Source organism: Pseudomonas sp. ICMP 460, assembly GCF_002723595.1.
In the GTDB taxonomy this organism is placed as follows: domain Bacteria; phylum Pseudomonadota; class Gammaproteobacteria; order Pseudomonadales; family Pseudomonadaceae; genus Aquipseudomonas; species Aquipseudomonas kitaguniensis.
In genome coordinates this window covers 114,676-157,924 of sequence record NZ_LKBR01000010.1, presented here as the reverse complement: position 1 = coordinate 157,924, position 43,249 = coordinate 114,676, and the positions used below count along the sequence as shown (strand labels likewise).

The following is a 43,249-nucleotide window of genomic DNA, read 5'->3' as shown; positions in this document are numbered from 1 at the left end:
AGTGGTGGGGCGAGGACCTTTTGGTTACTTTTGGGTCCTTTCAAAAGTGACCCGCTGTAAGAGCGGAACCGATATAAGCCATAACCTCAATAACGGATACGCACTCAAAACCCAAAGCACAACGCTAAGCAGGAGGCGTGTGATTTTGATCTAAAGTGCGGCGCCAGCTTGCAAGGTCAGCACTTCAAACCCGTCCGCCGTCACCGCCACGGTGTGCTCCCACTGCGCCGACAAGCTGTTGTCCTGGGTCACCACCGTCCAGCCATCCTTCAGGCTGCGCACTTTTGAGCTGCCCTGGTTGAGCATCGGCTCGATGGTGAACACCATGCCTTCGCGCAATACCAGCCCGGTGCCGGGGCGGCCGAAGTGCAGCACCTGCGGCTCTTCGTGCATCTCGCGGCCAATACCGTGGCCGCAGTACTCACGCACCACGCTGTAACCATTGGCGTGCGCATGGCTCTGGATCGCATGGCCAATGTCGCCCAGGCGCGCGCCGGGCTTGACCTGGCGAATGCCCGCCCACATCGCCTCGAAGGTTTTCTCCACCAGGCGCTGTGCGTTGGGCGCCACCTTGCCGATCATGTACATCTTGCTCGAATCGGCGATGAAGCCACCTTTTTCCAGGGTGATGTCGATATTGATGATGTCGCCGTCCTTGAGCACGTCCTTGGCGCTGGGCATGCCATGGCACACCACTTGGTTGATCGAGGTGTTGATGCAAAAGGGGTAATCGTATTGCCCAAGGCTGGCCGGGCGCGCTTTCAGGTCGTTACGGATGAACGTTTCAACGGCGCTGTCGAGTTCCAGGGTCGAGCGGCCAGCGGCGACAAAGCCGTCGAGCCTATTGAAGACTTGCGCGAGCAGGCGCCCGGATTCACGCATCACGGCCAGTTGTGCGGGGGTCTTGATCATCAGGCGCGCCCCCGGATCAGGTCGGGCTTGTCGAGCAACAACTTGTTGATCAGCTCGTTGTACGGCAGGTGCGGGTTGAGCTCGGCGAGCAGGCCGATCTTGATCCAGAACTCGGCCTGAGCGTTGATGGAACGGTCCATGGCGGCGCTGGCCAAGCGCAGTTGTTGATGCAGTTGATCGGTGATTTTGACGATGCCCATGCGCTTCACTGTGATAGGTGGATATACAAAGCGTAAACGTTTCGTATGCTCATCGTAAACCCTCTCCCACCCAATGGCTTCCTGTGGCGGGGGCTTGCTTCCGTTGGGCTGCGCAGCGGCCGCAAAAATGCCACAGCCGCGAGTATCCGGATAGTTTGCTACATGTTGCTGAAACAATCGCCGCATGCCATTGCGTTTAATAAAACCCGCAACGTTAAACGTTTAATCACAGCCGTTCGAAGATGATCTAAACGCCGCAGAAAAACCTGCGCTAACGTTATATAACGCCGCCTGTTGCTTATGAAGAAAAGTTACAACGAGAGTGGATTTTGCCGAGTACGCTGATCAAGGTAAGCGTCTTCCAGGGTCGGCAAGACGTGGCAGGCAGACGCCTGACGCACATAATCAATCTGTTGGCAGTCTCATAAAAGGAGAGGTTGGCCATGCTTTCGGAATTAGAACTTCGCAGCATTATTGAAGGAAGTTTCCTGCCCAAACGGTGCGAATGCACCAAGGCCGAAGATGCTTCGCTGACGATCAAGGTGTATGACGATCGTGACCGTGACCGAGTCGATTTGGAAGTCAAAGGTATAAACGCCGACAAACTCGACAGCAGCCGCGCTATTTGCAACTTGATCGCCGGGTTGCGCGAAGACCTCAAGCACAGCGCAGCACCCGCTGTGCAAAGAGTGGGTGCGCGCGGTTATCACTGATTACGCGCGGTTGTCGGTGTGCACTTGATTCATCGACAACCTGTGGGCCTGGACAAACGCCAGGCCCAGTATCAGTTCGGTTGCCACCGCCAGCAGAATTCCAGGGCCGGCGTTGCCATTGAGCCATTCACTGAACCCCAGCGCAGCCAGTACAAAGCAGCCGGCAGTAAACCCGCCGGTCAAGGCACTGCGCGTGTCGGAGCGGGGCGCGTGGCGAGCGCGATAAAACATGATGCCGATGGCCAGGAACAGCGCGGCATTACGGCGCGCCAACAGCTCGGCGGCGCTTGAGTACTCGACACTCCACAGCCACAACAGCAGGCCCGGGCGTAATCCCCAGAGCAGCGCGAGGGCGAAGCAAAGAAAGGCGGTGAAGGTGGCGAGGGTACGAAAACTCAGCGACATGGCGAATCCTTTCAGCCTTATGACAAGCCCGCAAGACTACGCGTTTGCACAGGGGCTTGTCGCTACCGTTGATTGCCTCAGTTCTGGAAATCGCAGGCGTCGGACATCTTCCGATAGCCCACATCTTCAACCTTGCCGGCTTTGTCGACGAACTTGATGTCGGCATTGATGACCTTGCACACAGGGGTGTCGGTCTCGTGCATGGCGATCACCTTGTCGATGTTTAAAGGCATGCCGTATTGATACGGCACCGGCTTCGTCACAAGCGCTTGAGTGTCCGCATGGGCCAGGCCCGATAGCGCCGCCAGGGCGAATGTGCTGCTAAAAAGTAAGGTACGCAGTTTCATGGCAGGTCTCCGCAAGTCTCGCCTGCGCATCAACACGATGCGCTGGCGGCCGCACGTGCCCTTGGGCGGTGAGTGCGGTCAACTTCACTGTCGACTGGCGGGATTAACCATGGATTAATCTTGACCTGGCTGACAAAACCTTCATAAACGCGCGTTCAGCCCACTTGCTGACGGTACGGCAGGTCTGGCCCGGTTTTGCCGCAGGTCAGGGCGGCGGCGCGAATGGCGAAGCCGAGCATGGCGTCGATCTGCGCACGCGTGAGCTGTTGCAGGCCGTCAACCGAATCCAGTTGGTGTTCGGTCAACCAGGCAATCAGCGCAGCCTGGAAGGTGTCGCCGGCGCCAACCGTGTCAGCCATCACCACCTCGACCGCCGGTTGCGACCAACTGCCGTGCCGGCGGCTGAATACTGTCGCGCCGTCGCCGCCACGGGTGAGGAACACCAGTTGGCAACGGTGCTGCAGCCAGCCTTGCAGCACGCTTTCGGGTGACTGATCGGGGTAGAGCAGGTGCAAGTCTTCATCGCTGACTTTGATCAGGTCGGCATGCTTGACCAGCTCGGCCACGCGGTCTCGCCACAGTTGAATATCCGGTTGCGGGTTGAGCCGCACGTTAGGGTCGAGGCTGATCAGGCGCTTGCCGCTTTCGCGGCGAACCAGGCTCAGCAACGTGTCGCCGATAGGCTGTACCACCAGCGAAAACGAGCCAATGTGCAGCCCGCGAATATCATCGCCCAAGGCCGGCAAGTGCGCGACTTGCAGTTGGCGGTCGGCGCAGCCTTCGCCGCGAAAGCTGTAGCGCGGTGAGCCATCGGCGCCCACGGCAACCATCGCCAACGTCGTCGGCGCCGTGAATTCCACCAGAAATTGCGGGCTGACGCCTTCGTCCTTGAGCACTTGCTGCAAGCGTTGACCGAGGAAGTCGTTGGACACCCCGCCGAACAGCCCGGCTTCAATGCCCAGGCGACGCAAACCCACCGCCACGTTAAACGGCGAGCCGCCGGCAATCGCCTTGTAATTGACCTTGGACGCCTGCCCGCTGGCGTCCTCCTCGCTGAAAAAATCGAACAGCGCTTCGCCACACACCAAATACATAGTCGTTCGCTCTTAAAGGGTTGCCACGAGTTGTTGATAGCGTGCGTAGGCCTGTTGATAGGCGCTTACGCTGGCGGCCACCGGCAGTGTACGGCTGGCCGGGTCGACGCTCACGCATTTGTCGCAGAGGCTGGCCAGCGACTCGCCGGACTGGCTCCACGCCGCCTGGATTGCCGCGCCCAGGGCGGCGGCTTCGCTTTGTTCGGTGCAGACCACTTCGGTGTTCATGATATCGGCAACCATCTGCCGCCACACCGGGCTTTTCGAGCCGCCGCCGATCAGGCGGATGCGCAGGCTTTGCAGGCCGGTCTGGCGCAGCAGGTCGAGGCCATAACGCAGGCCGAAGGTGGTGCCCTCGACCACCGCGCGGCACAGGTTGGCGCGGGTCAGGTTGGTCATGGTCAAGCCGTGCAGGCTGCCGGTGGCGTGGGGCAGGGCGGGCACACGTTCGCCGTTGAAGAACGGCAACAGGCTCACGCCGTCGGCACCTATCGGCGCCTGCGCGACGAGGGTGTTGAACGCCGCCAGGTCGAGGTCGAACAGCTCGCGAATCAGCGAGGTGGCGTTGGTCAGGTTCATCGTGCAAATCAACGGCAGCCAACCGCAGCTGGACGAACAGAAGGTTGCGACCGACGCTTGCGGGCTGACATTCGGCTGCTCGGCAAAGGCATACACGGTGCCGGATGAGCCGAGGCTCATGGTGATCACGCCGGGGGCGATATTGCCGGTGCCGATGGCGCCCATCATATTGTCGCCGCCACCGCTTGCGACCACGGCGTTGGAGTTGATGCCCAAGCGTTCGGCGATGGCCGGCAGCAGCGTGCCGACGCTTTGGTGGGCTTCGATCAGCGGCGGCAACGCCGCTTCCAGGCGGCCGCTGGGGTCAATGTGCTTGAGCAGCGCGACGTCCCATTCGCGGCTGCGCACGTTGAAATAACCCGTGCCTGAGGCATCGCCGTATTCGGCGACGGCGCGCCCGGTCAGCCAGTAATTCAGGTAGTCGTGGGGCAGCAGGATATGCGCGATGCGCGCGAAGACCTGCGGGTGCTGCTCGCGGGTCCAGAGCAGCTTGGACACGGTGTAACCCGGTGCAATTGCCACGCCGAGGCGCGCAAGCGAACCGCTCTCGCCGCCGAGGTAATCCAGCAGGCGCTGGTTTTCGTCGGCGGTTTCGGTGTCGCACCACAGCTTGGCCGGGCGCAGTACCTGGCCTTGGTCGTCCAACAGCACCAGGCCGTGTTGCTGGCCGGAGACGCCGATGCCGAGGATGTCCTGGCCATCGACGCCAGCGTCTTGCAAGGCGCGATGGGTGGCTTCGGTGAAGGCGTCCAGCCATTCCTGGGTGTGCTGTTCGCGCCGGCCATTGGCGCCGCTGATCAGCGTATGGCTGGCAGCGCCGAGGCCCAGCACCTTGCCGCTGGTGGCATCGAGGACGACGGCCTTGGTGCCTTGCGTGCCGCAGTCGATGCCGAGAAACAGGTTTTGCCGGGTCATGATGATTTGCTCAGCAGTATTATTATTGGGCGGTTAACCCGGTCGACTGTGGGAGGGGGCTTGCTCACGATTTCGGTGCATCAGTTATCAATCAGGTGGCTGACACAGCGCTATCGGGAGCAAGCCCCCTCCCACATTTTTACGCCGGTTGCTTCAACAGAGTGTTGAGGGTGTGGGTCACGCCGTGGTCACGCAAGCTGATAAAACACCGCTCGAACGCTGCCACAAACTCAGGCGAGTTGGGAATAGCTTTACCAAAAATCTCCTCCACGCCCAACAGGCGTTTACTGATCAGCGCATCATCACTCACCAAGCCCTGGCAGAACTCGGCGCGCGGGTCCGGGATGCTGTAGGCCACGCCGTTCTCGTCGACACCCTTGAGGTACAACGCCCACGCGGCCACCACCAACGCTGCACGCTCGGTCTCGCGCCCGTCGGCGATCAAGCGGTTGATGGTCGGTACGGTGAACTTGGGAAACTTCGACGAGCCGTCCGAGCACACGCGCTCCAACTGGTCGGCAATCGCCTGGTTGGAAAAACGCTCCACCAGGGTTTGCTTGTAGTCCGTGAGGTCGATGCCTGGCACCGGTGCCAGGTGCGGGGTCACGTCCAGGTCCATGTACGCGCGCATGTACGCCACAAACACCGGGTCGTGCATGGTCTCGTGCACAAACCGGTAGCCCTTGAGAAACCCCAGGTAGGTGAGGGCCAGGTGGCTGCCATTGAGCAAGCCGATCTTCATCTCTTCGTAGGGCGTTACGTCATCGGTGAACTGTACGCCGACCTTTTCCCAGGCCGGGCGACCGTTGACGAATTTGTCTTCCAGCACCCACTGCACAAAGGGTTCGCAGACCACCGGCCAGGCGTCGTCGATGCCGTGTTCGTCGTGCAGTTGCAGGCGGTGGGCGTTGCTGGTCATCGGCGTGATGCGGTCGACCATTGCGTTCGGGAAGCTCACGTTGGCCTTGATCCAGTCATGCAACTCGGCGTTGTGCAGGGCGGCGAAGGCCAGCAGCGCTTTGCGCGTGACGGCGCCGTTGTGCGGCAGGTTATCGCAGGACATCACCGTAAACGCCGGGGTGCCGGCCGCACGGCGTTGGGTCAATGCGGCGCAAATAAAACCGAACACGGTTTTCGGCGCCTGCGGGTTCGCCAGGTCATGCTGGATTTGCGGCAGGTGGGCCATGAACTCGCCGTTGCTGTCGTCGATGCAGTAACCGCCCTCGGTGATGGTCAGCGAGACAATCCGAATCTGCGGGTCGGCGAGTTTGTCGATCAGCGCCTGCGCGCCGTCCTCGGCCAGCAGCATGTCGCTGATGGCGCCGATCACGCGCACCTCGGTGTCGTCGGTGTCACCCAGCTCGTACAGGGTGAACAGGTAATTCTGGCTGGCGAGGTCATCGCGGGCCTTGCGGTCTTCGCTGCGCAGGCCGACGCCGCAGATGCTCCAGTCGAGGTCAATGCCCAAGTTCATCAGCGCATCGGTGTAATACGCCTGGTGCGCGCGGTGAAAACCGCCGACGCCGATATGCGCGATGCCTTGGGAGGTGCTGGCGATTGAATAGGTGGGCAGTTGAACTTCGGGCGCCAGTTGGGTGAGGGTCTGTGTGTTCAATTTCATCGGTAAATACTCAGGCGGCAGCGCGCAATGGGCGGGCCACGGCGACGCCTTCAGCGTCGAACAGGTGGCATTGGGTCGGGTCCAGGTACAGCTGCAGTGTTTCGCCATATTGGCTGGCCATGTCGCCACGAATGCGCAGCGTCAACGGCTCTTTGCTCGCGGTGATGACGTGGCAGAACGTGTCACTGCCCAAGCGCTCGCCGACATCGGCGGTGACGGTCAGCGTGGCTTGGCCGGGCGTGGCGATTTCCAGGTGTTCCGGGCGAATGCCGAGCGTGACCGGGCTGCCCACACTCAAGGTAGCGCTGCTCAGCGGCAGGCTGATGTGGCCGCCGGCGTCCAGTTCGAGTTCGCAGCCTTGGGCATCGACACGCGTGACCTTGCCTTTGAGAAAGCCCATTTTCGGCGTGCCCAAAAAGCCCGCCACAAACAGGTTGGCCGGCTGGTGGTACAGCTCCAGCGGCGAGCCGACCTGTTCCACGCGGCCGCTGTTGAGTACCACCACTTTGTCGGCCAGGGTCATGGCTTCAACCTGGTCGTGGGTCACGTAGATCATCGTGGCTTGCAGTTCTTTGTGCAGGCGCGACAGCTCCAGGCGCATCTGCACGCGCAGCGCGGCGTCGAGGTTGGACAGCGGCTCATCGAACAGGAATATCTTCGGGTTACGCACAATCGCCCGGCCAATGGCCACGCGCTGGCGCTGGCCGCCCGAGAGCTGCTTGGGTTTGCGCTCCAGCAACGGGCCAAGCTCAAGGATGCGCGCAGCTTCGTTGACTTTGCTCTCGACGACTTTTTTGTCGACGCCAGCCAGATCCAGGGCAAACGACATGTTCTTGCGCACGCTCATGTGCGGGTACAGGGCGTAGGTTTGGAACACCATGGCCAAATCGCGTTTGGCCGGGGTGACTTCGGTGATGTCGCGGCCATCGAGCTCGATGGTGCCTTCGCTGACTTCTTCCAGACCGGCGATCAGCCGCAGCAAGGTTGATTTACCGCAGCCCGACGGGCCGACGAAGACCACGAATTCCTTGTCGTTCACTTCCAGGTCGATGCCCTTGATGATCGAAAAGCCTTCGAAGCCTTTTTGCAGATTCTTGATTTTCAGGTTGGCCATGGGATGGGCCTCCACGTCTACATGCGTTTTTGTTAGAGAGAAGCCGTTACTTCACCGCGCCGAACGACAAACCGCGCACCAGTTGTTTCTGGCTGATCCAGCCAAAAATCAGGATCGGCGCACAGGCCAGGGTCGATACGGCAGACAATTTGGCCCAGAACAAGCCTTCGGGGCTGGAGTAGGACGCGATCAGCGCGGTCAACGGCGCCGCATTCGAGGAGGTCAGGTTGAGCGACCAGAACGCCTCGTTCCAGCACAGGATCAGCGACAGCAACACCGTGGACGCCAGGCCACCCTTGGCGATGGGCAGCAGCACGCGGACCATTTCCTGCCACAGCGTGGCGCCATCCAGGCGGGCGGCTTCAAGGATGTCTTTAGGGATGTCCTTGAAGTAGGTGTAAACCATCCACACCACAATCGGCAGGTTGATCAGCGTGTAGATGATGATCAGCGCGATGCGCGTATCCAGCAGCCCCATGCTTTTGGCGAGCAAGTAGATCGGCATCAGCACGCCCACCGGCGGCAGCATTTTGGTGGAGAGCATCCACAGCAGCGTGCCCTTGGTGCGTTTGGTTTCGTAGAACGCCATGGAGTAGGCGGCCGGCACCGAAATCAACAGGCACAGGGCGGTGGCGCTGAACGAAATCAGCACCGAGTTCCAGGCGTAGCTGAAGTAATTGCTGCGCTCGTTGATGTGCAGGTAGTTCTCCAGCGTCGGCGTGAAGATAAACTGCGGCGGTGTGGCGAACGCATCGATTTCAGTTTTGAAGCTGGTCAGCACCATCCAGAAAATCGGGAAAAAAATCAGGATCGCGATGGCCCAGGCCAGGGTGCCGAGCAATAGGCTTTGCAGGCGGCGAGATTGTTGAAGCGTCATGGCGCGGCCCTCAAGGCTTGTCAGTCAGGTTTTTGCCGATCATCCGCACCAGGATGATCGCCGCGATGTTGGCGATAACCACGGCAATCAAGCCGCCGGCCGAGGCCATGCCCACGTCGAACTGCACCAGCGCCTGGTTGTAGATCAGGTACGCGAGGTTGGTCGAGGCGTAGCCCGGGCCACCGTTGGTGGTGGTGAAGATTTCGGCGAACACCGAGAGCAAGAAGATCGTTTCGATCATCACCACCACGGCAATCGGGCGCGCCAGGTGGGGCAGGGTCAGGTGCCAGAAAATTGCGATGGCGCCCGCACCGTCGAGGCGCGCGGCTTCCTTCTGTTCCTGGTCGAGGGACTGCATGGCCGTCATCAGCAACAGGATCGCGAAGGGCAGCCACTGCCACGACACAATGATGATGATCGACAGCAACGGGTAGTGCGCCAGCCAGTCCACTGGCTGCGCGCCGAACAACTTCCACACGGCCGCGAGCACGCCCGACACCGGGTGAAAAATCAGGTTTTTCCAGATCAGCGCACCGACGGTGGGCATGATGAAGAACGGCGAAATCAACAGCACGCGCACTACGCCGCGGCCAAAGAACTCACTGGCTTCGAGCAGGGCGCTGATCAACACGCCGAACACCACGCTGATCAACAGCACACTGCCGACCAGCAACAGGGTGTTGGTGGCGCCCGGCAAAAAGCCCGAGTCGGTGATGAAGTAGGTGAAGTTTTCCAGCCCCACAAATTCGTTTTCGCCGGGGTAGAGCAGGTTGTAGCGGATCAGCGAAAAGTACAGCGTCATGCCCAGCGGCACGATCATCCACAGCAACAGCATGGCGACCGAAGGGGTGACGAGAAACCAGCCGGGGTTGGCCAGGCGGTTTTTGCGCGGCTTTTCCTGCGTGTCAGGTTGCCCTTGGGCAGTGTTGGTATTCATAGGATCAGAACCCGTCAGGTACATGCAAAACCAGAGTCGAAGCGCGGTCAGTGTGGGAGGGGGCTTGCCCCCGATAGCGCTGTATCAGTTACAAAATCATCAACTGGTAGATTGCTATCGGGGGCAAGCCCCCTCCCACATTTGACTGTGGCAGGCCCGGATTACTTGGGGTAGCCGGCTCGCTTCATTTCGCGCTCGGTGGTGGTCTGCGCGGCGGTCAAGGCTTGATCCACCGTTTGCTGACCGGTCAGCGCGCCCGAGAAGAACTTGCCGACCTGGGTACCAATCGCCTGGAATTCAGGAATGGTCACCAGCTGGATACCGATGTACGGCACTGGCTTGAGGGTAGGTTTGGTCGGGTCCGCAACTTTCAGCGATTCCAGGGTGACTTTGGCGAATGGCGCGGCCTTCATGTATTCATCGCTGTAGGTGGACTTGCGTGTACCCGGCGGCACATTCGCGATGCCATCGGTCTTGGCCACAAGCTGGCTGTATTCCTTGGACGTGGCCCAACTGCTGAACACCTTGGCGGCGTCCTTGGCTTTGGAACTGGTCGGTATCGCTAGGCTCCACGAGTACAGCCACGACGTACCCTTGTCGGTCGTTTCGTGCGGGGCAAAGGTGAAGCCGACATGCTCGGACACTTTGCTTTGGGTTTTGTCGGTGACGAACGAGCCGGCCACGCTGGCATCCACCCAGATCGCACACTTGCCGCTGTTGAACAGCGCCAGGTTTTCGTTGAAACCGTTGCTGGAGGCACCCGGCGGGCCGGATTTTTTCATGTTGTCGACGTAAAAATTCAACGCGTTTTTCCACTCGGGGCCGTTGAATTCCGGTTGCCACTTCTCATCGAACCAGCGCGCACCGTAGCCGTTGGCCAGGGTAGTGATCAGCGCCATGTTCTCACCCCAACCGGCTTTGCCGCGCAGGCACAGGCCGTACTGCTCTTTGCTTTTGTCGGTGAGTTTTGCCGCGTATTCACTGATCTGCGTCCAGGTCGGGTGCTCGGGCATGGTCAGCCCGGCGTCCTTGAACAGGTCGGTGCGGTAATAGGTGATCGAGCTTTCGGCGTAGAACGGCAGGGCGTACAGCGAGCCTTTAACCGACAGGCCGTCACGCACCGAAGGGAACACGTCGTCGAGGTCGTAGGACGCTGGCAGGTCCTTCATCGGCTCCAGCCAGCCCTTGGCACCCCACAGTGCAGCTTCGTACATGCCGATGGTCAACACGTCGAACTGCCCGCCCTGGGTGGCGATGTCGGTGGTCAGGCGTTGGCGCAGCACGTTTTCTTCAAGCACCACCCAGTTCAGCTTGATCTCCGGGTGCTCGGCCTCGAAGGTTTTCGAGAGCTTTTGCATGCGGATCATGTCGCTGTTGTTGACGGTGGCAATGGTCAGGGTTTGCGCGCCGAAGCTGACGGCGCTGAGGGTCATGCATGCAGTCATGCAAGTAGAGGCAAGCAGAGCTTTTGCTGTGAACTTCATTGCGCACTCCATTTCTGCGCCCAGGGGCTGCAGAAGGACAGTTATTGTTGTTGTGTCTCCCAAGGCAACTGGAAGAGTGTGCGTTGATTACAGCCTTGAAATGGGCATATGACAAATCCTTGGGCGCACTTTCACTGATACTTTTTTGCACTCGGGCGGCAGCGCATTGCAGGCGTGCCTTCTCGACAAACCTGAAAGTACAGGGCCCGCGTTTAACACCGCAGGAGCCGTTCCAACCGGCTTCTGCGGGTGACAGAGAGCCTGGATTAATCGGCGAAGTCGAATACATCCCGGATCTGCGCGGTGTTGAACACGCCTTTGCCCGTGCCTTCAATTAACGTGAATGTGCCATCCGGGTTAATATCAACCCCCAGTGAACTGGCGATCGTAGTCTCTACACCAGGTTTTCTGAGGAGGGCCAGCAGCGGTTTTTTCCCCTGGTACTCTTGCCCCAGTACAACGCCCATGCCTACCGCAGATTGTGAGTCGATACCGCCGACGAATATCACCTTGCCGCCATCGGCAAGCGACTCATTCAGTGTTTGCAGTAGCTGATAAGTGTCATTGTCAAATAAACCGAACTCCAGATTGCTGCCGGTCAGGTGCATTAATGTGCGTTTCTGATAAACCCCGTCCTTCAGGTCAGTCAGCACCGCCAGTGCGGAGCAATCTGTGAGGCTGCGAGTTGACAGCACCGAGTGCGCGTCTTCAGCGGTATGCGAGTAACCCATCAGTACTTCAACTGGCTTGATAGGCGCAGGCTTGATCTTCGGTGTTCCAAAGGTCCGCGGTTGATAATCGACCCTGGTTTTATAGATCACCGGCTTGTCATCACTGCCGATATTGAGCTCGACTTCCGTGCCGTTATCTTTGAAGACATTGAACTCGATATCCCGATCAGCAAGCTTGCGGTTCAGTTCTGCTTCAGCCATGCGGTGGATCTCACGGTCACTGAGGTTTGCATAGTTTTTGCGGTAACGTGCCGAGGCGTCTTCGTAGACCTTGAATGGATCTTCATCGCCAACGCCCATGTAGTCTGTAATGATTTCCTGCTCAAAACCCTTTACGCGCGCACCTGTGAGTGTACTGAGTTTCGCCGCGAGAGACTGTTCACCGCCGTTGCCGGAGTAGCAGGCTAATAACCGCAAATCGCTATAGTCTCGGATGTCTATGCCGCGCGCCAACAATTCCTGGTCAATGTCTTCTGCCTCGTAATGCTTGCCATCTTCTCCAAAGATGTGTGCAGCTTGCTCACCTATGGGTTTCTCACCGTGGCCCATGATATTGAGGCGTTGCTTGCCGTTGTAGGTGTCCACAAAGACTTGAACGTCGCCGGCAAGCGGTTTTATATCCGCAGGGCCTCCCAGGACAATGCGGTTATTGGACGCTGGAGTGGGCGCTGCCACCTCATCCACCAGTAGGCTGCCGCCGGTTGCTGGCCTTGGTGAGAGGGTTGTGGATGGTTCAGGCAGTGATCGCGCCTTGAAATGGATCAACAACGTCGCAACGTTGACCAACAGATCTGCCAGCGCCGCCTCTTTGCTTGTCGAACGCTCATCGCCCAGAACCTCCAAGTCGTTGATGATGCCCTCTGCCTGCAGCAGCAAGCCGAGCACGGCGCCAGGGCCGCGCAGCACTGGCAGCAGCGCATTGAGTAGCAGGAAACCCCCTGTCTTGAGGGACGCCCACCGGCTTTGTGCGTCGGATGTCGATTGGTGTCCGGCCAGGGAGATCAAGCTGTGGGCATTCGCCTCGTACAGGTATTCCATCAGTTTGCCTTCTTGCAGCGTTTGCTGCAGGCGGCTGTCCACGGCCAAGGGGACGGTCTCGTTGAGGGAAACGGACCCCAGGTTGAGCCCGAACAGCACAACGTTAGAGTGTTTAAAACCGTTACCGCTGTAGAGCTGTCGCGTATTTTCGTCAGGTAACCAGGCCAGGGTGTCGTTTTGTAGCTTGCCTGGCGTCTGGATGGCTTCCAGCAGAGCCTCGCGAGTAGCAAATTGCAGAAGCGGGGCATCGGCAATCAACGGACGATACAAAATATGCGGGCCGGTTGTGCTGTCTTTGGGTTCGATCAGGTAAGCGCCTTCAACCACATCGGTTTTGCCAGTGGGCTTATTATCGAAAGCCAATGGCCGGATGACGATTTCTTTGCTGTCTACGGTCTTTGGGCCTGGCCCCGGCTTGAGTATCTCCTGGAGGTACCGGAACCCCGTGTTGTTGAAACCGGCTTTTCCCTTGATGCTAAGCTCCAGCGCTTTGAGCTGCAGCTCGATGGGCACTTGCTGGACAAACAGTGATCGGCGTTCGGCCATTTTGGCCGGCTCGTCGAGTAGTTTTTCCTTGAGTAACGCGGGGTAGTTTTTGCCGATATCGAGGTCGGTAACCAGTTGCTTGAGCACGCCCTCTTGCTCAAGTGCGGGCACCCGGATTTTGACTTCTGCACCGTTTTCATCTTTGAACCCTGGCTTGAAAAAAACCTCGATCTGACCATTAGGCAGCCCCGACAGGTTATTGAGCAGCATGTCAGTCAGGCTCATGGTTTGGCGCTCGATAAAGCCAGAGCCCAGCGTCCCGTAAGCCACTTTAAAGACCACCTCCAGTTTTTCGGCTGCGTGCTGCGTCAGTTTCTTGTTTTCGGGCAGCAGGTCGAACTGCTGCTGCGCAAACGTATGGATGTCTTTGATGTCGCTGTTGTACGCACGGCCTTTGTTACGTTGTATGAAGCTTGCCAGCCCTTGGCTGAGCTCATGCATCACAAAACGTTCGGCTTCGCCGGCATTACTCATCCAGTCGGGCAGCCTGGTTTTTACGGGCGGCGGGTTCTGTGCACCCATCGGTAGTGGCGGGTTGAACAGGCTGTTGCCTTGATGCTGCTTGATGAGGGTTTGGGCTTGGGTGTCGAATATATTACCGGTGAGTTCCCGCCGGACAAGGCCTGCCTTTTCGACGTCATCCCAGGCCTCATAAGCGCTGATTTTTCCACTGGGCTCCACTAGCAAGAGGATGCCGCGGTTTGATTGTGCCAGGTATCGATGAATTACCATGTTCGGCGTAGAACCGCCCAAGGAATAGACGGTGGCACCCGATGAATTGGGGTCAAGTGGCGCGGGCCTCGTCGATCCTTCGGGATGCCTCACGACCATGTCCACGGTTTTACGTTGCTCGTCATCCAAACCGGGCTGTTTCAGGCTCGCCAGTTGCAGGTTGCTGCGCAGCATATGACTGATCAACGTACGACGGCTGCCGCTGAAAACGCTGTCGGCATTGGTCGGACTGCTGAACGCCTGTTTGCTCCAATAGTCGCGCGAATCGGCCTCGTAGGCTGTGTTCAGACGGGACGGCAGCGCACCGATGAGACCGCTTATGGCTGACAAATCGAGAACGAGTGGGGTGTCGGCAGCGTTGCCCGTGCGGGCCAGTAAATCAGGGCGAGTGTCAAACGCCCTGTCGGTGCTGGTGAAGTTCGGGGCCTCACCGCCGGCCAAGTAGTCCAAGGCAAGCGTCATCAATTGTGTTCGCTTAACGCTCCCAGGGTTGTCCGGGTCGGGTGTTTCAATGGCGATTTGGTTAACGTCGACGTCCAGTGACGGGGCCGCCTGCTTTATCCGCTCGCTGAGCAATCGCGCGACCACCGAGTACACGTTGGGCTCACCGGCAAACTGGCGGCGTGCAATAGCGGCCATCGGGTCGAGGACAGGGTTGGGATTTTCAGTCGGCGGTGCAGCCACCGCAGGTTCAGTTGTGCTTGGGTTTGCGAGCGTCTGGATAGCGGCGCGTTGCCGTTGCTGGACCGCGAGGGAACGTGCGTCGGTTGGCGGGGTGTCTTTACTCAATGCGCGAAAGCCGTTGCGAGTGAGCGTTGAGGCGTGTGTGAGCACGCCGACCAAGGTGTCGTTATGGCCCGGCTCGGCGTAAAACCGGGTTATCCAGGCGAGGCTGATCTGCGCGTCTTTGCCTGGCGGTAGCTGTGTGTTGCGCAGGGTTTGCCCCAGGGTTGAGTGTTCAGGTATCTCAGACAGTGCAAAGCTGGTGCGCGGGCCTTTGCCGTAACGCGCCATTTCGGGCCTGAGGCTTAACAAGGCACTGCTGCACATTCTGGCCAGTTCCCGATCAGCGTCCTCAACCAACGGCGTAGGCGTGTGTTGCGAAGGGGAGAGAAGCGCGGGGTTCAATGCGATTTCCCCGGCAAAACTTTCTATCGCTTCGCGTTGTTGTTCTCGAATGTGCGAATAAGCCGGACGGTTAAACTCGGGTGCCTTGGAGTCAGGCTCACGCAGCGCGTTGAAGGTGTGGTGGTCTTGCTGTTCGCTGATCAAGCGCAGAATCTGCGCTTGTATGCCGCCTGGGCGTACGCCGTAGAAGTTGCCTATTACCTCGGCAGAAGCACGGTTTGCGCCGGTATATTCGAGCGGGCCAAGCTGCGAGGAGAACGCTTGAGCGGCGGCGCTAACCGCTGCAGTGGCCTGTTCATAGCCCGTATCGTATGTGCTGAACGTGGCAAGCTTGCCGTTTGCAACACAAGTCATAATCCATCCTGACTGAGTGTTCAGTTTGAGGGTTGACGTATCAATCTTGTGCTCACTGGCGAAACTTGCAAAAGGTTCGCTTTGAATCGCATGGGTGAGCTGAGCCCAGGCTCTACCGAACGTTGAGATTGCAGGAATATCGGAAATAAAAGGGCTCCGCAGCGGGGACTTCCTTCCAGCGGGATCGGCAATGACTTGATCCATCAAGACAGCGCTATGCAGGGAGGAGAGGGCTGCACCGCCTGCTCTGATCAGTGCTGTTGCGGCTTTTGTGGTCCCCAGACCCACCACCGGGCTGCTACGTTTAGTCCGTGCATGATCAGTAGAGGCTATTTCGGATTGAGCTTGAAGGTGGGTAGCTGAAGAGGGGAGCGGGCTGTAGCGTAATGGCTCGATTCTCATGAGGACGTTTTCCCGGGCGGTGCGACAGCTGACGTGTACGCAGTCGTTATCGAATGCGTAGATCGCGGATAAGCTTCGTGGAAACTTATCTTTTAACCGTAGGGTTATTGGTCATGAGAGGGCGGGCGTTCACTTCGAGCTGTTACAGCGTGTGAGCCGCGCCAGAGTATGTTTGCGGCAGGGCGCCGTGCATGAATGGGCCGTTGGGGCGTGCAACTAGGCCAAATTCTGCTCGGTCAGCCGCTGCACGGCCAGTCGTCGGTAGTGGGAAGGCGTCATGCCCTTGAGCTGCTGAAAGCGCCGGTTGAAATTGGAGATGTTGTTGAAGCCTGACTCAAAGCACACGTCCGTGACTGCCTTGTCGCCGTCGGCGAGCAATTCGCAGGACTTGCTGATGCGCAACCGGTTAACAAACTCGATAAACGTGCGCCCGGTGGCTTGTTTAAACACCCGAGAGAAATAGGTGGGCTTCATCCCCAGGTAGTCCGCGACTTCCTCCAGCGGCAATTCGCGCGCGTAATGCGCAAAAATATAGTCCACCGCGCGGTTAGTGCGGTCGATGCTGTGTTCGTCGGCCAATTGCGGCGTGGTCACGCCCGACAGCAACTGGTAGTCCTCACAGGCACTCAACACTTCCAGCAAGATGAAAAAGTGCCCCAAGCGCGCCATGCCTTTGGCGTTCTCGATACGTTGCATCAAGCTGATCGCCTGCGCGATGGTCTTTTTGCAGCGGAATTCGATGCCGTAGTGCGCGCGCTCCAACAGCGGCGCCAAGGTTTTTAGTTCGGTAAAAATCTGGCTGCCGCCCTCGAACACCTCATCAGTGAAATTCACCAGCATGTCGCGTTTGGGCACCACTTCGTCTTCGCCCACCTGGCTGATCCAGTTGTGGGGCAGGTTGGGGCCGGTCAGGAACAGGCTTTCCGGGTAGAAGTTGCCGATATAGTCGCCAATAAACACCTTGCCCGAGCTGGCGACGATCAGGTGCAGCTCGTATTCCTTGTGAAAATGCCAGCGCACCAGCGGGCACGGGAAGCCGTGTTGGCGATAGATGATCGACAGACCGTTGTGGTCGTCCATCAGCTCGTAGGAAGGGTCGGTGATTCGCGCTGCTCGGGTCATGCTGCCGTCGCTTTATTGTGGTTTCTGCACAGGATAATGCCCCCTTGCGCGCGGCCTCGCCAGCGTCGGGGGTTAGACGGTGCGGTTTTTCGCCTCGATCCACTGCGACATGTACTGCGTACTCTTGTGCGCGTGATGGCGCAGCATGCCGCCGGTAAAATTGTGCAGGCGATGGCGGGCGAGGTCGCTGCGGCAGCGCTCCAGGCATTCCACCAACGCCTCGCCATGCACCGCGTAGGCGTAGCGCCGCGCCAGCAACTGGCGCCCGTGTTGCTGCGCCTCGGCCCAACGCTCGCGGTCTTGATACAGCGCCACGGCGGCGGCGGCGAGGGCCGGCGCAGTGTGTTCGATTGCGCCCGGCCACGGTTGCTCATCACCCATGGCTTCGGCGCCGATCGGTGTGGTGATGTTAGGCGTGCCGCAGAGCATTGCATCCACCAGCTTGCCCTTGATGCCGGCGCCAAAGCGCAGCGGGGCCAGGCAAATACGCGCGGCGCTCATCACCTGCAGCGCGTCTTCGGCCCAATTCATCACGTGAAAACCCTGCGCCGGGTTATGCAGCGCGGTGGCTTTGGGCGGCGTGTAGGCGCCGTAGATATGCAGCTGCGCGCCCGGCAATTGTTGACGAATCAGCGGCCACAAGCGGTTTTTCATCCATAACACCGCATCCCAGTTGGGCGCGTGGCGAAAGTTGCCGATGCTGAGAAAATGCGCACGCTCTTCAAAGCCCACAAAGGCCTGCGCAGGCGGCTCAAGCATCAGCGGGCACCAGTGGAGCAGGGCGGCAGGTACGTTGAAGTGCTCGGTGAGCAGGCGAATTTCCACGTCCGAGATCATCAGGCTGATGTCACAGCGGTAAATTGCTGCGATTTCGCGTTTGGCCAGGTCAGTGTCGGCCATCAGCTGGAACGTTTGCTGCAGTGCCGGGCTGAACAGCGCGTTGAAATCATCGGCGTCCGGGTCGGCCTTGAGGTGGTCCTTGAGGCGCTGGTGGCGTGCGTCGCGCAGGCTTTGCAGGTCGGAGGTTTCCAGCACCCGCAGGGCGCCAGGGCAACACTGCTCGACGCGCCAGCCGAACTGTTCCTCCATCATGAAGCGGTCGAACAGCACAATGTCCGGGGCCAGTTCGCGAATAAAGTCGTCGAAACTGCTGTTGTTGAGTTCAATCGCGCATTCAGTGATACCGAGTGCCGGCAAGTCGGCCTTGTGCTCGCCAATCGTCGCCGGGCTGCTGAAGGTGATCGCCCAGCCGCGGTCCAGAAAACTCTGCAAAATCTGCATCATGTGCCCGCCTGCGGCCGAGGAACGCGGTTCCGGCCAGACATAACCAATGACCAGAACTTGGGTGGCGGGCTGATTCATCAACGACGTATTCCTTGGGCGGGCAGGCGAAAAGCGCATCATTAAAGCACACCGGCGCACGATGAGAATTTGTGTCTGGCGGTAGGTAGCGACCTCAGTTTGTGGTTAACTTCGGCCTCTCGAATTGGTTTAATCACACCCAGCATAAGGATTCCGTTCATGGCTCAAGTCACCCTTCGTGGTAACCCAGTCCAGGTTGATGGCGAACTGCCGCAAACCGGCACCCAGGCGCCCGAGTTCACCCTGACCGCCGGCGACTTGTCGGAAGTCACCCTGGCCACGTTTGCCGGCAAGCGCAAAGTGCTCAACATCTTCCCAAGCGTCGACACCCCGACCTGCGCCACTTCGGTACGCACATTCAACGCCCAGGCGAATGAACTGAACAACGCCGTGGTGTTGTGCATTTCTACCGACCTGCCGTTCGCCCAGGCACGCTTCTGCGGCGCTGAAGGCCTGGAAAACGTGAAAAACCTGTCGGATTTCCGCAGCGCGGCGTTTGCCGTCGACTACGGCGTGGCCATCGCTGAAGGCCCACTGAAAGGCCTGACCGCTCGCGCCGTGGTGGTGCTGGATGAAAATGACAACGTGTTGCACAGCGAACTGGTCAGCGAAATCGGCCAAGAGCCAAACTACGAAACCGCCCTGGCTGTTTTGAAGTAACTGTTGCCGCACATTACTGTCGCGTTGCAGTAACACGCTTGATACATGATTGCGGCCTGGCCTAGTCCAGGCCGTTTTCATTTATAGTCAGCAGCTTAGCTAAATAGCGAACGGACTAAGGCGAAAAGTTAAAAGTTGTAAGCCCAAGGTAAATAGCCGGTAAAGGCGCTTTTCTTAATACGCCCCAGTGCTTATCTTTCAGCCTCCCCAAAAAGAAGCTCTCGCGCCCAATGGTTGATCACTCCATGCAATCGTCCCCCCGCAACTCCCGTCGCTGGCTGTTTGGCCTGCTCGTGCTGCTGGTTATCGCCGGCTTGTGCTGGAAATTCTGGCCCGGCAGCCACACGGATGCGGCGGCGTCGAAAGCCGCCGGGCATACCGGCAAAACGGGCATGGCGCGCCCTGGCTTCGGCGGTTCCACCGGCCCGATCCCGGTGCGCGTGGCGCCGGCGGTGCTGGGGGAGTTCCCGGTGTACTACAAGGCCTTGGGCACGGTGACTGCGCTCAATACCATCAATGTGCGCAGCCGCGTGGGGGGCGAGTTGGTGAAAATCGCCTTTGAAGAAGGGCAGATGGTCAAGGCGGGTGACTTGTTGGCGGAAATCGACCCGCGCAGCTACCAGAACGCCTTGCTCCAGGCCCAAGGCACGTTGATGCAGAACCAGGCCCAGCTTAAAAACGCACAGGTCGACGTGCAGCGCTATCGCGACCTGTACGCGCAGGACAGTATCGCCAAACAGACCCTGGACACCGCCGAAGCGCTGGTTCTGCAATACCAGGGCACGGTCAAGACCAACCAGGGCGCGGTGGATGACGCCAAGCTCAACCTTGAATTCACCAAAATCCGCGCGCCAATCGGCGGCCGCGTAGGCTTGCGTCAGGTCGACGTGGGCAACCTGATCGCGGCCAACGACACCACGTTCCTCGCGGTGATCACCCAGACCCAGCCGATCAGCGTGGCCTTTACCTTGCCGGAAAATACACTCGAAACCGTGCTCAGCCGTTACCACGCGGGCAACAAGCTGCCGGTGGAAGCCTGGGACCGTGGCGACCTTAAAAAGCAGGCCACAGGCGTGCTGCAAAGCCTGGACAACCAGATCGACGTGACCACGGGCACCCTCAAATTCAAGGCGCGTTTCGATAACAAGGACCAGGCGCTGTTCCCCAACCAGTTCGTCAACGTGCACTTGTTGGCCGATACCTTGCACAACGTGGTGCTGGCGCCGACTGCGGCGATTCAGTTCGGCAACAGCGGCACCTTTGTTTACAAGCTCGATGGCGACAAAAAGGTCAAGGTCCAGCCTCTGGTGGTCGGTGACACCGACGGCGACAACACTGTGATCACCGAAGGCCTGGCCGCCGGCGACCGCGTGGTGCTGGAAGGCACCGACCGCCTGAAAGACGGCAGCGAAATCGAAGTGGTCAACGACAGCAGCGCCGTGCCGACCACGCCGACCGAACACCTGCAAGGCAAGCCCGCTGCAAAAGGGGAGACCGGTGCTAACGCCGGCAAGGCGCAAAAGGTCGGTTCATGAATTTATCGCGGCTGTTTATCCTCCGCCCGGTAGCCACCACGCTGAGCATGCTGGCGATCGTACTGGCGGGCATCATCTGCTATCGCCTGCTGCCGGTATCGGCCTTGCCCCAGGTCGATTACCCGACCATTCGGGTGATGACCCTGTACCCCGGCGCCAGCCCGGATGTGATGACCAGCGCGGTCACCGCGCCGCTGGAGCGCCAGTTCGGGCAAATGCCCGGCCTCACGCAAATGGCCTCGACAAGCTCCGGCGGCGCGTCGGTACTGACCCTGCGCTTTAACCTCGACATCAATATGGATGTCGCCGAGCAACAGGTACAGGCGGCGATCAACGCTGCGACCAACCTGTTGCCCAAGGATCTGCCGGCGCCGCCGGTGTACAACAAGGTCAACCCGGCAGATACCCCGGTCCTCACGCTGGCGATTACCTCCAAGACCATGCTGCTGCCCAAGCTCAATGACTTGGTCGACACACGCATGGCGCAAAAAATTGCGCAGATCAGCGGCGTTGGCATGGTCAGCATCGCCGGCGGCCAACGTCAGGCGGTGCGCATCAAGGTCAACCCGGAGGCGCTGGCGGCCAACGGCCTGAACCTGTCAGACGTGCGCACCTTGATCGCCGCGTCCAACGTCAACCAGCCCAAGGGCAACTTCGACGGCCCGACGCGGGTGTCGATGCTCGACGCCAACGACCAGTTGGTCTCGCCCCAGCAATACGCCGATTTGATTCTGGCCTACAGCAATGGCGCACCGTTGCGCCTCAAGGATGTGGCCGAGATTGTCGACGGCGCCGAAAACGAACGCCTCGCTGCGTGGGCCAATGAAAACCAGGCCGTGCTGCTGAATATCCAGCGCCAGCCAGGCGCCAACGTGATTGAAGTGGTCGACCGCATCAAGGCGTTGCTGCCAAGCATCACCGACAACCTGCCGGCCGGCCTCGATGTGGCGGTACTTACCGACCGCACGCAGACCATTCGGGCGTCGGTCACCGATGTGCAACACGAATTGCTTATCGCCATTGTGCTGGTGGTGATGGTGACCTTCCTGTTCCTGCGCCGCTTCAGCGCCACTATTATTCCGTCCATCGCCGTACCGCTGTCGCTGGTGGGTACCTTTGGCGTGATGTACCTGGCGGGCTTTTCCATCAATAACCTGACGCTGATGGCCCTGACCATCGCCACCGGTTTTGTGGTGGACGATGCCATCGTGATGCTGGAGAACATCTCGCGTTATATCGAGGAAGGCGAAACGCCGATGGCCGCCGCGCTCAAGGGCGCCAAGCAGATCGGTTTCACCCTGATTTCCCTGACGCTGTCGTTGATCGCGGTATTGATCCCGCTGCTGTTTATGGCCGACGTGGTCGGGCGCTTGTTCCGCGAATTTGCCATCACCCTGGCGGTGGCGATCCTGATTTCGCTGGTGGTGTCGCTGACCCTGACGCCGATGATGTGCGCGCGCCTGCTCAAGCGTGAACCCAAGGAAGAAGAACAGGGGCGTTTTTACAAGGCCAGCGGTGCCTGGATTGATTGGCTGATCGCAGGGTATGGGCGCAAATTGCAGTGGGTGCTCAAGCATCAGCCACTGACGTTGCTGGTGGCCATCGCCACCCTGGGCCTGACCGTGGTGCTGTACCTGGTGGTGCCCAAGGGCTTTTTCCCGGTGCAGGACACCGGCGTGATCCAGGGTATTTCCGAGGCGCCGCAGTCGATTTCCTTTGCCGCGATGAGCCAGCGCCAGCAAGCGTTGGCCAAAGTCATCCTGGCTGATCCGGCGGTTCAGAGCCTGTCGTCCTACATCGGTGTGGACGGTGACAACGCCACCCTCAACAGCGGTCGCCTGTTGATCAACCTCAAGCCGCATGGTCAGCGCGATTTAAGCGCGACGCAAGTGATCGCGCGCTTGCAGCCGGAAATCGACAAGCTGGTGGGTATACGCCTGTACATGCAACCGGTGCAGGACTTGACCATTGAAGACCGCGTCAGCCGCACGCAGTACCAGTTCAGCATGTCGTCGCCCGACGCCGAGTTGCTGGCGCTGTGGAGCGAAAAACTGGTGCACGCGCTCAGCCAGTTGCCGGAACTCACCGATGTCGCCAGCGACCTGCAGGACAAAGGCTTGCAGGTGTTCCTGGTGATCGACCGCGATGCCGCTTCGCGCCTGGGTGTCAGTGTGTCGACCATCACCGATGCGCTGTACGACGCCTTCGGCCAGCGGCAGATTTCGACCATCTATACCCAGGCCAGCCAGTACCGCGTGGTCTTGCAGGCGCAATCGGGTGAAACCCTCGGCCCGGCCGCGCTGAACCAGATCCACGTAAAAACCACCGACGGCGGCCAGGTGCGGCTGTCGAGCCTGGCGCGTGTGGAGCAGCGTCAGGCGCAGTTGGCGATTGCGCACATTGGTCAGTTCCCGGCGGTAATGATGTCGTTCAACCTGGCGCCTGGCGTTGCGCTGGGCAAAGGCGTGGAGCTGATCAACCAGACGCAGAAGGACATCGGCATGCCGGTGGGCGTGCAGACCCAGTTCCAGGGTGCGGCGCAGGCGTTTGAAGCGTCGTTGTCGAGCACCTTGCTGCTGATTCTGGCGGCGGTGGTGACCATGTACATCGTGCTGGGCGTGCTGTACGAGAGTTATATCCACCCGATCACCATCCTTTCGACCTTGCCGTCGGCGGCGGTGGGCGCCTTGCTTGCGCTGCTGCTCAGCGGCAACGACTTGGGCATGATCGCGATCATCGGCATCATCTTGTTGATCGGTATCGTCAAAAAGAACGCGATCATGATGATCGACTTCGCCCTCGACGCCGAGCGTAACCAGGGCCTGGACCCGCAAACGGCGATCTATCAAGCCGCGCTGTTGCGCTTTCGGCCGATCCTGATGACCACGCTGGCCGCGCTGTTTGGCGCGGTGCCGTTGATGCTGGCGACCGGTTCCGGGGCGGAACTGCGCCAGCCGCTGGGCCTGGTGATGGTCGGCGGGTTGCTGGTGAGCCAGGTATTGACCCTGTTCACGACGCCGGTGATTTACCTGTACTTCGACCGCCTCGGCCGGCGCTGGCGCAAAGAGCCGCAAAGCCTGGAGCCGGTTGAATCATGAACCTGTCCGGACCTTTTATTCGCCGGCCGGTCGCGACCATGCTGCTGAGCCTGGCGATCATGCTGCTGGGCGGCGTGAGTTTCAATTTGCTGCCGGTGTCACCGTTGCCGCAGATCGACTTTCCGGTGATCGTGGTGTCGGCCAGCTTGCCCGGCGCCAGCCCCGAGGTGATGGCGTCTACCGTGGCGACGCCGCTGGAGCGCTCGTTCGGCGCGATTGCCGGCATCACCACCATGAGCAGTTCGTCGAGCCAGGGCTCGACCCGCGTGATCCTGGCGTTTGACTCCGACCGTGATATAAACGGCGCGGCGCGCGAAGTGCAGGCGGCGATCAACGCCTCGCGCAACCTGTTGCCGAGCGGCATGCGCAGCATGCCGACCTACAAGAAAATCAACCCGTCGCAGGCGCCGATCATGGTGCTGTCGCTGACCTCCGACGTGTTGCAAAAGGGCCAGTTGTACGACCTGGCCTCGACCATACTCTCGCAAAGCCTGTCGCAAGTGCCGGGCGTGGGTGAAGTGCAGATCGGCGGCAGCTCCTTGCCGGCGGTGCGTATCGAGCTGGAACCCAAAGCCCTCGAACAGTACGGCGTAGCGCTGGACGATGTGCGCAACACCATCGCCAATGCCAACCAGCGCCGACCCAAGGGTTCGTTGGAAGACGCCGAGCGTAATTGGCAAATCCAGGCCAACGACCAGCTGGAAAAAGCCAAGGACTACGAACCGCTGCTGATTCGTTACCAGAACGGCGCAGCCCTGCGCCTGGGCGACGTGGCCAAGATCAGCGATGGCGTGGAAGACCGCTACAACAGTGGTTTTTTCAACAATGACTCGGCGGTGTTGCTGGTGATCAACCGCCAGTCGGGCGCCAACATCATCGAAACGGTCCGGCAGATCAAGGCGCAGTTGCCGGCGTTGCAGGCGGTGCTGCCGAGCAGCGTCAAACTCAACCTGGCGATGGACCGCTCGCCGGTCATCACCGCCACCTTGCATGAAGCCGAAATGACGTTGTTGATCGCCGTGGCCCTGGTGGTGCTGGTGGTGTACCTGTTCCTCGGTAACTTCCGCGCCTCGTTGATCCCGACGCTGGCAGTGCCGGTGTCGCTGGTGGGCACCTTCGCGGTGATGTACCTGTACGGTTTTTCGTTGAACAACTTCTCGTTGATGGCGTTGATTCTGGCCACCGGGCTGGTGGTGGACGATGCCATCGTGGTGCTGGAGAATATTTCGCGGCACATCGACGACGGTGTGCCGCCGATGAAAGCCGCGTACCTGGGCGCCGAGGAAGTCGGTTTTACCTTGTTGTCGATGAACGTGTCGCTGGTGGCGGTCTTCCTGTCCATCCTGTTTATGGGCGGCATCGTCACCAGCCTGTTCCGCGAGTTTTCCATCACCTTGTCGGCCGCCATCATTGTTTCGCTGGTGGTCTCGCTGACCTTGACCCCGATGCTCTGCGCGCGTTGGCTCAAGCCGCATGTCAAAGGCCAGATGACTGGTTTGCAGCGCTGGAGCCAAAAGGTCAACGACCGCATGGTCGTGGTCTACGCCAAGAGCCTGGATTGGGTGCTGCGCCATCGGCGCCTGACCCTGCTCAGCCTGTTGATCACCGTGGGCGTGAATATCGCGCTGTACGTGGTGGTGCCGAAAACCTTCATGCCGCAGCAAGACACCGGCCAGTTGATCGGCTTTGTGCGCGGCGACGACGGGCTGTCGTTCAATGTGATGCAACCGAAGATGGAAACCTTCCGCAAAGCTGTGCTTAAGGACCCGGCAGTGCTCAGCGTGGCCGGTTTTATCGGCGGCAACAACGGCACCAACAACGCGGTCATGCTGGTGCGCCTCAAGCCCATCGCCGAGCGCAAAGTCTCGGCCCAGGCGGTGATCGAACGCTTGCGCAAAGACGTGCCGCTGGTGCCGGGCGGGCGTTTGTTCCTGATGGCTGACCAGGACCTGCAATTTGGCGGCAGCCGTGACCAGTCGACGGCGCAGTATTCCTACATCCTGCAAAGCGGCGACTTGGCCGCGTTGCGGTTGTGGTACCCCAAAGTGGTCGCCGCCTTGCGCACGCTGCCGGAACTGACCGCCATCGATGCCCGCGAAGGGCGCGGTGCAGCGCAGGTGACGCTGGTGGTCGATCGCGACCAGGCCAAACGCCTCGGCATCGACATGAGCATGGTCACCACCGTGCTGAACAACGCCTACAGCCAGCGCCAGATTTCTACCATCTATGACAGCCTCAACCAGTACCAGGTGGTGATGGAGGTCAACCCGATATACGCGCAAGACCCGATCACCCTGAACCAGGTGCAAGTGATCACTTCCACCGGCGCGCGGGTGCCGTTGTCGACCATTGCGCATTACGAAAACAGCCTGGCGGCTGACCGTGTCAGCCATGAAGGCCAGTTTGCCTCGGAAAACATTGCCTTCGACCTCTCGCCCGGGGTGACGGTGCAGCAGGGCTCTGCCGCCATCGAGCGGGCGATTGCCAAGGTCGGCTTGCCCGAAGACGTGATCGCCAAGATGGCCGGCACCGCCGATGCCTTCGCGGCCACCCAGAAGGGCCAGCCGTTCATGGTGCTCGGCGCGTTGGTGGCGGTGTACCTGGTGCTGGGCATTTTGTATGAAAGCTACATTCACCCGCTGACCATCCTCTCGACCTTGCCGTCGGCCGGCGTCGGCGCGCTGCTCTCGATCTACCTGCTGGGCGGTGAGTTCAGCCTGATTTCGCTGCTGGGGCTGTTCTTGCTGATCGGGGTGGTGAAGAAAAACGCGATCCTGATGATCGACCTCGCGTTGCAACTGGAACGCCATCAGGGCATGAGCCCGCTGGAGTCGATTCGCAGTGCCTGCCTGTTGCGCCTGCGGCCGATTCTGATGACCACGCTGGCCGCGATTCTTGGCGCCTTGCCGTTATTGCTCGGCGCCGGCGACGGTGCAGAAATGCGCCAGCCGCTGGGCCTGACGATTATCGGCGGCCTGGTGTTCAGCCAGATCCTGACCCTTTACACCACGCCTGTGGTTTACCTCTATCTCGACCGCGCGCGCCACCGCTTCAACGCCTGGCGCGGCGTGCGTACCGATGCTGCCCTGGACACTGCGCTATGACCGATTCAACCTTTGCCAAATTGGCCATGCGCATGCCCCGTGGTTCGCGTGTCGCCAGCCTGCTGCTGTGCAGCGCCTTACTCAGCGCCTGCGCCATCGGCCCCGACTATAAGCGCCCGCAGGTCATCGAGCCGGCGCAGTTTAAAGAGGCCCAAGGCTGGCGCCAGGCCAAGCCCAGCGATTCCCTGGCGCGTGGCGCCTGGTGGGAGTTGTACGGTGATCGCCAGCTCAACGACTTGGTGACGCGCCTCAACAACGCCAACCAAACCGTGGCGCAAGCCGAGGCGCGGTTTCGCCAGGCCCAGGCTCAAGTGCGCAGCTCGCGCGGGGCATTTTTGCCGTCGGTAGACCTGAGCGTCGGCAAAACCCGCGCCAGCCAAGGCACTGGCAGCAGCAGCGCGAGCCTGAGCAGCTCCAGCAGCGGTATTCGCGATACGCTCAACGCGCAATTGGGCGTGAGCTGGGAGGCGGATGTCTGGGGCAAATTGCGCCGCGGTCTCGAAGCCAATGAAGCCACGGCCGAGGCCAGTTTGGCGGACCTGGCGGCGATGCGCTTAAGCCAGCAATCGGAACTGGTACAGGACTACCTGCAACTGCGCGTGATGGACGAGCAAACCCGCCTGTTGCAAGCCACGCTGGACACTTACCAGCGCTCGCTGAAAATGACCGAAAACCAGTACCGCGCGGGCGTGTCGGGCAAAGATGCAATCGCCCAGGCGCAAACCCAGCTCAAAACCACCCAGGCCAGCCTGATCGACCTGATCTGGCAGCGCGCGCAACTGGAGAACGCCATTGCGGTGTTGATCGGCGAAGCGCCGGCCAACTTCAACCTGGCGGTAAGCAAGGACATCCCGGCGCTGCCGCAGATTCCTGCAAGTCTGCCGTCGCAGTTGTTGGAGCGGCGCCCGGATATCGCCTCGGCTGAGCGCTCGGTGATTGCCGCCAACGCCAACATCGGCGTGGCCAAGGCGGCCTACTACCCGGATTTGACCTTGAGCCTGGCGGGTGGTTATTCCAGCAGCACCTATGCGGACTGGATCAGCTTGCCGAACCGCTTCTGGTCGGTCGGGCCGAAGTTGGCGATGACCTTATTCGACGGCGGGCAGCGTTCGGCCGAGGTTGATCGTACGGTGGCGAGTTATGACGAGACCGTCGCCAAGTATCGCCAGACCGTGCTGGATGGCTTCCGTGAGGTGGAAAACTACCTGGTGCAGCTCAAGGTGCTGGAGGACGAGGCGGTGGTCAGCAATGAAGCGCTGGACGCCGCGCGGGAGTCGTTGCGACTGACCGAGAACCAGTATAAAGCGGGCTTGATTGCTTACCTGGACGTGGTGACGGTGCAGGCGACGGCACTGAGTAACGAGCGTACGGTGCTGACCTTGTTGCAGACCCGGCTGGTGGCGAGTGTGCAGTTGATTGCCGCGTTGGGCGGTGGTTGGGATGGTCAGACGGCGTTAGAGGCCAAGCATCTTTGATGTAGCGCTTTCGCGCTTGGGGTGTTGTTCAGGTTGGGTGTATATCCTTTATTGGGGTGATGGCTTATACCGGTTTCGCTCTTACAGCGAGTCACTTTTGAACAGCGCAAAAGTAACCAAAACGCTCTTGCCCCACCACTCGGTGCCTCGCTTAGGCTCGGCATGCCCGCCCACAGGCTTGAATCCGTGGGCCGCCGCGATGGGCCATCCTTGGCCCAGCGCGGCTAACCCGGCGTCCTGCCGGGTTACCCACGGATTCAAGCCTGCGTGCGGCCATCGTGGTTTAACGGGGCGCTTCTCAGATCAAGATCACAAAGATCAAGAGCAAGAGCACGGCGGCCTGAAAGCCGACCTGAGTGGTTGAAGCAGATCAGAAGCAGATCAGAAGCAGATCAGAAGCAGATCAGAAGCAGATCAGAAGCAGATCAGAAGCAGATCAAAGGCGGGTCTTGAGTACACAGCAGATCTGCTTTTGCTTTTTGTGGGAGGGGGCTTGCTCCCGATAGCAGTTTTACAGTTGATACATGAATTGACTGACCCCCCGCCATCGGGAGCAAGCCCCCTCCCACAGTAGATGATCGTTCCCACGCTCTGCCTGGTAATGCCGCTCCGGACGCTCTGCAGCCTGAGTGGTTGAAGCGGATCAAGGGCGGGTTTTGCATACACAGTAGATCTGCTTTTTTTTGCTTTCTGTGGGAGGGGGCTTGCTCCCGATTGCGGTGTGTCAGTTGAAAAATATTTATCTGACCCACCGCTATCGGGAGCAAGCCCACTCCCACAGTTTGACCACATTCTGCTTGGGAGATGATCGTTCCCACGCTCTGCGTAGTAATGCCGCTCCGGACGCTCTGCGGCCTGAGTGGTTGAAGCGGATCAGGGGCGGGTTTTGCATACACAGCAGATCTGCTTTTTTTTGCTTTTTGTGGGAGGGGGCTTGCTCCCGATAGCAGTTTTACAGTTGATACATGAATTGACTGACCCACCGCCATCGGGAGCAAGCCCCCTCCCACAGTAGATGATCGTTCCCACGCTCTGCGTGGTAATGCCGCTCCGGACGCTCTGCAGCCTGAGTGGTTGAAGCGGATCAAGGGCGGGTTTTGCATACACAGTAGATCTGCTTTTTTTGCTTTCTGTGGGAGGGGGCTTGCTCCCGATAGCAGTTTTACAGTTGATACATGAATTGACTGACCCACCGCTATCGGGAGCAAGCCCCTCCCACAGTAGATGATCGTTCCCACGCTCTGCGTGGTAATGCCGCTCCGGACGCTCTGCGTCCTGCTTTTTCAGCCATGGAATCTCCCACATTTGACCGCATTCAGCATGTGAGATTGGGTCGGCTTTCAGGTCGCCTGCTTGTGATTGTGATCTTGATCTAAGGCGCCCCGTTAAACCACGCTGGCCGAACGCAGATATTACGGAGCGGGTAAACCGGCAGGACGCCGGTTTAGCCGCGACGGGGCAGGGACGCCCCGTCGCGGCGGCCCGCTCCGTCATATCGGAGTGAGGGCATGCCGAGCCATAGCGAGGCACCGAGTGGTGGGGCGAGGACCTTTTGGTTACTTTTGGGTCCTTTCAAAAGTGACCCGCTGTAAGAGCGGAACCGATANTCCTTTCAAAAGTGACCCGCTGTAAGAGCGGAACCGATACCAGCCATCAAAAAAATAACGGATATGCACCCAAGACCAAAGCCACAACCCTAAATAAATTTCAATAACATAAACAACAGGTTATTTGCAGTCCGACAGGCGAGCCCAGAACAAAAACCCGCCAGTTTTCAAGCCAGCAAATTGACGCCAAATGACCACTAATCCCCCCGCGACAATTAATCAACTCGCCAAGAATTAATATCGCTACAATCGCCCGCTTTTCCACGTTATACGGGCTTTTCAGGCCCATCAGGTACTGAGAAACCCATGCTGATCGGTAGCTATTCCCCCTCCTTGGTCGTGATATCGGTTTTCGTCGCGATCCTGGCGTCTTACACCGCGCTGGACCTGGCTGGCCGCATCGCGACCGCCAAGGGTCGTACGGTGTATATGTGGATCGCGGGAGGCGCGTTGGCGATGGGCGTGGGCGTCTGGTCCATGCACTTCATCGGCATGTTGGCGTTGCGCCTGCCGTTTGCCTTGGGGTTCGACTTGCGCATCACCGCGCTGTCGCTGCTGATTGCGGTGTTGTCCAGTGGCTTTGCGCTGTGGTTGGTCAGCCAGGCCTGTTTGCCCAAGTGGCAATTGGCGTTTGGTGCGCTGATCATGGGGGCTGGCATCAGCAGCATGCACTACACCGGCATGGCCGCGATGCGCATGACACCGGGCATTGATTACGACCCCGGCTTGTTTGGCGTTTCGTTGTTGATTGCAGTGGTGGCCTCCGGCGCTGCGCTGTGGATCGCCTTCAACCTGCGTCGCAACACCCCTTACGTGCACGTGACACGCGGTGGGGCGGCTGTGGTGATGGGCGTGGCGATTGCGGGCATGCACTACACCGGCATGGCCGCGGCGCGCTTTGCCGACAACAGTTTTTGCGGGGCGGCGCTGACGGGCCTCAGCGGCAAAGGGTTGGACGACCTGGTACTGGTCACCTCGCTGGCGGTGTTGATCATCGCGCTGCTGACCTCGTTGCTCGACGCGCGCCTGGACGCGCGCACTGCGGTACTCGCAGACTCCCTGACCCTGGCCAACCAGGAACTGACCCACCTGTCGCTGCATGACATGCTCACTGGCTTGCCCAATCGCACCTTGCTGACTGACCGCATTCAACACGCCATGCAAACGGTAAAAGAGCAGGGCGGTTGTTTTGCGCTGATGTTTATCGACCTGGATGGTTTTAAACCGGTCAATGACGCCTTCGGCCACCACATGGGCGACCAATTGCTGCGCGAAGTTGGCCTGCGCTTGCGCGAAGACCTGCGCGGCCAGGACACCTTGGCGCGCATCGGCGGTGACGAGTTTGTGCTGCTGGTGCAATTGACCCAGCCGGACGACGCCATCGGCTTGGCCGAGCGTCAGGTCAGCCTGGTCAACCGTGCGTTCACCGTTGCCGAACATGAGCTGAAAATCTCTGCGAGCATTGGCATCAGCATGTTTCCGGGCAACGGCGGCACGCCCCAGGAATTGCTGATGAACGCTGACGCCGCGATGTACCACGCCAAAGGCATGGGCAAGAACGGTTACAGTTTCTTTGAAGTGTCGATGAACACCAACGCGCGCAAACAACTGCAATTGCTGCAGGACCTGCGCAACGCGCTTGAACACCAGCAGTTTCGTTTGTATTACCAGCCCAAGTTCGACGCGTTCAGCGCAATGCCGGTAGGTGCCGAAGCCTTGCTGCGCTGGGAGCATCCGCAGCAGGGGTTGTTGTTGCCCGCGACGTTTATTCAGTTGGCGGAAAAGACCGGGTTGATTATTCCCATCGGCGACTGGGTGCTGAACGAGGCGTGTCGCCAGATGCGCCAGTGGTACGTGCAGGGTTACGACGACTGGCGCATCGCGGTGAATTTGTCGGCGTTGCAGTTTTGTCATGCCGGGCTGATCAACAGTGTGGCCGCCGCCCTGGAACGCCATCAGTTACCGGCCAACAGCCTGACCCTGGAGATCACCGAGTCCACCGCCATGAGCGACGTCGAGGCGAGCATGACGGTGTTGCAGCAGTTGTCGGACATGGGTGTCGACCTGTCGATTGATGACTTTGGCACCGGCTATTCGAGCCTGATGTACCTCAAGCGCCTGCCGGCCAACGAGCTGAAAATCGATCGCGGTTTTGTGCGCGACCTGGAACACGACAGCGACGACGCCGCGATCGTCTCGGCTATCGTCGCGCTTGGCCAGGCGCTTGGGCTGCGCATCGTCGCCGAAGGTGTAGAGACCGATAAGCAACAGAGCTTCCTGACCCGCCTGGGCTGCAACTCGCTGCAAGGCTACTTGTTGGGCCACCCATTGCCGGCTGACGGTTTTATGGCCGAGATCCAGCGCGCCGAAGCCGCGTTAGCGCCTGACAAAAACCGTGCGTGACAGGTATTCTTGGATCCAACCCCGTACATCAGGTTGAATCAGGAGACCGCACGCATGGACAAAGTCGTCATCATCACCGGAGGCAGCCGTGGCATCGGCGCCGAGACGGCATTGCTGGCAGCTCGCGAGGGCTATCATATTTGCATCAACTACCAGTCCGACGAAAAAGCCGCCCATAGCGTGCTGGAGCAGGTGCGTGGCTTGGGCGCTCAAGCCATTGCGGTGCGCGCCGATGTGAGCATCGAAGACGACGTGGTTGCGCTGTTCAAGCGTGTCGATGCCGAATTGGGCCGGGTCACGGCGCTGGTGAATAACGCCGGCACCGTGGGGCATAAGGCGCGGGTTGATGAGATGTCCGAACTGCGCCTGCTTAAAGTCCTCAAGACCAATGTGCTGGGGCCGATCCTGTGCGCCAAGCACGCCGTGCTGCGCATGTCGCCACGGCATGGCGGGCAGGGCGGCAGCATTGTCAACGTATCGTCGGTGGCCGCACGCTTGGGCTCGCCGGGCGAATACGTCGACTATGCCGCCTCCAAGGGCGCGCTGGACACCTTCACCCTCGGCCTTTCGAAAGAAGTGGCGGGCGAGGGGATTCGCGTCAACGCGGTGCGCCCCGGCTATATTTTCACCGACTTTCACGCACTCAGCGGCGACCCGGATCGGGTCAGCAAGCTTGAGTCCGGCATTCCCATGGCGCGTGGCGGGCGCCCGGATGAAGTGGCCGAGGCGATTATCTGGTTGCTGTCGGACAAGGCGTCGTATGCCACGGGCACGTTTGTTGATTTGGGCGGTGGGCGCTGATTGGGCGCCTCAAAAACACCGCACAATCTGCCCCAGCGTCGCCATGGCCGTTTCTGAAGCCTCGGTCCACGGGCTGCCGTAGTTCAAGCGAATACAGTTCCTGAAGCGCTGCGTCGCCGAAAAAATCGGCCCCGGCGCGATGCTGATACCTTGGGCCAAGGCGCGCTGGAACAGCTTCAGTGAGTCGGTTTGCTCCGGCAGCTCCAGCCACAAAAAATACCCGCCTGCCGGCTGGCTGACGCGGGTTTGTGCCGGGAAGTAACGGGCGATAGCGGCGAGCATCGCGCTTTGCTGTTCTTCCAGGGCATAACGCAATTTGCGCAGGTGGCGGTCATACCCACCGTGCTGCAAATAGTCGGCAATCGCCGCCTGCGCCGGCATCGATGGGCACAACGAGGTCATCAACTTCAAGCGTTCGACTTTCTGTGCATAGCGCCCGGCGGCCACCCAGCCGACGCGATAACCGGGCGCCAGGCTTTTGGCAAAGGAGCCGCAGTGCATCACCAGCCCTTCGGTGTCGAAGGCTTTAGCCGGTTTGGGCGCGTGTTGTCCGTAGTACAGCTCTGCGTACACATCGTCCTCGATCAAGGGCACTTGATGGCCGCGCAGCAGTTCCACCAGCGCCTGCTTCTTCGCCTCCGGCACCGTCGCGCCCATCGGGTTCTGGAAACTGGGCATGCTCCAGCAGGCCTTGATCGGGTAGCGCGCAAGGCTCTGCGCCAAGGCGGTGAGGTCGATGCCATCGCGCGGGTGCACGGGAATTTCCACCGCCTTGAGCTTCAAGCGCTCCAACACTTGCAGGCAGGCATAAAACGCTGGCGCCTCGATGGCGACCAGGTCGCCCGGTTCGGTCACGGCCTGCAAGCACAGGTTAAGTGCTTCAAGGGCACCGTTGGTGATCAACAGCTCTTCGATGGGCAGCGTCAGCCCGCCGATGCTGTAGCGCAAGGCAATCTGCCGACGCAGTTGCGGGTTGCCCGGTGACATGTCGGTGACCACCAGGCGTGGGTCCATCTCGCGGCTGGCTTTGGCCAGCGAGCGCGCCAGTCGCGGCAGCGGAAACAACAGCGGGCTGGGGAAGGCCGAGCCAAAGGGCACGGTGTTGGGGTCTTTGATCGAGTCGAGCACCGAAAACACCAGTTCACTCACATCGACTTCGGTGGACTCGTGCACCTGCTCACTCACCGCAGGCTCGCAAAACGGGCTGGGCGCATGCGTGTTGACGAAGTACCCGGAGCGCGGCCGCGCACGAATCAGGCCACGGCGCTCAAGCAGGTAGTACGCCTGGAACACCGTGGACGGGCTGATGCCATAGGTCTGGCTGGCATACCGCACCGACGGCACGCGTTGGCCTGGCCCGAGCACGCCTGTGCGGATCAGTTCGGCGATCTCATCGGCAAATTTTTCGTAGCGTTTCATTGGGGCCTTAAACGGCAGGTTGAATCAAAGCATAACAGGCCCGGGTACAGCGTAAAAAAGCCAATCAGAGCGTGCAGGCGTGCACACCCGCCAGCGCGTGAACGGCAGCTGATTCAGCTCGGTCAAACCAACGAATTGTCGTCCGTCGCTTTCAAGTGTTTGCGCCCATCCTGAGCGCCGGCGACCGTCAACGCGTCTGCCTCGGCTTCGGTAATATAAATACGCTCGGCATTCACCTCGACAAAGGACATGGCTTTTGCGCTGTCGGTATTCACCGTGACCTGCGCTGCGGCCAAACGCTGCTCCTGGCCAACCTCGCTGACCTTGAAGTAACACGCTTGGTGATCGATACGTACTGGCATGCTGATCTCCCGTTAACAGGCTGATGGGCGTTGGGCTTCACCGCCGTTGTGCCGGTTCCAGGCAACTGACTGGCGGTCGCCGCTGTCCATCGCTTACCAACACTTGAAAAGGATGGATTCCGTGGACGCTTGGTGGCATGAAGTCTGGCAAACCCTGCAAACCGAGTTCGCCGACATCGGCGATGCAAAACAGCTCACTCAATTAACGGTTCGGCTGCTGATCGCCGCCATTCTGGGCGGTATTCTGGGTTTTGAACGAGAGCACAAGGGCAAGGCCGCCGGGGTGCGCACGCATATGCTGGTGGCGTTGGGCGCTGCATTGTTTGTATTGGTGCCACATGTGTCCGGCAGCCAGGCGGATGCCATGAGCCGTGTGCTGCAAGGCGTTATCGCAGGTATCGGGTTTCTCGGCGCGGGCACCATTCTCAAAGGCAAGCCGGGTGACGAGGGCCAGTATGTCAAAGGCCTGACCACCGCTGCCGGGCTGTGGATGACCGCTGCGATTGGCGTCGCCGCTGGCATGGGCCGCGAGTCGACAGCGGTGATCAGTACGTTGTTGGCGTTGTTGATCTTTAATGTGATGCCCCGAATCGTCAGTGTTTTCGAGAAAAATGACGACCCGCGGTCAGGTCACTAAGTCTTTGTCTTTGACGTGGCCGAATATTTTTGCGACCAGCGCAGGCGTCCCCCGGTTGCCGGAAACCACCAGCACACTCGCGTTATTTTCACGCGAATATTTCAACTGTATTTCGCCACTCTCGCCGGATAACCGGTCGACGCTCTGCAGCGGTTTGTTCAGCTGCCTGCTGATACCGGTGAGGTTGAGTTTGTCTCGGCCAGTGACGAAATTCCTGATTTCGCTCGGCTGATCCAGCGTTGATTCGCCAGTGTTGGAGAAGCTGTAGATCATGGGGTGCTTCTCGTGGCCGGTAGGGTATTGATCGCCTCTTTCCCAATCGTCAGCCTGCGCATATTGCAACGCCTCGGAATGTTTTTTCACCAGCGTGGCGATATCGCAGAGGTGTTTACTCTTGCTGGCCAAATCAGTCATATAGTTTTGAATAGTGGTCAGAGCAGGCTGTTCTCTTTTGGAGAAAGCGCGAACCATTTCAAAACGGCTGCCCGGCGCGGCGTTCATCAAACCGGCCTTTAAATTGAACAGGGCTGCATCCACGTATTTGCGATAAGACTCGACCTGCTCTGACTCGATGGGGTCGAGCACAGCATCGATCGAGTGTTCGCTGAACAGGTTCTCAATCGCGTTGAGATCCTTGGCGCAGGCGCGCGCGTCAGGGCCACTCAACAAGCTTTTGATGGAATCGCCGGTCAACAGTGTGTCGATCTTTTGCATGCGCGTTTGTGACTCTTTGGAGTCAGGGGTGCGCATCATGCGCTCTACCGTGTTGCGGTCGAGGTGAGCCCTGAGATTTTTGAGTTCGTGTCTCAGTTGCGCATGACTCTCAGGGCCGGGTGTGGAATTGTCGGCGTCCTTGGGTGCCCGCGCGTTGTTCGGCGCTGACTGCAGCAATGTGTCCAATGCCAGTGATGACACGCCCGCGGGTGCCGGCGCGGTGGTTTGGGATTTAACGTGGTTAGACGGCGCGTCCGAATGGGCGCGCCACGGTTGCTGAATGGTCGACATGATAAGTCCTCATTGGCAAATGTAATAAACGCAGTCTCAAGGACGGCATTGAGATCAGCCTTGGTTCAGTATGAGGACTATCACGTCAGCGCGATTTAGGTTGTTCTCTTTAAAGTGAGTAGGAAATGTCGACTTTAAATGCCCTTACCAGCAGCGCTCAGAGGATCACGGGCGGCTCGCCCGTCGGCGGTTCTTGCACGGGCGGTGGTTCATTTTCGGGCGGTTCCTGTTCAGGAATCGGCGGCGGCTCAGCGGGCGGTAACGTCGGTTCGTCGATATTGGGATCAGGGGTTTCAGCCGGGATCGGGATATTCATCGGTGTGGCCTCCTTTGTGCTTTGGTGTATCGGTGGACACCCGCCGTGGGGAATTGATTCCCCGCTCAATGGCAGCACATCCACCTGAACTTTTAACCCAGGTGCAGGCTCGGACCTATGACGGCCCTGCTCAGGGAGAGCGTCGCCGTATCAGAATTCGGATCTAGCAAAGAGCGTCCATAGGGCGTAAGGGGAAGATGCTCGATGACTGCTGAAACACTGACTCCAGACGATTTTTTATTGCCACTGTCCCAAGCGTTGCTGTTGCCGAGGATAGCGATTGAAAGCACCAGCCCGGTGATCGACGGCGGCGAATTTGCGGTAAAAGCCGTGGTAGGCCAGCGGGTCAATGTCACCAGTACGGTGTTTGCCGACGGCCACGACAAGCTCGCTGTGGTTATTCGCTGGCGTGCGCTGAGTGAAGAAAGCTGGCACAGCGTGGTGATGGCCGATGTCGGCAACAACGGCTGGGAAGGCGCGTTTACCGTTACGCAGCAAGGCCCCCACGAATACTGCATTGAAGCCTGGGTCGATACTTTCGCCAGCTTCTGCTACGAATTGCGCAAGAAACATGAGGCCGGGGTGCCGGTCAGCCTGGAGCTGCAGGAAGGTCGCAGCCTGGTGCTGCAAGCGGCTGAGCGCAGCGACAACGAACTGCGTGACCGCCTGATGCTGTTGCACCATGAGCTTTCCGGACTGCTTGAAACCGAGCAAGTCGCGCTGTTCCTGCACGAAAACAGTGCACACTTGATGACCCAGGCCGACCACCGTGCCTACTTGAGCGTCAGCACTGTTTACCCGATCGACGTGGAGCGCGAAGCGGCGCAATTTGCCAGTTGGTATGAGCTGTTCCCGCGCTCGATCACCGACGATCCTGCCCGCCACGGTACGTTTAATGACGTGCACTCACGGTTGTCGATGATCCATGACATGGGTTTTGACGTGCTTTACTTTCCGCCGATTCACCCCATCGGCCGCAGCCATCGCAAAGGCAAGAACAATTCGCTGACCGCTGGCCCGCAAGACCCTGGCAGCCCCTACGCGATTGGCAGCGAGGAGGGCGGCCACGAAGCCATCCACCCGCAACTTGGCAGCCGTGATGATTTTCGCCGCCTGGTCAAAGCCGCCGCCGACCACGGCCTGGAAATCGCCCTCGACTTTGCGATCCAGTGCTCGCAGGACCACCCATGGCTCAAACAGCATCCGGGCTGGTTCAACTGGCGCCCGGACGGCACGATCAAATACGCCGAGAACCCGCCGAAGAAATACCAGGACATCGTCAACGTCGACTTCTATGCCGCCGATGCGATCCCCGGTCTGTGGACCGAGTTGCGCGACATCGTGGTGGGCTGGGTCGAAGAGGGCGTGAAGACGTTCCGTGTCGACAACCCGCACACCAAGCCGCTGCCGTTCTGGCAATGGTTGATCAGCGATGTGCGCGCGAAGTACCCCGAGGTTATTTTTCTCGCTGAAGCGTTCACCACGCCGGCGATGATGGCGCGTTTGGGCAAAGTCGGTTATTCGCAGAGCTACACCTACTTCACATGGCGCAACTCCAAGGCCGAGTTGAGCGAGTACCTGGCGCAACTCAACCAGTCACCGTGGCGCGAGTGCTACCGGCCGAACTTTTTCGTCAACACCCCCGACATCAACCCGGGTTTCCTGCACGAATCCGGTCGCCCTGGCTTTCTGATCCGCGCAGCGCTGGCCACCATGGGCTCAGGCTTGTGGGGCATGTATTCGGGCTTTGAGTTGTGCGAAGCCGCGCCGGTGCCGGGCAAAGAAGAGTACCTGGACTCGGAGAAATACGAGATCCGCCCGCGCGACTTCACTGCGCCCGGCAACATCATCGCCGAAATTGCCCAGCTCAACCGTATCCGTCGGCAAAACCCGGCGCTGCAAACGCACTTGGGCCTGAAGCTTTACAACGCCTGGAACGACAACATTCTGTACTTCGGCAAGCGCAGTGAAGACGGCAGCAATTTCATCCTGGTCGCGGTCAACCTCGACCCGTTCAACGCGCAGGAGGCCAATTTCGAGTTGCCGCTGTGGGAAATGGGCTTGCCTGACGACGCCCAAACCCAAGGCGAAGACTTGATGAACGGCCATCGCTGGACCTGGTACGGCAAGACCCAGTGGATGCGGCTGGAGCCGCATACGCCATTCGGAATCTGGCGAATCACCACGTCCTGAGCCAACTGATGATCAACCGTGGGGGCTGGCAGGCCAGCTCCCGCACTGACCGCAGTGCTTCAGGCAGACGTTCACCTATTTCAGGAGCTTGCAATGGCGAAGAAACCCAAGGCTGCCACGTTCATCAAAGACCCGCTCTGGTACAAGGACGCGGTGATCTATCAGGTTCACGTCAAATCCTATTTCGACTCCAATAACGACGGCATCGGTGACTTCCCCGGGCTGATCGCCAAGCTCGACTACATCGCCGATCTGGGCGTAAACACTATTTGGCTGTTGCCGTTCTACCCGTCGCCGCGCCGCGATGACGGCTATGACATCGCTGAATACCGTGGTGTGCACAGCGATTACGGGACCATGGCCGACGCCAAGCGGTTTATCGCCGAAGCGCACAACCGCGGGCTGCGGGTGATTACCGAGTTGGTGATCAACCACACCTCCGATCAGCACCCGTGGTTTCAGCGCGCGCGCAAGGCCAAGCCGGGTTCGGCGGCGCGTGACTTCTATGTGTGGTCGGATGACGACCAGAAGTACGACGGCACCCGCATCATCTTCCTCGATACCGAGAAGTCCAACTGGACCTGGGACCCGGTCGCCGGCCAGTACTTCTGGCACCGCTTCTATTCGCATCAACCGGACCTCAACTTCGACAACCCGCAGGTGATGAAAGCCGTGCTGTCGGTGATGCGTTTCTGGCTGGACATGGGCATTGACGGGCTGCGCCTGGATGCCATTCCGTACCTGATCGAGCGCGACGGCACCAACAACGAGAACCTGCCGGAAACCCACGACGTCCTCAAGCAGATTCGCGCCGAGATCGACGCGCATTACCCAGACCGCATGCTGTTGGCCGAAGCCAACCAGTGGCCGGAAGACACACAACTGTATTTTGGTGACAAAAAAGGCGATGACGGTGATGAATGCCACATGGCCTTCCACTTCCCGCTGATGCCGCGCATGTACATGGCGCTGGCCCAGGAAGATCGCTTCCCGATCACCGATATTTTGCGCCAGACCCCGGAGATTCCCGCTAATTGCCAATGGGCGATCTTCCTGCGCAACCACGATGAACTGACCCTGGAAATGGTCACCGATAAAGAACGCGACTACCTGTGGAACTACTACGCCGCTGACCGACGCGCGCGAATCAACCTGGGTATTCGTCGGCGCCTGGCGCCGTTGATGGAGCGCGACCGTCGCCGCGTTGAATTGCTTAACAGCCTGCTGTTGTCGATGCCTGGTACGCCGACCCTGTATTACGGCGATGAAATTGGCATGGGCGACAACATCTACCTGGGCGACCGCGACGGCGTACGCACGCCGATGCAATGGTCAATCGACCGTAACGGCGGCTTCTCGCGCGCCGACCCGGCGAGCCTGGTATTGCCGCCGATCATGGACGCGCAGTACGGCTATCAGTCGGTTAACGTCGAAACCCAGGCCCAAGACCCGCATTCATTGCTGAACTGGACCCGGCGCATGCTCGCGGTGCGCAAACAGTCCAAAGCGTTTGGCCGGGGCAGTTTGAAAATGCTCTCGCCGAGCAACCGGCGCATTTTGGCGTATACCCGTGAATTCACCGGCGAAGACGGGAGCACTGAAATCATTTTGTGCGTGGCCAACGTGTCGCGCAGCGCGCAGGCGGCAGAACTCGACCTCTCGGCTTTCGCCGGCATGGTGCCGGTGGAGATGCTCGGCGGGAATGCCTTCCCGCCCATCGGCCAGCTGAATTTTTTACTCACGCTGGCGCCGTACGGGTTCTATTGGTTTGTGCTCGCGGCGGAAAACCAGATGCCCAGCTGGCATGTGGAACCCGCGCAGAGCATCCCCGACTTCACCACCCTGGTACTTAAAAAGCGTATGGAAGAATTGCTCGACGAACCGTGCCGCAACACCCTGGAGCAAACCGCGCTACCGGTTTGGCTGCCCAATCGGCGTTGGTTCGCCGGCAAGGACACCGCCATTGAGCGTGTGCAAATTGCCTACGGCGTACGCTTTGGCGACGCGCAGCACCCGGTGCTGCTCAGTGAAATCGACGTGACCAGCGGCGGTCAGGTCAACCGCTATCAGTTGCCGTTCGGCTTCCTCGGTGAAGACCAGTTCACCAGCGCGCTACCGCAGCAGTTGGCGATGGCGCGCGTACGGCGCGTGCGGCAGGTGGGTTTGGTGACCGATGCGTTCAGCCTGGACCACTTCATTCGTGCGGTTATTCAGGGCTTGCAAGCCGGCACCGTGCTGACTACCAACGAAGGCGATTTGCGCTTTGAGGCCACACCGCACTTGGCCCCGCTGCAACTGACCGACGAGGCGCAGGTGCGTTACCTGTCGGCCGAGCAGTCGAACAGTTCGGTGGTGGTCGGCGAAAGCCTGGTGCTCAAGCTGATCCGTAAAGTCAGCAGCGGCGTGCACCCGGAACTTGAAATGAGCGCCTACCTGACCGCAGCCGGTTACCCGAACATTTCGCCGTTGCTGGGCTCGATGATTCGTCGCGATAACCAGGGCGAGGACAACTTGTTAATGATTGCTCAGGGTTACTTGAGCAACCAGGGCGATGCGTGGGCCTGGACCCAAAACAGCCTGGAACGCGCGATTCGCGACGAGCTGGCGCAGGCCATGTCTGAGCAGGAGCAGCACTACAATGCCCTTGGTGAGCTGAAAGACTTTGCCGGTTTGCTCGGCCAGCGCCTCGGTGAAATGCACGTGGTACTCGGCGCGCCAACCAGCAATAAAGACTTCAAGCCCGAGGCCACCACGGTCAAGGACACGCAAGCCTGGGCCAAGGATGTGGGCGCGCAAATCGACCGCGCGCTGCAATTACTCAAACTTCATCAAGCCCGGTTGAACCCCGCCGATCAGGCGCTGGTCAGTGATTTACTGGCGCAGAAAAAAGCCATCGGCAGTCATGTCCAGGCCCTGGCGAAAGCCACGGCGGGCGGGCTGCGCATTCGCGTTCACGGTGACTTGCACCTGGGCCAGGTATTGGTGGTGAAGGGGGATGCCTACTTGATTGACTTTGAAGGCGAACCCGCACGACCGCTGCATGAGCGGCGCGGTAAACACAGCCCGTATAAAGACGTGAGTGGCGTGCTGCGCTCGTTTGATTACGCGGCGGCCATGGCGCTGAATGTACAAGGCGTGGACCACTCGCCCGAAGCGGACACCGCCCGCAAGCGGGTGACCGATCGCTACCTCAGTGAAGCGCGTGAGGCCTTTACCCAGGCTTATCATCAGGCTACGTCTACACTGGCGCATGCCTGGCAGGATGCCGAGGGCCAGCGTGCAGCACTGACCTTGTTCAGTCTGGAGAAGGCCGCGTACGAAGTGGCTTACGAAGCGGAAAATCGCCCGACCTGGTTGCCGGTGCCGTTGCAAGGTTTGCACGGACTGCTCAGCGGGCTTACACCTATATCGAAAACTGCACGCGGTGGGGAGAATTCATGAGTTTTACAGATAAACAACCGCTGCAATCGACATCGAAGGCGATGCCGGCGTCCCACGACGTTGAAGCGCTGGTACGCGCCGAGCACCCGGACCCTTTCTCGATTCTGGGGCCGCACGATGACGAACATGGCGGCCAGTTCATCCGCGCGTTTCTGCCGGAAGCCCTCAGCGTTCAGGTGTTGACGCGTGACGGCGGTGAACCGATCGGCAGCCTGGATGCGACCCAAGTACCGGGCTTGTTTATCGGGCACTTCACGACGCGCCAGGCTTACCTGCTTAAAATTCAGTGGGCCGGTGGCGAGCAAATCACCGAAGACCCGTACAGCTTCAGCCAATTGCTGCTGGGCGAGATGGACCTTTACCTGTTTGCCGAAGGCAACCACCGCGACCTCAGCAGTTGCCTCGGCGCACAGGTCACCCGCGTAGATGGCGTGCAAGGTGTGCGCTTCGCCGTCTGGGCACCGAATGCCCGACGCGTGTCGGTGGTGGGTGATTTCAATATCTGGGACGGCCGCCGGCATCCCATGCGCTTGCGGCATCCGTCGGGTGTGTGGGAGATCTTTGTCCCGCGTCTGCAACC

General features: G+C 59.7%; 30 protein-coding genes (1 of these 30 cut by a window edge). 12 read left to right on the top strand and 18 right to left on the bottom strand.

Annotated elements, in window-relative coordinates:
• Positions 1-150: 150 nt before the first annotated feature.
• Positions 151-912: a type I methionyl aminopeptidase gene (map, locus tag AO240_RS09245; protein WP_099236281.1), complete on the bottom strand. Its 762-nt coding sequence runs from the start codon at positions 910-912 to the stop codon at positions 151-153.
• Positions 912-1,112, bottom strand: a complete 201-nt coding sequence (locus AO240_RS09240) for a ParD-like family protein (RefSeq protein ID WP_099236280.1) — start codon at positions 1,110-1,112, stop codon at positions 912-914. The genes map and AO240_RS09240 overlap by 1 nt, the downstream gene beginning before the upstream one ends.
• A gap of 443 nt (positions 1,113-1,555) precedes the next feature.
• On the opposite strand from AO240_RS09240, the gene AO240_RS09235 reads away from it, so the two are divergent.
• Positions 1,556-1,825 carry a DUF1652 domain-containing protein gene (locus AO240_RS09235; RefSeq protein ID WP_099236279.1) on the top strand — a complete coding sequence of 90 codons (270 nt, stop codon included), beginning with the start codon at positions 1,556-1,558 and terminating at the stop codon, positions 1,823-1,825.
• Here the strand turns inward: AO240_RS09235 and AO240_RS09230 are convergent, their stop codons facing one another.
• From AO240_RS09230 to AO240_RS09175, 12 genes are all read right to left on the bottom strand, one after another.
• Positions 1,826-2,230, bottom strand: a complete 405-nt coding sequence (locus tag AO240_RS09230; RefSeq protein ID WP_099236278.1) for a hypothetical protein — start codon at positions 2,228-2,230, stop codon at positions 1,826-1,828.
• Positions 2,231-2,307: 77 nt separating this feature from the next.
• On the bottom strand, positions 2,308-2,577 hold the full coding sequence (locus AO240_RS09225; RefSeq protein ID WP_099236277.1) for a DUF2790 domain-containing protein: 270 nt from the start codon (positions 2,575-2,577) through the stop codon (positions 2,308-2,310).
• Positions 2,578-2,732: 155 nt separating this feature from the next.
• Positions 2,733-3,671: a carbohydrate kinase gene (locus tag AO240_RS09220; RefSeq protein ID WP_099236276.1), complete on the bottom strand. Its 939-nt coding sequence runs from the start codon at positions 3,669-3,671 to the stop codon at positions 2,733-2,735.
• A gap of 12 nt (positions 3,672-3,683) precedes the next feature.
• Positions 3,684-5,165, bottom strand: a complete 1,482-nt coding sequence (gene xylB, locus AO240_RS09215) for a xylulokinase (protein ID WP_099236275.1) — start codon at positions 5,163-5,165, stop codon at positions 3,684-3,686.
• 139 nt (positions 5,166-5,304) lie between these two features.
• Positions 5,305-6,786, bottom strand: coding sequence for a mannitol dehydrogenase family protein (locus tag AO240_RS09210; RefSeq protein ID WP_099236274.1), 1,482 nt, complete (start codon positions 6,784-6,786; stop codon positions 5,305-5,307).
• Positions 6,787-6,796: 10 nt separating this feature from the next.
• Positions 6,797-7,900, bottom strand: a complete 1,104-nt coding sequence (locus tag AO240_RS09205) for an ABC transporter ATP-binding protein (RefSeq protein WP_099236273.1) — start codon at positions 7,898-7,900, stop codon at positions 6,797-6,799.
• A gap of 46 nt (positions 7,901-7,946) precedes the next feature.
• The gene (locus tag AO240_RS09200; RefSeq protein ID WP_058413343.1) at positions 7,947-8,777 is read right to left on the bottom strand and encodes a carbohydrate ABC transporter permease; all 831 of its coding nucleotides are present in this window, start codon (positions 8,775-8,777) and stop codon (positions 7,947-7,949) included.
• Between the two features lie 10 nt (positions 8,778-8,787).
• On the bottom strand, positions 8,788-9,714 hold the full coding sequence (locus tag AO240_RS09195; RefSeq protein ID WP_099236272.1) for a carbohydrate ABC transporter permease: 927 nt from the start codon (positions 9,712-9,714) through the stop codon (positions 8,788-8,790).
• A 161-nt stretch (positions 9,715-9,875) separates the two neighbouring features.
• On the bottom strand, positions 9,876-11,198 hold the full coding sequence (locus tag AO240_RS09190; protein WP_099236271.1) for a sugar ABC transporter substrate-binding protein: 1,323 nt from the start codon (positions 11,196-11,198) through the stop codon (positions 9,876-9,878).
• A 266-nt stretch (positions 11,199-11,464) separates the two neighbouring features.
• A complete protein-coding gene (locus AO240_RS09185) occupies positions 11,465-15,931 on the bottom strand; it encodes a dermonecrotic toxin domain-containing protein (RefSeq protein WP_143505347.1) in 4,467 nt (1,488 codons plus the stop codon).
• A gap of 414 nt (positions 15,932-16,345) precedes the next feature.
• Entirely contained in the window at positions 16,346-17,251 is a 906-nt protein-coding gene (locus tag AO240_RS09180; protein ID WP_099236269.1) for an AraC family transcriptional regulator, read from the bottom strand.
• 72 nt (positions 17,252-17,323) lie between these two features.
• Positions 17,324-18,613 carry a glycosyltransferase gene (locus tag AO240_RS09175; protein ID WP_099236268.1) on the bottom strand — a complete coding sequence of 430 codons (1,290 nt, stop codon included), beginning with the start codon at positions 18,611-18,613 and terminating at the stop codon, positions 17,324-17,326.
• A gap of 159 nt (positions 18,614-18,772) precedes the next feature.
• Between AO240_RS09175 and tpx the strand changes: the two genes are divergently transcribed.
• From tpx to AO240_RS09130, 7 genes are all read left to right on the top strand, one after another.
• Positions 18,773-19,273 (top strand): thiol peroxidase, encoded by a 501-nt coding sequence (gene tpx / locus AO240_RS09170; protein WP_099236267.1) that lies wholly within the window; start codon positions 18,773-18,775, stop codon positions 19,271-19,273.
• 230 nt (positions 19,274-19,503) lie between these two features.
• Entirely contained in the window at positions 19,504-20,808 is a 1,305-nt protein-coding gene (locus AO240_RS09165; protein WP_099236266.1) for an MdtA/MuxA family multidrug efflux RND transporter periplasmic adaptor subunit, read from the top strand.
• Entirely contained in the window at positions 20,805-23,906 is a 3,102-nt protein-coding gene (locus tag AO240_RS09160; protein ID WP_099236265.1) for an MdtB/MuxB family multidrug efflux RND transporter permease subunit, read from the top strand. The genes AO240_RS09165 and AO240_RS09160 overlap by 4 nt, the downstream gene beginning before the upstream one ends.
• Positions 23,903-27,010, top strand: coding sequence for an efflux RND transporter permease subunit (locus AO240_RS09155; protein WP_099236264.1), 3,108 nt, complete (start codon positions 23,903-23,905; stop codon positions 27,008-27,010). Before AO240_RS09160 ends, AO240_RS09155 begins: the two co-directional genes overlap by 4 nt.
• On the top strand, positions 27,007-28,485 hold the full coding sequence (locus AO240_RS09150) for an efflux transporter outer membrane subunit (protein ID WP_099236263.1): 1,479 nt from the start codon (positions 27,007-27,009) through the stop codon (positions 28,483-28,485). The genes AO240_RS09155 and AO240_RS09150 overlap by 4 nt, the downstream gene beginning before the upstream one ends.
• Positions 28,486-30,398: 1,913 nt before the next feature.
• Positions 30,399-32,495, top strand: a complete 2,097-nt coding sequence (locus tag AO240_RS09135; protein WP_099236261.1) for a bifunctional diguanylate cyclase/phosphodiesterase — start codon at positions 30,399-30,401, stop codon at positions 32,493-32,495.
• 54 nt (positions 32,496-32,549) lie between these two features.
• Positions 32,550-33,296, top strand: coding sequence for an SDR family oxidoreductase (locus AO240_RS09130; protein WP_099236260.1), 747 nt, complete (start codon positions 32,550-32,552; stop codon positions 33,294-33,296).
• A gap of 9 nt (positions 33,297-33,305) precedes the next feature.
• Here AO240_RS09130 and mapR read toward each other — a convergent pair whose 3' ends face one another.
• Entirely contained in the window at positions 33,306-34,715 is a 1,410-nt protein-coding gene (gene mapR / locus AO240_RS09125) for a GntR family transcriptional regulator MpaR (protein ID WP_099236259.1), read from the bottom strand.
• 122 nt (positions 34,716-34,837) lie between these two features.
• A complete protein-coding gene (locus AO240_RS09120; protein WP_099236258.1) occupies positions 34,838-35,077 on the bottom strand; it encodes a DUF3203 family protein in 240 nt (79 codons plus the stop codon).
• A gap of 121 nt (positions 35,078-35,198) precedes the next feature.
• On the opposite strand from AO240_RS09120, the gene AO240_RS09115 reads away from it, so the two are divergent.
• On the top strand, positions 35,199-35,714 hold the full coding sequence (locus tag AO240_RS09115; protein WP_099236287.1) for an MgtC/SapB family protein: 516 nt from the start codon (positions 35,199-35,201) through the stop codon (positions 35,712-35,714).
• Here the strand turns inward: AO240_RS09115 and AO240_RS09110 are convergent.
• Together AO240_RS09110 and AO240_RS28615 are read right to left on the bottom strand one after the other, a co-directional pair.
• Positions 35,703-36,719, bottom strand: a complete 1,017-nt coding sequence (locus AO240_RS09110) for a M10 family metallopeptidase C-terminal domain-containing protein (RefSeq protein ID WP_099236257.1) — start codon at positions 36,717-36,719, stop codon at positions 35,703-35,705. The two genes, AO240_RS09115 and AO240_RS09110, sit on opposite strands and share 12 nt — an antisense overlap.
• Before the next feature lie 157 nt (positions 36,720-36,876).
• Positions 36,877-37,035, bottom strand: coding sequence for a hypothetical protein (locus AO240_RS28615; RefSeq protein WP_177445803.1), 159 nt, complete (start codon positions 37,033-37,035; stop codon positions 36,877-36,879).
• 204 nt (positions 37,036-37,239) lie between these two features.
• Between AO240_RS28615 and AO240_RS09105 the strand changes: the two genes are divergently transcribed.
• The 3 genes from AO240_RS09105 to glgB all read left to right on the top strand — a co-directional run.
• Entirely contained in the window at positions 37,240-39,228 is a 1,989-nt protein-coding gene (locus AO240_RS09105; protein WP_099236256.1) for an alpha-1,4-glucan--maltose-1-phosphate maltosyltransferase, read from the top strand.
• A 93-nt stretch (positions 39,229-39,321) separates the two neighbouring features.
• Positions 39,322-42,669: a maltose alpha-D-glucosyltransferase gene (gene treS / locus AO240_RS09100; RefSeq protein WP_099236255.1), complete on the top strand. Its 3,348-nt coding sequence runs from the start codon at positions 39,322-39,324 to the stop codon at positions 42,667-42,669.
• Positions 42,666-43,249 carry the 5' portion of a 1,4-alpha-glucan branching protein GlgB gene (gene glgB / locus AO240_RS09095; RefSeq protein ID WP_099236254.1) on the top strand. The gene runs 1,654 nt beyond the window's last position, so only the first 584 of its 2,238 coding nucleotides appear in the window; the start codon lies at positions 42,666-42,668; its stop codon lies beyond the right edge, outside the window. Before treS ends, glgB begins: the two co-directional genes overlap by 4 nt.

Excerpts from the sequence above, each read along its gene's own strand:
- AO240_RS09190 (WP_099236271.1), bottom strand. The coding sequence starts at position 11,198 with ATGAAGTTCACAGCAAAAGCTCTGCTTGCCTCTACTTGCATGACTGCA.
- AO240_RS09175 (WP_099236268.1), bottom strand. The coding sequence starts at position 18,613 with ATGAATCAGCCCGCCACCCAAGTTCTGGTCATTGGTTATGTCTGGCCG.
- AO240_RS09180 (WP_099236269.1), bottom strand. The coding sequence starts at position 17,251 with ATGACCCGAGCAGCGCGAATCACCGACCCTTCCTACGAGCTGATGGAC.
- map (WP_099236281.1), bottom strand. The coding sequence starts at position 912 with ATGATCAAGACCCCCGCACAACTGGCCGTGATGCGTGAATCCGGGCGC.
- AO240_RS09200 (WP_058413343.1), bottom strand. The coding sequence starts at position 8,777 with ATGACGCTTCAACAATCTCGCCGCCTGCAAAGCCTATTGCTCGGCACC.
- mapR (WP_099236259.1), bottom strand. The coding sequence starts at position 34,715 with ATGAAACGCTACGAAAAATTTGCCGATGAGATCGCCGAACTGATCCGC.
- AO240_RS09110 (WP_099236257.1), bottom strand. The coding sequence starts at position 36,719 with ATGTCGACCATTCAGCAACCGTGGCGCGCCCATTCGGACGCGCCGTCT.
- AO240_RS28615 (WP_177445803.1), bottom strand. The coding sequence starts at position 37,035 with ATGAATATCCCGATCCCGGCTGAAACCCCTGATCCCAATATCGACGAA.
- AO240_RS09205 (WP_099236273.1), bottom strand. The coding sequence starts at position 7,900 with ATGGCCAACCTGAAAATCAAGAATCTGCAAAAAGGCTTCGAAGGCTTT.
- AO240_RS09220 (WP_099236276.1), bottom strand. The coding sequence starts at position 3,671 with ATGTATTTGGTGTGTGGCGAAGCGCTGTTCGATTTTTTCAGCGAGGAG.
- AO240_RS09135 (WP_099236261.1), top strand. The coding sequence starts at position 30,399 with ATGCTGATCGGTAGCTATTCCCCCTCCTTGGTCGTGATATCGGTTTTC.
- AO240_RS09225 (WP_099236277.1), bottom strand. The coding sequence starts at position 2,577 with ATGAAACTGCGTACCTTACTTTTTAGCAGCACATTCGCCCTGGCGGCG.
- AO240_RS09185 (WP_143505347.1), bottom strand. The coding sequence starts at position 15,931 with ATGGATCAAGTCATTGCCGATCCCGCTGGAAGGAAGTCCCCGCTGCGG.
- AO240_RS09165 (WP_099236266.1), top strand. The coding sequence starts at position 19,504 with ATGGTTGATCACTCCATGCAATCGTCCCCCCGCAACTCCCGTCGCTGG.
- treS (WP_099236255.1), top strand. The coding sequence starts at position 39,322 with ATGGCGAAGAAACCCAAGGCTGCCACGTTCATCAAAGACCCGCTCTGG.
- AO240_RS09105 (WP_099236256.1), top strand. The coding sequence starts at position 37,240 with ATGACTGCTGAAACACTGACTCCAGACGATTTTTTATTGCCACTGTCC.
- AO240_RS09230 (WP_099236278.1), bottom strand. The coding sequence starts at position 2,230 with ATGTCGCTGAGTTTTCGTACCCTCGCCACCTTCACCGCCTTTCTTTGC.
- AO240_RS09150 (WP_099236263.1), top strand. The coding sequence starts at position 27,007 with ATGACCGATTCAACCTTTGCCAAATTGGCCATGCGCATGCCCCGTGGT.
- AO240_RS09210 (WP_099236274.1), bottom strand. The coding sequence starts at position 6,786 with ATGAAATTGAACACACAGACCCTCACCCAACTGGCGCCCGAAGTTCAA.
- AO240_RS09160 (WP_099236265.1), top strand. The coding sequence starts at position 20,805 with ATGAATTTATCGCGGCTGTTTATCCTCCGCCCGGTAGCCACCACGCTG.
- AO240_RS09120 (WP_099236258.1), bottom strand. The coding sequence starts at position 35,077 with ATGCCAGTACGTATCGATCACCAAGCGTGTTACTTCAAGGTCAGCGAG.
- xylB (WP_099236275.1), bottom strand. The coding sequence starts at position 5,165 with ATGACCCGGCAAAACCTGTTTCTCGGCATCGACTGCGGCACGCAAGGC.
- AO240_RS09130 (WP_099236260.1), top strand. The coding sequence starts at position 32,550 with ATGGACAAAGTCGTCATCATCACCGGAGGCAGCCGTGGCATCGGCGCC.
- AO240_RS09235 (WP_099236279.1), top strand. The coding sequence starts at position 1,556 with ATGCTTTCGGAATTAGAACTTCGCAGCATTATTGAAGGAAGTTTCCTG.
- AO240_RS09195 (WP_099236272.1), bottom strand. The coding sequence starts at position 9,714 with ATGAATACCAACACTGCCCAAGGGCAACCTGACACGCAGGAAAAGCCG.
- tpx (WP_099236267.1), top strand. The coding sequence starts at position 18,773 with ATGGCTCAAGTCACCCTTCGTGGTAACCCAGTCCAGGTTGATGGCGAA.
- AO240_RS09240 (WP_099236280.1), bottom strand. The coding sequence starts at position 1,112 with ATGGGCATCGTCAAAATCACCGATCAACTGCATCAACAACTGCGCTTG.
- AO240_RS09155 (WP_099236264.1), top strand. The coding sequence starts at position 23,903 with ATGAACCTGTCCGGACCTTTTATTCGCCGGCCGGTCGCGACCATGCTG.